Source organism: Desulfovibrio intestinalis, from assembly GCF_014202345.1.
Taxonomy (GTDB): Bacteria; Desulfobacterota; Desulfovibrionia; order Desulfovibrionales; family Desulfovibrionaceae; genus Desulfovibrio; species Desulfovibrio intestinalis.
In genome coordinates, this window is record NZ_JACHGO010000008.1 from 115344 (window position 1) to 173014 (window position 57671).

Below are 57671 nucleotides of genomic sequence, written 5' to 3' on the forward strand. Positions count from 1 at the left end.
CGGAACCGTACCCGTAGCCCTGAGCCCGAACATGGACTTCAAGAGTCTGCTGGGACCAGGCAGCGACGGCCCGCTGCCATTGCCGGGGCGCTGCCGCCTTGCCATACAGCAAGGCGAAGCGCGCATTGAGGGGGCCGATAATTCAAGCCTTACCATTGAAGGCGCGCAGTGTGACCTTGAGGCCAAGCCCGGCGACAGCATCAGCGGCAACATTTCGTGGACCGCCGCCGCTCTTGTACCGCCCGAAGGTCAGCCTTTGCGCCTGGACAGCCTGTATATCGACGGCAAAACCAGCCTTGTCGATCCCCTGACGCACAGCCCGCGTATGACGGGCAGCGGCGTGTTACGCCTGCCGGACTGGCTGCCCGAGCTGAAATTTTCTCTCGACCTTACGCCCGATATTCTTCCCGGCAAGAACGGTCTTACCCTGGTGACAGACCTCGGCGGCACCATCAGCAAAGACTCCGTAGCCATTCCCTTCAAGCTTGCTGGCAAAGCCGCGTGGCAGCAAACCAGCCCTGACACGATCAATCTGGACAAGCTGCAACTGGCCTTTGGGCCAGATACCGTGAGCTTTGACGGCGCAGTGCACCTGAAAAGCAGCACGGGGCCATCTATAGAAGGACGCCTGCAACTGCACAGGGCAAGCCTCACCCGCTGGCTGGGTTTTGCCCGCAATCTGGCACCCGGCCTGCAGGTGGCGCTGGACGAGCTTACTGAAGGACTGCTGGTTTTTGATCTGGACGCCGCCGGGCTGCGTGTGCCGCATATTGAAGTATCTGCGGCGGGCAGCCGTTTTACGGGATCAGGAGGAGTGGCCGACTGGCACAAGCCGGAACTGTTGCTGGACCTTATGTCCGAAAACGTAAATCTTGGCCGCGCCATTCCCGAAGCCGTGGGCGTTCTGCCAGAAGAACCGCAGTTCGGGCACGGCCCCTTCACCCCGCTGCCGGGCGCGCCCCTCATGCCCGGCGAGATCGGCCTGGACTACAACGTCCGGCTGGCCGCCAAAAAGGTGGATTACGGCACCATAGTTATCAACGACGCGCTGGTGGTCATCCGTCAGGGCCTTGTTGACGCGCAGAGCCGTCTGGAAGACACCCTGCTGCTGGTGGAAGGCAAACTTTACGGCGGCAGCGTCAAGGGAGAAACCATCCTTGGCGGCGACAAAAGCACGCCCTACTCCATACGACTGCGTGCCCGCGACGTGAACGGCGAAAATCTGGGCAAGGATCTCAAGGTCATGCCCGTAGGGGGCGGACGCCTGCGGGCCGACGTGGACATCATGAGTCAGGGCCGCGAGCTGGATGTTTTTTTAAGCAAGCTGCGCGGCAGCGTGACCGCCCGGGCGGAAAACGGATTTTTGCGCGCCCCGCCACGCATCAGCGGCGGGAAAAAGACGACCTTTGCCTTTTCTATGATGGACGTGGGCCTCAAGGTGCGCACAGCAGCATGGGACGGCCAGAAACTCGGCCTTGAGGGACAGTGGACTGCGGGGATGGCCGCTTCCGGCCTGGACCTGGCCGCCGATATTAACGGCAGATTATGGTTCAGCGGTGATGGCGCCGACGGTGGGCAGATGGACTTTACCAGCCTGCCCGGCTCATTTTCCCTGCGCATGGACCCGGAACGCTCTTTCAAACCCGACGGGCTGCATGTACAGGCTTCTGGCCGCTTCAGCGGGCAATCAGCCCGTAACGAATTTTCTGTGTCCGAGGGGCACTTCAATGCTTTAGGCATAGAGGCCCACGGGCAGGCCAGCGTTATCGCCGCCAAAGAAGGCCCCTCCTGGCAGGGCAAAGTCTCCGCTTACAGCTCAGACATGGCACGCACGTTGCGCCTTGCCGGAATGGGCAAGATCACTATGCCCAAGGGCTTCAACAGCCTGGAAATGGACACCCGTTTCAGGGGCGACTCAACCTCGCTCTCCTTGCGCGAAATCCGCACCAAGCTTGACCAGAGCACCATCACTGGCACGCTGAATCTGGCTTGGAAAGAACAACTCAGCCTCAATTTCAAGCTCAATGCAGACGAGCTTGATCTTGACCGCTACATGAACGGCGACAAAAACAGCGGCGCAGGAAAAAGCAGTTCCGCCAGCAATAAGGAGTGGGACTTGCGTTTCATGCGCAATTTCAGGGCGCAGGGCGAAATGGGCGTTGGCAGGCTGAAGGCCATGCGCTTCACACTGCAAAACCTGCGTACCAAGTATAAGCTGGAAAACGGGCGGCTCACGTCCGATTCCATAACGGGCCAGTTTTACGGCGCGCCCGTCATAAGCAAAGGCTCCATCACCTTCACGAAGGGCCTCAGCTTCAGCAACACCCTCACCATCAACGACTTTGATCTTAAGGCAGCCAGCGATGCCCGGGGCGGAGCCGCCGCCCTTACAGGCAAAGGGTCTGTGCATTCGGAAATGCATGCCAATCTTACCGGGCCGGATCAGTTGCCCGCCCTGCTCAACGGCAAATGGCGCGTTGAAGTGCTCAACGGTTCTTTTCAGCACAGAACCCCAGACGGCAAGCTCAAGGGCAAACCCACTATGATTACCGCGTCAGGCGCTTCTGGCACGATAACCAATGGCGTAGCACGCGGTAGTGATTTTTATCTCAAAGGGCCGGGACTTAAAGTCAGTGGCGGCGGCTGGATTGATTTCAACAATGAAACTCTGGACTGCAATTTCAACGTCAATATGAAAAATGTGCCAGATTTTCCCCTCCGCCTCTACGGCAGCATGAGCAATACCAAAACCTCCATTGGCGCCGGAACTCTTATTTTGAACACCATTGGCGACATCACCAAGGGTTTTGTGGATGTGCTCGGCGGCATTGTCGAAGGCACCTGGAAGCTTTTTCGCTGAAAAAAAATTTGTTGGTATACAACACTTCTGCGCAGTATCAACGCACGCCGAGTCGACCATTCTTCCTGTCACCCGTTGACAGAAGCGACTTTACGGTCTAGGTTCGTGGTGTGTTCTTTTTTGCACAACCAAAATTGCGGTTCCGCCAAGGAGAGTAACGGTGAATATTCTGATTTTCGGACCCAACGGCAGCGGCAAGGGTACCCAGGGCGATCTTATCAAGCAGAAATACAACCTCGCCCACATCGAATCCGGTGCCATTTTCCGTGAACACATCGGCGGCGGCACTGAACTTGGCAAAAAAGCCAAGGCCTATATTGACCGTGGCGACCTCGTGCCTGACGACATCACCATTCCTATGGTGCTTGAAACCCTGAAAACCAAGGGTCAGCACGGCTGGCTGCTTGACGGCTTCCCGCGCAATATGGTGCAGGCTGAAAAGCTGTGGGACGCGCTGAAGAAAGAAGGTCTTCGCCTGGATTATGTGGTGGAAATTCTGCTGCCCCGTGAAGTGGCCAAAAACCGCATCATGGGCCGCCGCCTGTGCAAGAACAACAACAACCACCCCAACAATATCTTCATTGAAGCCATCAAGCCCGCTGGCGATGTGTGCCGCGTCTGTGGCGGCGAGCTCTCCAGCCGCTCCGACGACCAGGATGAATCCGCTATCAACAAGCGTCACGATATTTACTACAATGACAAGGACGGCACTCTGGCCGCGGCATATTTCTTCAAGGATATCGCTGCCCAAGGCAAGACCAAGTACATTGAACTGAACGGTGAAGGCAGCATCGACTCCATCAAGGAAACCCTGCTGTCCAAGCTGGCCTAAGCGATTTCATCAGCAATGCTGTCGGCAGCCGTCAGGCACTCTGGTGCTTGGCGGCTGCCGCTTTTAATTGCACTGGCAACTGAGCAGGCAATAACCGGATAAGGGGCTTCTGCCGCACGGCAGAATCCCTTTTACAGCATTGCGAATAGTGGCACGCCTGAGCACCGGGAGCAGGCTGACTTTTTGCCATGCCATTTACGGCGGGTTTCTGTGCCCTTTGCCCGGCACCCTGCTGCCAATGGCAACCCGAATCGGCGAAGCGGGGTCTGTTATCAATGCCCGCACTATTCGAGGGATTTGGTGGTATTGGGCGGTTCCTGTCGGTATATGGCGCTATCCCGCACAATGCATCAGTCCCCTGCATTCCATGCAGCGCAAGGCCACACAGTATACTTGCCCCCGAAGGCAAGCTGCGCTACTACTCGGCCATGAGCAATTCACAAAACAATAATGACTTTACCCGAAGCGCATCAATGCTGTTGGACGAAGTGATTGGCCTGCCTGCGACCGCACAGGCTAACAATACTGTGGACGTCGCCTTTGTGCGCCCCGCAGCCAAACAGCTGTATGCTCAGGATGGGGACGATTTTTTTGCCCCGGCCACCAGCAGCTCCGCCGGATTCGACCTGCGCGCCTGCCTGGATGACGATGAAGCCGTCATCGCTCCCGGCCAGCGTCTCAAAATCGGCACGGGCATAGCAGTGCAGCCTCAACCATCAGGCATTGCAGGCTTTGTTTACTCCCGCAGCGGGCTTGGCGCGCGCGATGGCCTCACCGTAGCCCAGGGAGTAGGCGTCATAGATCCCGACTATACGGGAGAAATTCTGGTGGTCCTTCTGAACACCTCCGGGCAGGAACGCCGCATCGCCAAAGGCGAACGCATCGCCCAGCTTATCTTTCAGCCCTTTATGCGACCGAACTGGCGCGAAGTGACGGAACTGACTCCCACAGAGCGCGGTTCCGGCGGCTTCGGTCATACCGGACGCTGATTGCGCTGTACCGGAAACGCCGGTACGCGCCCATCCCAACACCATATGTTCACTGAGAAAAGGAGTCCGTCCATGTCACAAGCCTTTGCTGCCGTCAAAGCCGGGGAAGAAAGCCTGCTCTGCCGTTCTTACAGCCGCTATCCCGTGGCTGTGGTCCGAGGCAAGGGCGCGCGATTGTGGGATGCAGACGGCAAGGAATATGTGGACTTGCTGGCGGGCATTGCCGTCACCAGCCTGGGACACTGCAACGACGAGGTTAACGCCGCTCTTGCGGCTCACGCCGAAAAACTCTGGCATGTGAGCAATCTGTTCTATCAGGAAGAACAGCTTGAACTGGCCCGCCTGCTGCTGTCCACCAGCCATCATCAGAAAGCATTTTTCTGTAATTCCGGGGCTGAGGCCAACGAGGCCTGCATCAAGCTGGCCCGGCGCTATATGCGCAAGGTGAAGCAGCGCGATGCTTACGAAATCATCACCCTTGAAGGCTGCTTCCACGGACGTACCCTCGGCGCTCTTGCCGCCACCGGGCGCGAAAACCTCAGTGACGGTTTCGCGCCGCTGCCCGAAGGATTCAAACAGGTTCCCGCTGGTGATATTGAAGCTATGAAGGCTGCCATTACCCCGGCTACCGCCGCTGTTCTGGTGGAAGTGGTACAGGGCGAAGGCGGCGTGGTGCCTCTGTGCGGCGAATACCTGCGCCAACTTGAAGCCCTGTGCCGGGAACGCGACGTGCTCTTCATGTGCGACGAAGTTCAGGCAGGCCTTGCCCGTACAGGTAAATTCTGGGCTTTCCAGCAGTATGGTCTGAAGCCCGACGCCATCAGCATGGCCAAATCTCTAGCAAACGGCCTGCCCATGGGAGCCATGCTCGCCACAGACGAGGTCGCCAGGGGCTTTGAAGCAGGCAGCCATGCCACCACCTTTGGCGGCGGCGCTCTTGCTTCGGGCGTGGCAGCCAAGGTTGTGGAAATTCTGCTGCGTGACAAACTGGCTGACAGGGCCGCCGAACTGGGCGAACACCTGAAGCGTGAACTGGCCGCCATGCAGACGCGCCAGCCCGGAAAAATTAAAGAAGTGCGCGGCCTAGGCCTTATGGTCGGCATAGAACTTGCCGTTGACGGCAAGCCCGTGTGGGAAGAACTGCTGCGCCGGGGTTACATATGCAACCTGAGTCACGGCATAACTCTGCGCCTTCTGCCGCCCCTGAATATCGACAAGTCTGACCTTGATGGCTTTTTGCAAAACCTTGAAGACATTCTGGCTCAGATTCCCGCCTAAAAAGCTCATCAGGGGCTTTACAGGAAAAAAATTGTGGACTAAATAGTCTGCGTTGAAAATCGACTACGATTACTACGGCAACCCCGCTCCGGCGGGGTTGCCGCTTACTTTGACAGGAGACAGCATGGACGTTTTTGATCAAGCTACTGAACTGGAACGCCTGGACCGGGAATCTGCCCTTTTGAGAGCTCGTGCGGCCATTGACCGCGAAGGGCCTGAAATCATTGATGGCGTGGCCTGCTGCCGCGAATGCGGCGATCCCATTCCCCTGAAACGCCTTGAGGCGCTGCCCGGTGTTGGCCTGTGCCGCGCTTGCCAGGAAGAACGCGAAGACAGCTAGAGCCCGTTACGCCTGATAGACGTGTAGCGGCAAATAAAGCCCGCCTGCGCCTATTTTGCGGCAAGGATCTGACAACTCCTTGCGAACATTTCATGCGTGAAATGCTCTAGCCGCCCCCTCCCCCACATTTGAGCCGGGCACCCGCCCGATCCGCATTTTCCGGCTTCTGCCGATTCTTGACGTGCGCCCTTTATCCGGCAACACGGCACGGCGCATATACACAACATGCTTTCATGCCATTGGGCCTGAACAGATCCCCATTTTTGATTGAAATCTGTGTGTGTATTTTTGCTTCAAAAGGCCAAGCCACGGCACATGTGACGCCCGCCGGAAGGCGTCAACGTAGCTTCCTTGCTTGAGCCGTTGCGACGCAGGCTTTAAGCGTTGTGACGAAGGAAACTACGCCTAAAGACAGCATGTGTAACAACCCTGTTTTTTCTATGCAATCGCTGTCGCCATCCGTAAGCCCTTGGGGCAACGGCTGCCGCGAAACTACGGACAAAGACGGTAATGAGTTACGCGAAAGTTTTGCCCAAGAATTCGCTGTCGGTATCTGCACTACGCTGACACGGCAATGGCTAATGCGGCCGCAGAACTTGCCTGAACCGTTGATGGAATCGTCTTACGGGAGCGTCGCTGCAGATACTTCAACAAGCGGCGTGCCGCCAAAAACAGAGCAGCCCCTGCCAGTTGGCCGGGGCTGCTCTCATATGATTGAAAGAACGGTAATCAGTTCCAGATAAAGTGCAGCAACCAGTAAGACACAAAACCAACGGTGCCCGCAGCGGGCAAGGTCAGCAACCAGGCAGTGACCAGACTTCCGGCCACGTTCCAGCGCACGGCAGAAAGCCGCTTGGTAGACCCCACGCCAAAGATGCAGGCCGTGATGGTATGGGTGGTGCTCACAGGCGCGCCCATCATCGAAGCTCCGGTAATGACCATTGCCGCCGAAGTTTCAGCTGCAAAGCCGTGTACGGGCTCCAATTTGAAGATGCGGTGTCCCATGGTCTTCACGATTTTCCAGCCGCCCACAGCAGTGCCCAGGGCCATAGCCCCGGCGCAGGACAGCTTGACCCACAAAGGCACTTCAACAGCGTCGATTTTTCCAAAAATAAGCAGCGCCAGGGTGATGATACCCATAGTTTTCTGAGCGTCGTTCAGGCCGTGGCTGATGGCCATAAACCCAGCCGACACCAGTTGCAGCCGCCTGAAAATGCCGTTGACCCGGCGGCGGTGTACTCGCGCACATATCCAGAAAATAATCCACATAATCAGGTAGCCCATAAGAAAACCCGCCAATGGCGAAGCCACCAGCGGGATGAGCACCTTGTCAAGAATCCCCTTGCCGTTCAATGCGCCAAATCCGGCGTCAGCAACGGCTGCTCCGATAAGTCCGCCAATAAGGGCGTGGGACGAAGACGAGGGAATGCCGAAATACCAGGTGATGCAGTTCCAGGTGATGGCTCCCACCAGAGCCGCCAGAACAAGCACATGGCTGCCCTCAACCACATGAGGCAGCACAATGCCGCTGCCCAGCGTCTTGGCCACTTCCGTACCCAGAAGCGCGCCGCCCAGATTGAGCAGAGCCGCCGCGCCCACGGCAAACCGTGGAGTGACCACCTTGGTGGACACTACCGTGGCAATGGCGTTGGCGCAGTCATGAGCACCGTTGGTGAAGTCGAAGATAAGCGCCACCAGCACAATAAGCGCCAGCAGCACAGGAATATCAAACATTTTTCAGCACCGCTTCTTCAATGGTTTCAGCCAGGGCATTGACCTGCTCAAGCAAGATGCTCATGCGTTCGTAAGCCTGACTCCATTTAAGCGTCTGCATGATCTGGGGCACGGTGATTTCCTGCTGTTCGTCCAGCAGTTCCGCCAGCCCCACAGCGAGCAGCATATCGCACTCGCCCCGCAAATTGCGGAAGGCGCGGGTTTTGTGGCAGTCGCGCCGATGAGTCAGCCCCTCAAGCATGAGCCGGCTCATATCCAGCATGGCGCTGATGGTGCGGGCCATCTGAAGTGCGGGAAAGCGTATGCGCGTGAATTCAAAAATATGCAGCCGGGTGCTCAGGCTGTGCAGGCAGTCCATGCACTCTTCCTGCTCCTGATTGATGCGCAGGATGTCTTCGCGGTCAATGGGAGTAATGAATGTTTGCGAGAGATCACGGATGATCTGACTGTGCAGAACGTCCGCCTCTTCTTCCAGAAAGGCGATTTCCTTATGGATATGGTCCATATTGGCCACATCGTCCAGCATTTCAACCAGCAGACCAGCCATGCGTCGCAGAAGACTGTTCTGCTCTTCCAGCATGGCAAAAAATGGTGCGGATTTAGGCAACAGCGCTGGAAACATCCTTTCTCCTTGAATCGGTTACACGTACATGACCACTGCCATGCGCTATAACGGTTGATGTTCCGGCGGTTGACGTTTCGGCGGTTGCCCGCCTGACGGGCCATCCTGGCAGGCCGCCGTCTTTTGACTGAATAAATGTATACTCACTAGGGGCAGGTGCCAAGAGGCCACGAGCAAAACAAATAAAAGTTTTAATCCCTGGCTGCGGATTTACAGTATCTTCAAGCTGTTGGGAATATTTTTTTTGGACATGAAAAACTGTTTACGCACTCAATATTTCATGACATTGGATGCGTCCGCGCTGGCATGACTCCGGCAAACCATGTGCGGACAAGGCCCATCAGGTCGTCCGGCAGCGGCCAGGAAAGGTCGTCAACGCAAGCCGTGCCAGGCAGGCGCAGGCCGCCGTGGTGCAAAAAAAATCGGGGCATCGAAGGCTGCTGCAAAGAATTCTCTGCATCTGGATGCAGCGAATCTTCGCTCTCTGCATACAGAGCGTCTCCCCACAATGCGTGGCCCAGCCCGGCGGCGTGTACCCGTATCTGGTGACGCGCGCCCCGCCGTATGCGGCAGGCTGCCAGTGTAAGCCCTTGAGGGGGAAGGTGCAGCGGCAAATCCAGGGCAGAAGCCGCGCCATCTGCCACCGAGCTGTCGGCCCCATAAGGCTGGCCGGTCGCTACGCTGGAGTTTGCACCTGAAAAATTGTGGGCAAGCAGCGCCCGCAGGTCTTCGGTGTCAGTCTCGCCAGGATGCCAGACATGCAGAGGCCAAAAATCTGTCCAGCGCGTTCTGTCGGCTTGTGCTTCCCGCAGGCGTGTTTTGCGCCGGCCATTGGCGTTCAGGACCTGACGCGCTGTAGCAGGGCCGGAAAGCACGCCCGTCAGCAGGGCCACATACCGCTTTTCGCAGTAGCCTTCGGCCTCGGCGGCACGAAAATCTGCGGCAGATTCGGGCGTCAGGGCCGCGCAAAGCAGACCAGAAGTTCCAAAATCCAGCCTTTGCAGCAGCATCAGCTTTTCATGCTGGGCCGCCACTCCACTATTACGATGAGCATCCAATCCAGCGGAAGCGCCAGGGGAGCATGTAGTTTGCCCACAGTGGCGCCCCGCCCATTGCTCCACCAGGGCAGGGGCAAGAGCCTCCACACTGGGTTCAGAACTTCCAGCCAGGGCGGCGCTGTGCATATAGGCAGGTTTGCTGAAAAAGCAGTAGCCATTGCGCACGGTGAGCATGCGCAACCCAAGGGCGGCTGCAAGCGAACAGGGATCAGTTGTGGAAGAATTTTCGTTTGAAGTAGCCGAAGGCCGCATGCCGGGCCCTGTTGGGGCGCTGCTGGCCGCCGCTTGCGCTTCTGCCTCAAGCAGCGTCACAAGATCCCCCTCACGCATGCGGCGTGAGGCAGGCGCGGCGCGGCCATTGACGAGAATAAGGCCTTTTTCGATACAGCGCTTGCGCCCCCGTATTCCCATTTGCGGCAAAAGCGCTTCCAAAGCCTGATCGAGCCTTTGCCCCGCCTGCTGGTCCACGCGAAATTCCTGCGTGACACCTGTGGTATCAGGGCCAGGGACGCTCTGTTCAGACCCCTGCGGGCCAGTATATTCGGATTTCACTCAGATCTCCGCAGTTTTGCCCGGCAGAAGATCAAGGATGGCGCGGGCCGTCAGTTCCGGCTCATGATGCTGGGGATCGTTTACGCACACCATGTGGCGGTCCACAAGGTTGAGGCCCATATCTTCAAGAGCGCGACGCACCTCGGGTCCAAGGCCGCCTTCGTAGCATCCGTGGCGTGAATCCACCAGCACATGGTGCAAAAGCCGGTCTGTGGGCGCGTTTGGTGCGTCTTCACGCAGATGACGCAAAATCATAGCGGCTTGTTCAGCTACGCTGAGGCCGAACAATTCGGCGTCGTTGCCAGAGTTTGGAATAAAAATTTTAGGGCAGTCCGCTTCGGCCACAGTGCGCCCAACGCCCTGCGGCAGCAGGTTGGCCAGCACACTGGTGTAGAAGCTGCCCATAGGATAGCAGATGGCCCCGGCAGAACTCAAATAGACGTTGGCGGCTGGAGCCAGCGGCGGGCGGCAGGGCGTGGTGGAAAGATCACGAAAATTCTGGTCATTGAGCCGCTCCGGCTCATGCACGGTGAGAAAAAGCCGCCGCACAGGGCGGGGCAAATCCCTGAAGCAGTGCTGCCCCACAATCACAGAGCCGTCATCCAGTTCCGCAGCCAGATGCAAGCTTTCCCTTACAATGGGCCGAACCACGCCCCTTGTTTGCAACAAGCGGCTGAAGAAGGCCAGCACGGGGTCAAAGTCACGCTTGTGGTGCAAATAGCCCCCTGCCAGCACAAGATTGCCGAAGCAGGCACGGTAAGGATCAAAATCCGCAGGCATGCGGTCCAGAAAGAAATTCAGGTGCAGGCGCAAGGCGTCGGCAAAAACGCGGGGCATGGTTTTCCAGACCCGGTGCCCTGGCCTGCCCATGCCTGTGAGCTGCAGACGCAAAAAATCCGCCGGATCTTTTTTGCCAGACAGGGAGACATTGAAACCTGCAATGTTCACACCCTCCGCCACAACTTCATCTTCGGCAGGCAGGCGGCCTGCACAAAAATCCAGTACCGTGGCGGGCACCACCGCACTGTCGGCCAGGGCCAGCAGACGGTTGCGAATATCACCCACGGCGGGCATGGCAAAAGCCCGGCGCAAAGCCGCCGAGCTGCCGCCGGAATCAAATGTGGTGACCAGATGAACAGAGTTGTGTGTGTGACGGGTCAGCTCACGGCTCAGGCCGCGCAGTGCTGTACCACCCGTAAAGAATGTCAGGCGCGGGCCAAGGGCCGGAAAGGCCGTTGGGGCCGGGGTGGCCTTCATGCGCTGCTCCCGCAATCTCCGACAGGCCAGGCCGCGGGGCGCGCGGAAGGAATAAGCCCCAGCTCGCACATGCGCATGAAAATAAGACGGCCTATCCAGGCGTCGGTGGCGGCATAGGCTATCTGGCGTGCGCTGAGTTCTGGCAGGCTCCAGTTTGAGCACTGCGATCCCTTGGAAATGCGCCAGCCAAAAAAATTGGCGGCCAATGTGCGCAAGCCCTGGCTGGGCATTCTATGGGCTCTTGCCACGCCCCCCAGATCAACGAGCCCGGCTGGCTCAAAATCGTACAGCTTGGCCAGATCGCGCATGTCGTCCCTGATGCCCACACCAGCCTTGATCTGGGCGGGATTTGCCAGCAATTCCGCCAGTTCAGGGCCAAAGGGCATCCAGGCCAACTGTATCAGGTACACAGCCTGCGCTGTTGCCAGCTGAATAAGCGCGGGTGAATTGCGCCGTCCCTTGCGGAAAGAAGGCCGCGTTTCTGTGTCAAAACCGAGAATACTTTCCTCAAGCAGTTGCGGCCGCACGCTCTGCCAGTCTTCTTCACTGCGCACCACATGCACCTGTCCCTCATAATGGCACAGGGGCAGAGCATTTACTTCCTCACTGCTCAAACGGCGTCGTAAGACATCAATATCCATAAGTAATTTACCAGACTACTTGCCAATGCAGAATTGAGAAAAAACCTTGTCCAGAACCTCGGCAGGGCTGCTCAGCCCTGTTACTTCCGCCAAATGGGCGGCAGCAACGTCCAGACGCACGGCGCAACAGTCATATGGCCGCCCGGCATCCACATCTTCTTGCAGGGCAGTCAGTTCGGCCAGGCTCGCTTCAAGGGCCAAGGTTTGCCGCGCATTGGGCGCAAGTCCCTCTTCTCCGGCAGTTTCGCCCTCTGACAACAACAGCGTACGCAGGTGTTCGGCCATGTCCTCCACCTGTGTATCGGAAAAAGCGCTTGTTACGCAACAGGTTTGGCCCTGAATCCAACGTGGGGGAAATTTTTGTGGCATGCACAGGTCGCATTTATTCCATACTACCAGCACAGGCGTGTTGCCCGCAGAATCCAGCACTTCACGCGCTGCCGGGTCGGGACAAACTTCGGCGTCAGCCCCGGCTTCCCCCAAAGCGCCACCGTCCAGAACCAGAACAATGGCGTCGGCTTCGGCCAGTTTTTGACGGCTGCGCTCCACGCCCAGCTCTTCAATACTTTCAGCAGCCTTGCGCAGGCCAGCCGTGTCTGTCAGGCGCACCGGCAGACCGTTAAGATCGCAGGCTTCTTCAAGAAAATCTCTGGTTGTGCCGGGAATATCCGTAACAAGCGCACGGTTGCGCCCGAGCAGCGCGTTCATGAGGCTGGATTTGCCTGCGTTGACTGCGCCAGCCAGCACCACTACCGCACCCTGCTGCATGACGCGCGCCCGGCGGCTGCCCTGAAGCAGGTGCCGCAGCGCTTTGGCAACCTTATCAATAGTAGCGCTGAACGTAGGGGCGTCCATACCCTCTACTTCATCTTCGGGAAAATCCACGGCCACACAAACCTGCATGCGCAATTCTTCAAGCTCGTTGCGCAGCGCTTCGGTGCGGCGGGCGAGCAGCCCGTCCAGGCGGTTAAGCCCATAGCGCAGGGCCTCGCGCGAGGGCGCGGCGATCAGCTCGGCCACGGCCTCGGCCTGGCTCAGGTCCATACGGCCATTAACAAGCGCGCGTCTTGAAAATTCGCCTTTCAGGGCTTGGCGCGCGCCCTGCCGCAACGCGCTTTCCAGAACGGCCTGTACGATGAAGGCCCCGCCGTGGCAATGAATCTCGGCCACATCTTCACCAGTAAAGCTGCGCGGGCCGGGCATAAACACAACCAGCACATCGTCCAGAGCTTCACCGTTCCAGTCCAGAACGCGGCCTCTGTGCATGAGCCAGGGGCGAAAATTGTCGAACTTGGACGACAGAGGCAAAAACATACGCGAGAGCACCTGTTTGGCTTCCGGGCCTGAAATGCGTACAATACCTACCCCACCAGAACCGGGGGGAGTGGCAATGGCCGCAATGGTGTCATTGGTGCTGGTGCTGCTCATGATCGCGCCGCAAGCCTCTGTTCCTTGCCGTGGGCCATATGGCGGCCCGGCTTTTCAGGGTTCAGGAAAATGCGGCTCCCGCCTCTTCGCCCAAGGCGAAAATACGGAAGCCGCTATAAATGAAAGCACAGCCCGGCAATTTTAAATCGCAGCCCTTGCGGGCGCAACAGCCGGATTTACGCTGAAAGAATGTAACGGAGCTTAACTTTGAAAATATTTACTCTCAAAGTTGAAAGGCTCTAGTTCTTTTCAGCCTTCCTGCGCAGTATGACAACTCTCTTCATGGGGCCATCGCCCGTGCTGCGTGTCTGCACATCCGTGGCTTCCTGCAAACAGACGTGCACGATGCGGCGGTGATAGGACGACAGGGGCCGCGTGGAATAAGAACGGCCACTCAGACGCACCTTTTCAGCCAGCGAAAGCGCCATTTCGCGCAGTTTTTCGTCCTGACGGCTGCGGTACTCGCCAGCGTCAAGCTGCACGCGCACGGCGGCGTTCATACCGCGCGATACAATGCGCGAAATCATGTACTGAAGCGCTGCCAGAGTTTGGCCTTCGCGGCCAATCAGCAGGCCGGAATCTTCCTCACTATCAATACCGACCTGCACCCTGTCGCCGCCAAGCTTTACTTCAAGCTGCACAGCGTCGCCAACGATGGGACGCACGAGCTGGCGTACGGTGTCGCGCACAAGCGCCTCGAGCCGCTCCTGATCGAGCTGCTCCATAGGCATTGCAGGCAGGCCCTCAGCTACTTCTTCAAAATCATCGTCCAGAGAGTCAACAGACTTGGCCTGACGGGCAACTTCGCGGCCGCCTTCTTTCACGGCGCTGCGATTCTCGCGGCTGTCATGCGCTTCTCCGCGGCGGCCACGGCCCTCTCCCCGGCGGTTTTCGTCGCCGTTCTGGCCATTCTGGCCTCGCCCGCCATTTTTGGGGGCTCTGTCTCTGGAGCGTTCAGCCCGCCCTTCGATTTCAGCTTTTTCAACTGATTTTTCAGGGCTTTTATCAGAGGCTTTGTCGGCAGCTTTGTCACCGTTGCGAACGTTGTTTTTCTCAGCGCCACGCTCGGCGTTTTTATCGCCCTGCTTTTCAGAACGCGGGCCAGTCCCCTTGCCAGACCGGGCCTCGCGACCCTGTGCGGCTTCAGGCTGGCTGGCTGTTCCGGCTTCGGCAGCAGGCTTACGCCCGCGGGAACGGCCATTACGCTTTTCTTGCTGGCCAGCGGGGGCCTGCCCATTTTCTTCACGCTGATTACGGCTTTTTTCCGGGGCTTCAGCCGAAGCGGCGTCGCTTGCGGCGGCGGGGGCGGTTTGCCCCCCCTTGCGGCCAAGCGCGCTTTCAACAGCTTCACGCAGTTGCACCCGGCGCGCGCGCACTTTGGCTTTGCGCGCACCAACGATTCCAAATATACCGGACTTGGAATCTTGCACGATTTCAATTTCCAGCTTTTCGCGCGCCGAATCGAAGTAACTGCAAGCCTCTTCGATGGCGCTGTCCAGGTCCTTCCCCTGGAATTCTTTAAACCCTTCCATACTCGTCCTCGTTCCAATAGGCGGTACAGACCGCCGTTGCGGCTATTTCGCGGCGGCGTGGGCCTTGAACTTACGGATCATCATCTGCTGCTGGGCAATGGAAAGCACGTTGTTAACCAGCCAGTACAGCACAAGCCCTGAGGGGAAGTTCAGGAAAAGCACGGTGAAGATAATGGGCAGAAACATCATGATCTTCTGCTGGGTGGGGTCCGTGGCAGGAGGACTCATCTTCTGCTGCAAAAACATGGTGAAGCCCATGATGATAGGAGTAATATACAGCGGGTCTTTGGTAGACAAGTCTGCCAGCCAGAGCATGTCCGTACCCGGCAGGTACTTGATGAAGGGCGCATGGCGCAGCTCAATGGAGGTCAGCAGGGCCTGATACAGGCCAAAGAACACAGGCATCTGAATAAGGATGGGCACGCAACCGCTGGCGGGGTTAACGCCATAGGTCTTGTAGAGGGACATGACCTCCTTGTTCATCTGCTCCTTGTTGTCCTTGTACTTTTCGCGCAGCTCCGTCATATGGGGCTGCAGCTTCTTCATCTTTTCCATTGAGGCGTAGCTCTTGGCCGTAAGGGGCCAGAACACGGCCTTGATGAGCACGGTCAGCAGAATGATGGACAGGCCCCAGTTGTGAACATACTTCTGGAAGAATTCCAGCAGCCACAACAGACCCTTGGCAATGATGTGGAAAAAGCCCAAATCGACGCTTTTGGCAAGCTGGGGTGAAACGGCCTGAAGCTCGGAGCGCACCTTGGGGCCAACCCAGTAAGAAACAGACAGTTCCTTTTCCTGACCGGGGCCAAGCAGGGTTTCCTGCTCTTCCACAGCAGCGCGGTACACGTTCTGCTGCATGACGCCCTTGATGGTCACGTTGTTGACATCGCCGGGCAGCACAGCCGTAAGAAAATAGGTGCTCATGGCGCCAGCCCAGTAAATCTTGCCTACAGCCTGCACGCCTGTGGTTTCAAGGGTGCCGGATGAGCTTTCTTCCTTGAGGCTGCCGTCATTATCCCAGGCAATGCGCATGGCGTCGTAACGGTCGCCAGATGCATTGCTTGCATCAGCGGCAGCTGTGTAGCTCACGCGCACGCTGCGGGCCTGTTCGCCCTGGTTCGTCACACGAACTTTTTCGCTGATAAGGTAGTTCGAAGAGTTGAAGGTCAATTCACGAACCACGCGCAAATTGTCCACTTCACCGATCAGGCGCAGGGTTCCCTGCTGATTCTGCCCAAGGGTAAGGCCCTTTTCATCGGTATCCATAGACCACTGGCCGGTGCTCCACGAAGGCTGGCTGTTGATAACCAGCCCAAGAGGGGCCACCTGGGCCGTCTTGGGATCAACCATATTGACCAGCGGCGAATCAGCCACCAGGCCAACCTGATAGTTCTTGAGTTTGAACGAGCGCAGCGCGCCGCCGCCGCTGTAAATAACGGCTTCATAAAGGGGAGTGTCCACAGTGAGGTCGCGCCCGGCTGAGGGCGCAAAAACAGGCAGGTTAGTCTGCGCAGGTGCAGGCGCGGTCTGCGCTTGCTGCTGCGGAGCCTGCTGGCTTTGATTTTGCTGCGCCACGGGGGCGGGCTTGGAGGTCCAGCCCATATGCTCGGCCAGATAACCCCAGCCGACAATGACAATAAGACAAAGAACAATGGCGATGATAAGATTTTTACCGTCTTGCATGAGGGCGCTCACTCCTGGGACAATGGCGGAACGTCATGACGACGTCGTGCTGGTGGTGGAACCGGGTCATAGCCCGAACCGCCCCAAGGGTGACAGCTGGCCAGGCGCTTGAGCGCAAGCCAGCCGCCCCGCAGCACGCCGTGGGTCATGACGGCCTCTACGGCATAGGCGGAACAGGTGGGATAATAACGGCAAGCAGGGGGCAACACGGGCGAGATGCAGCGCTGGTATACCCGGATGGGAAATACGCAGAAAGTGCGCAACAATTTGCTCATGGCAGACCCGCCAATGCCGAAGAGCCCGACTGGTGTCGGGCCGCTCGCTGCAACAGTGGCAAAAGCTCCGCAGCCACATGGGCGTAGTCCAGTGCGGCTTGTCCGGTATGCTTTTTGGCTATGGTTACGATGTCAGCCTCCACGGGCAGCTCCTCTCTGTGTAGGCGGTAGAATTCCCGCAAGAGTCTCTTGACGCGATTTCGAACCACGGCGTTGCCCACCTTACGGGAGACAGCCATGCCAGTACGCGCGCGAAGACCGGGACAGGCTCCCGGCAACACAAAGACAAGGAAATGCTCGCTGTGGTAGCGCCTGCCCCGCTCGTAGCAGGCTGTAAACTCCACCCGGCGGCGGATGCGCAACTGCCGGGGCAGGAGGTACCGGCACATGGAAGCTCCCGGACGACGAACAGGGGTTGCCCCCCGTTCAATCAGGCGCTGAGGTGCTTGCGGCCCTTGGCGCGACGGCGACGCAGAATAGCACGCCCACCGGGGGTGGCCATACGAGCGCGAAAACCGTGGGTGCGGGCCCTTCTGATTTTGCTAGGCTGATAAGTTCTTTTCATGACTGACTCCTTAAAATTTCCGGTATGGCCAGCGCCCGAACCGGGACTTTGCGGTACGCCGGGCTTTTAGCGGTTGGGGTGCCGTCCACCGCATCGCGGTAAGGGACGGCAAGGCCCTGGCGTTAAAATATATGGAAGAAGCTACATACACGCACGCAGCCCCCTCGTCAAGCGCAGACTGTGCCTGCCCTGCTCTGCATATTCGCTTGGTTGTCGAAAATCTGCGGCACAGAACCGCCAGAGCCCTTGAGCCCCATGCAAAAAAAACTGCGCAGTCACGCCAAATAAAAAATAGCGTAACTGATATCAGGGCAATGGGGCTCGCACGGATGCGGCTCCGCCAGAACCAGAACCGGAGCCAGAACCGGAACTGGCCCCGAAGGCAGAACTGGAGCCAGCGGCAGCGCCAGAACCAACGGCAGGCTCTGAACCGTAGCCCGCTCCATTGGAAGGAGGAAGCAGGTCGTCGGCAGTGAGGGCTGGTACAGGCGGAGGGATAGGAACATCTGCAAGAGAATTGGCATTACCCTGCCGCGCAGAGCCTGCCGCTGTCTGCCCCAACGCGCCTGCTGCTGGCCCCGTTCCCGTCAGTGACATTGGGGAGGAAGTGGACGGCGTAGTTGCAGGTATGGCTGCTGGCGTGGTTGCTGGCATGCCCCCGTTGGGAGCAGATGCGGCGGAAGATCCGCCTGCTCGTCCGTTACCAGCGCTAGTTGCCGCCTGTGGCTGCACAGAAGTTGCGCTGCCGGACTGGCCGTTTACTGTTACTGCCGTACCCCCACGGGTTCCATTTTTGCCCGAAGCCGGATTTGCCGTTGCAGCCGATGCCGCAGGCACTGCCTTGCCGCTGCCCTGCTGCGCCGCTGGCGGCGTAAGGGCGGGGCTGGCCGAGACTGGTTTTTGTGCCGAGGTTTTAGTCTGCTGTACTGTGGCGGCTGCGTCCTTTTTTGCAGGCCGCGACGCGCCACGGGGCCAGGGCCGCACTGGAGCGTTGGGATCAACCGTTATGCTGTGCGGTGCAGCGCTACGGCTGCCCTTGCCCACAGACGTGCCCGCAGGTTGCCCCTGAGGGCTGGACATGAGTTCAGGTACAGCAGCCGGGTCGGCAAATGCCGCGCCCGCCATGCGCAGCTGGCGCGGTTGCGTCAGTGTATTCCAATACAGGCGTGCACCGCCATTGCGCATCCAGGCCTCATTCAGATTTGCCCCGCCGTCTGGCAAGGTTTGCGGCTGTGAGGATTCCGCAGCCTGCGCCGGAAGCACGTCAAACGGTCCAGACACGGCGCTCAAACACAAAACAGCCGCGCTCAGAACCGTGCGGCGCAACGTGCGGGCAATCACTGTTTTTTTGCATACTGTCATGGGCATGATACCACCTCTGCTACGCTTATCGGCCAGCGGCCATCAAACTTTAGGGGTTGAGCCTGTGGTGCTGACTTGGCTTGACAGCAACCCGCCCCTTGGGCACATTTCAGATGTCTTTCCCACTGGTCAAGGAGCCACAATGTCTGCTTCCTCTTCTACTGCCGTCGCCACAGATTGTTCTGGTCCTTCTTCCATCACAGCTCCGGTCAGGCCATCACCGTGCATTGTTCTGATCGGCATGGCGGGAGCAGGAAAGTCCACCATTGGCGAAGCGCTTGCCCGCCGCCTGGACTGGGCTTTTATGGACAGCGACCATCTTATTGAAGCCATCTATGGCGCACGCCTGCAAGACGTCACCGACGCCCTGAGCAAGGACGACTTTCTTGATGTGGAAGCCAGCGTGATCAGTTCCATAAAAGCCAACCGCACTGTCATTGCCACAGGCGGCAGCGTTGTTTACCGCGAAAAGGCCATGTGCCACCTTGCCACACTTGGGCCTCTGGTGCATCTGGCCGTGCCTCTGCAAACGGTCGAGGAACGCATAGCCCGCAACCCGCAGCGGGGTCTGGCTATTGCTCCCGGGCAGACGCTGCGCGATATTTTTCTGGAGCGGCAGGATCTGTACACACGTTATGCCACCCTGTGCTGTGAAGCGTCATGCAAAACTCCGCAGGAGTGCGTGAACTGGATTGTGAGCAACCTTCCGCCAGAGGCCATCGCCTGCGACGATACCGCCCCATAACTTCTTTCAACAGTAGCTCGTGTGGTGGCCTGACCACAGGCTGTCGCAGCGTTCCCTCACTGTGCCACTCGGATCATTTCGTGCTGATCACAACCTTTATCTGACCTTTCCGCTCACCCCGCCACCTTTTCTTCCAACCGTTCGGCACCTAAACATTTCCGTTTTGAAAACAGCTACATGCGCTAACGCTGAACAGGCGTACAGCGTACCATAATACCGTGTAGATTCAGCCCAATAATCACATCCTCCGTCAGGGCGGCGAGCTCGAAGTGGGGTGCATTTCGCGGGTAATCTGCTTTGCCGGAAACTCAAGCGCCGTGTTTATTATAGTAATGACGCCACGCGCCCTATTCATGGGTAAATTGGCCTTTGTACAAAGTACTCCGCAATTTTCGCAGCAATCTTTACCACGGATTTTGGCGTAATCAAAAAACCACGGGGGCATTTTACCGCGCATTGCCAGCAATTTCACGCAAGGCACGCTGGAGCGCACCTGCCTGATGGCGGCCCACACAACGGCCCCGCCTTTCGTGGCGAGTACATACAAAAAAAGCGGGGCCGAAGCCCCGCTGAAAAACCTTATGCCTGACGCATTTCAAGCGGCTTAGTACTGCCAGCTTGATCCGTCATATCTGATCAATTCATTGATCCTGCGGGCTTTCACCTGCTGGCAGGCTGCGGTAAGGGCAGCCTGACGGCTGGCGCCGCGGCATTCGTAAACATTTTCTTTGTAGCGCACAAAGCCTACATACTGACCGGAAGCACCGGGGCGCAATTCTGTGGAGATGGTGCTTTCGTCCACTTCAACGTAGCTTGCAACAAAGTCTTTGCCGACCTGACGCACGTCCTTCTTGGCCTTGGAAGGCACCACGGTTCTACCGGCCTGAGCGACCAGTTTACGTCCCACGGTTTCCAGTTCAGCGGCAATCTGGGCCTCGGTTTTAGCGCCCTTGGCAGAAGTCTTTTTATCCGCAGGTTTGGCGGCTTTTTTGTCGGCCTTAGCGGCTTTGCCAGTGGCCGGAGGAACCGGCGCGGGTGCTGGCTCGGTAGCCTCTTCGGGCTGGGCCGGGGTGATCGCCGCTTCAGTGGAAGAAGTGTCGCCGCCAAACCAGGCGCAACCGCCTGTCGTCAGACCGAAAGTCAGCAAAAGAGCCAAAAATATTTGATTGCGCATAGCACCTCACACATTAAAGCCGGGCGGCATGGGCCACCCGGCTTTTTGCATGTTATTCCAGTAACAACCGCCCTTCGATTATTCGAAGGAGATTTCGGTGCGCCTGTTCATGGCGCGACCTTCAGCGGTTTCGTTGTTGTACTTGAAGGACTTGCCACGACCAATGGCGGTCATGCGGCTGGCGGGGATGCCCTGCTTCACGAGGTAGTTCTTCACGCTGTTGGCGCGTTCCTGTGAAAGCTTCATGTTGTAGGCATCAGAACCGATCCAGTCGGTCCAGCCAGAAAGCACCACGCGCTTGTTGGGGCTAGCCTTGATCAGGCCGGCGGCTTCGTTCAGGATGCCCATGGCCTTGCTGTCAAGAGCATAGGAATTGAAAGCGAAGTGCACGCCACGCAGCACGATCACGTCTTCGTCCTGGCAGAACACGGACAGAACGAAGCGTTCAACGGCGGCGTCGCTGGTGGCCAGTTCTTCACCACGCACCACGATGGTGGCGGGGTTCAGAGCAGCAACCTGCTTGATGGTTTCTTCACCGTTCTTGTTGTCGGCGAAAGAAACGATGTGGATAACCAAATTACGCTGGCTGGCGTACAGCTGACGGGCAACTTCTACCAGATTGGAACCACGGTTGTTGTCGCCGTCGGTCACGAGGATAACGGCGGCATCGCGCTTCATGCTGGACAGGAAGGGTTCGTAAGCCTGCAGGCCGGTGCCCATGCTGGTCATACGACCAAAGACATCAAAACCGGAACGCAGCTTGTTGATGCCAGCGGCCATCGTGTTGCGGTCCCAGGGACCCTGAGCAACGATAACGCCGTTGGGGGAAATGGTGTGCAAGCCACCGTTATAGTCCAGAGCAGGGATAGCGGCGTTCACGCGCTGCAGCACGCTTTTGGCCACAAGGATCTTGTCCTGCTTCAATTGAGCGTTCTTCATCATCATGGAACCAGAGTAGTCCACAACGAAGTCAAAGCTGTCGATTTTCTTGGTGCAGGCCGGAGCGGCCGCAGCGGCCACAGCGTAGCTCAGTACAAGAGCAGCGGCCAGAACAAGAAGACGAAACGATTTCATACTGCCTCCCAAACGTTGATAAGTTCGTCGAATTACCGTCAACCAACAGTAAATCGCGGTGTGCCCGCCACGTTGCCAGCTCACTCCAGGCTTAGCCTTTGGAGACGGCAACTGCCTTATTCATAACCGCCTTTATGAAAAACCGCAAGTTTTAAATAGGAAACAGTTTCTAATAAGTACTTTTTCCGCCTCCACTTCCTTAATACGGGTGTTTTCGCATTCCTCACGCTGAAAGCATAGCATTTCACTCCGCTGGACAGCCAGCCGCGCCTGAGGCATACTTTGAAGAAGAGTCAAAGGAATATCCCTATGCCCACACTCATTTTTTCCAAATGGAGCCCCGGCGGCAACACCACGCTTCTGTTCCCAACGAGCGGTCTTGCCACGTCCCTGCAAAGCCGCCTCGCCAGGCAAGCCTTGAGCGAATCCTGCCTTGGCGGCGAACAGGCAGGCTTTGTAGATGCCAGCGGCCCCAGCCTGCGCATGGCAGGTGGCGAATTTTGCGTCAACGCCAGCCGTGCCATGGGCGCGATGCTGGCCTGCGACGAAGATTGCCTGGAGCAGCCTGAAGACATTTCCTGCCACGGTTCAAGCCGTGTACAGCAGGACACAGACGGCAGCGCAGGCGCGATAGTTTCTACAGAATCTTCTGAAATACAGCGCCGTTATGACGTCAGCGTCTCCGGCTGGCCGAGCCTTGTGCAGCTTCATGTACGAGGCCGCGCGCCCCACTGGCTTGTGGAGGCCCGGTTGCGCCTTCCCGAAATCACCATACAGCGCAAAGCCGAAGGCATACATCTGGTACGTCTTCCCGGCATCTGCCACTTATTGCTGGACGGTCATACCCACAATCAGCCCGAGGATTGCCACGCGGCGGCGGCTCTGCTGCGTGAACGCCACGAGCTTGAGCACGAAGAAGCTGTGGGCGTCATATGGTGGCGCGTGCTGCAAGGCCAGCTCAATATGCTGCCCATTGTGCATGTGCGTGATACACGCACCGACTATCTTGAAAGCGCCTGCGGCTCCGGCGCGCTAGCCCTGGCCCTGAGCCGTTCACAGGCTGGCGGAGGCAACGCCTTCAGCATCATGCAGCCCAGCGGTTCTCCTTTGGATGTACGCCTCTTTTCCGAGGATGGCGTGTCTATGGCTGGAGTGGACGGCCCCGTCACTCTGGTGGCCAAGGGGCAGGTCTGGCTGCCTGACATGACAGACTGATTATGACCACAAAACTGCGCGAAGGATTTACCACGGGCTCTGCGGCTACGGGCGCGGCTCTGGCCGCCCTGCATCTCTTGAAGACGGGGCGTGCGCCGAGCCATGTGGATGTGCCCCTTCCTCCTTTCAGCTTTCCGCCTGCGCCAACCCCTGCCCCAACCTCTGACGGCCACCTTGCGGCGGCCAATGGCACAGCCGCCAGCACCGTTGCGGGCAGCGGTTTTGCCGACGAGCCAATCCCAGCACCCAGGGGTATGCTGCGGCTTGAAGTGGCGGCCTGCGATCACGGGGCAGCTCCAGAACTGGCTTCATGCCCCGAATTTGCGGCGCTTTTTACGCAAAAAACGCCGTCTTCCCAAACAGCGCATTCCGCAGATGCCTCCACCTGCCCCAGCGGACAGGGCAATACGCAAGGCAGTCTGCGCGTGGCCCACGCATCTATACGCAAAGATGGCGGCGACGACCCGGACGCGACCTCCGGTGCGCTTATCACGGTCACAGTGGTTGAAAATTTTCCTGTAGCCGAACAGCCTGCTATCAGTCATACTATTGAAGAAGCAAACGACGCCTCTGGTTTGGCGCGCCCTTTTACCGTCAGTATTGAAGGCGGCCCCGGCGTGGGCCGCGTGACCCTGCCGGGGCTGCCTGTTCCGGTGGGAGAAGCAGCCGTTAATCCGACGCCGCGCCAGCAGATCACCCTCGCCCTGCGCTGCGCGGCTTTGCAGTTGGGTGAGCGCCCGGGCCCTTCTTTGCGTGTCATCATCAGTGTTCCTGAAGGCGAACGCCTGGCCCGGCAGACGTTCAACCCGCGCCTTGGCATTGTGGGCGGCATTTCCATCCTCGGCACGCAAGGTACGGTGCGCCCCTACAGCCATCAGGCGTGGAAGGCCACCATCGAGCAAGGGCTGGCCGTGGCGCTGGCAACCGGCTGCCGCGACATGGGCCTGACCACGGGCAGACGCTCCGAACGCCTGCTTATGGACAAATATCCGCAGATGCCGCAAAGAAGTTTCATTCAGGTGGCAGACTTTGCGGCATTTTCGCTCAAGGCCGCGGGGGCCATGCCTTTTGAAAATCTTATATGGGGCTGTTTTTTCGGCAAACTGGTCAAACTGGCTCAGGGCCACGCCTACACGCATGCCCGCCACGCGGATCTGGACATGGAAGATCTTGCGCGCCTGTGCCGCCAATGCGGCGCGGCCTGCGCAGATGAGGTACGCAACTGCGTCACCGCCGCTCACGCGCTGGAGCTGCTGTTGCAAGACAAAGCCGGAAATGACGTTATTGCCCTTACAGGCGAAAAAGCCGCTGCTGTAGCGGCAAATTTCGCAGGCCGCCATGTGCGCCTGCACCTTTTTCACACAGACGGCAGGGAATTACTGGCATTATGAAACATCAGGTCGCACTGCCCGGCATCGCCGTGCCCGCACAGAGCGGAACCGAAACCGGAAGTGAACATCGGGCGGATTCCGTACCCGACAAGACACCCCGCGCGCTTTCTCCCGTTTCTGACGCCGTTTCTGGCACAGCTTCTGAGGCCGTTTCTGGCACAGACGCTGGCACAGGCGCTGGTGCAAACGCTGGGGATGCCTCTGCCACGCTTTCTGGCGACGGGCCTACTGACGCGCCCGGCAAACCCCATGCTCCGCTTGAAGATTCTGCCACAGGCACAGCCTCTGCGATCACTCCTTCATCAGAACTGCCTGCTACCGCCCCAGAGGCGGCACAAACGACCTCGCCGTCTCTTGTCCCGCAGGAGACCCCTGAACCGCAACTGCCTGAGATTCTGCCCGGAGCAGCTGTGGAAGCTTCAGTGGAAGCTTCGCAGAAAGCTGCTGTGGGCGCGGTTGAGGACGCCTCCTCTGCCGCAGCGGCCGAAAAAATTTCGGGAGTCGTCAGCCTTGGCATTATTCCCGAACCAGCAAAATCGGCCTCGCCTGCCCGCCTTGCCAAAAGACAGCACAAGTCCACGCCGCAACCAGTGGAAGAACATTCCGCAGAAGCATCGGCAGACGACTGGCCGCCCATGTCAGACATTTTGCAGTCTTTCTTCATTTTTGAGCCAACCACAGCCGAACCGTCGCCCATTACGGTGCTTGGGCTGGATTGCGCCCGCCCGCGCGGCCTGCCGCTGCTCACAGCCGACCAGCGTGCCTTGTTGCAGGAGGCGGATGTTATTTGCGGGGGTAAACAGCTCTTACATGAATTGACAGGCGCAGCGCCGGAAGAAAACACCCCGGTCCGTGCTGCTGGCTCCCCGAACCTGTCTGCGCCCTCTTCCCTTGATATTTATGAAGACAATGCGGCCCAGGACGTGCTCAAGGCGCGCCTGCTGCCTCTGAGCACCCCTCTGGAACCAGTGCTCACCAGACTGAGCCAAATGCGCGCAGCCGGAGAACGCGTTGTCATGCTGGCCGACGGCGACCCGCTGCTTTTCGGCATTGGGGCTACCCTGGTGCGCCTGCTCGGGCAGGAGGCAGTGCGCCTCATGCCTGCCGTCAGCTCCCTGCAACAGGCCTGCGCCCGGCTGGCCCTGCCCTGGCACAAGGTTATTTGCCTTTCCCTGCACGGACGGGACGACCTTGGCCCCCTCAATGCCGCAGTCAGCAAAAACGCTCCCCTCTGCATCCTCACCGATGCCCGCATGACGCCTGACCTGCTGGCACGGCACCTTCTGGACAGAGGCGTTGACTGGTTCACTGCCCACATTTTTGAGCGCATGGGCGCACCAGACGAAATCTGCCACAATATGGATCTGGCCCAAGCTGCCGGAACATCCTTCGGCCCCGCCTGCACCTTTATTCTCGTACCCGGCGATACGCCGCGCCGCGCCCGGCTGGGCCTGAACGCGCACGAACTGGCTGTGGATAGAGGATTAATCAGCAAAAAACCCGTACGGGCCACGGCACTGGCATTGTTACAGATTGAACCGCATCATGTGGTGTGGGACGTTGGCTCCGGCTCAGGGGCCGTAGCGCTTGAAGCCACGGTATTGGCCCACGAAGGCCGTGTGGTGGCAGTGGAAAGATCCGTGGGACGAGCCATGAGTATTCAGGAAAACCGCCGCCGCTTCGGCGCGGCCATTCTGGACGTACGCCTGGGAGAAGCACCGGAGTGCCTGCCCTCGCTGCCTGATCCGCACCGTGTTTTCATTGGCGGCGGCCTTTCTGGCGAAGACGGCGAGGACATCCTCGGGCATGTCTGCCTTCGTTTGCCTGTGGGCGGCCGCGTCGTGGCAAGTTGTGTCTTGCTGGACACGTTCTGCCTGTGCCGCAGTTTTTTTGAACGTCTTGGCTGGCCTGTGGAAATCTGCCAGATTCAGGCCTCAGAAGGCAGAGAGCTGGGAGGCGATATACATTTGGCGGCAATGAATCCCGTTTTTTTGGTGACGGCCCAAAAACCCGCCCCCGAAGGCGTGACGCAGAAGCGTGGTCATGAATAGCAGCAAAGCAACTCCCGGTCCCAATCTCGGCTCTGGTGCCAATTCCGGCGCATGTTCTGAGGTACGCCCCGAGGCATGTTCCGAAGTATGTCCTAGCGCCAACCCCAATGCTTGCACCAATGCCTGTTCTGACGCTGCCAACGGAATGTCTGTGTGCGCAAAAAGCATTGCCCCCGGTCTTGTCAGCTTTGTGGGGGCAGGCCCCGGCGATCCCGAACTGCTGACCATCAAAGGCCGCAAGGCCATTGAGCAGGCCAGTTTGGTGATCTATGCCGGCTCGCTGGTGCCGCCCGATGTGGTGGCCTGCGCAGCCCCCGGAGTGCCCGTAGTAGACTCCGCCCCGCTGACGCTCGAGCAATGTCATGATCTGGTGCGGCGCACGGCCCTTACGGGCGGCGCAGTGGCGCGCGTGCATACGGGCGACCCTTCGCTGTACGGCGCGCTGCGCGAACAGGCCCGGTTGCTGGATCAGGACGGCATTCCCTGGCGCGTCATACCGGGCGTTACCGCTGCCTGTGCGGCAGCCGCAGCGGCAGGCGTGACCTTTACCGTGCCGGAAGTAACCCAGAGCCTCATCATTACCCGCATGGAAGGGCGCACTCCCGTACCGGAACGCGAAGCCCTGCGCCTGCTGGCAGCCCACGGCACATCCCTGGCTGTTTACCTGTCAGCCGGAGCCAGCGAAAACCTGCAAGCTGAACTGCTGGCCCACACTCCATCAGATACGCCCATCCTGTGCGCCTACCGCGTGGGTTGGCCTGACCAGCGCCTTGTTTGGACTACCGCCGGAACACTGGCCCAGTGTGTGGAAGAGCACGGGCTTGTACGGCAGACCGTTTTTCTGGTGCTACCGGGTCAGAATGCGGCGGATACGGCCTCACTGCTGTACGCAGCCAGGTTCAGCCACGGCTATAGACAGGCAAGCAAAGAGTGAAGTTTCTTGTAAAAGCGCTTACCACCTTGAGCATTTTAACTTTGAAAAAGTTTAGATGCTCCATCGCTACGCAAGGGCACAGCACGCCGTAACACGGCGCGTGCTCTGACTAGAGCAGATTAACTTTGAAATGCATTACATTTCAAAGTTGTCATTCCGCGAAAAATGTGATTTCTGGCAGAATCCACGCTGCGTTGCGGCGCGCTGCACGCTTGTGCAGCGTTAGAGCATCTAAAATTTTTCAAAGTTAAAATGCTCTAAATTCCATTTTTCGGCACACTGACGCCAGCCACGAACCATGCTCAGCCCAGATACCTATCAGGATAGCCTGTGCGGGATCGGCAGCATACCAGCAGCAAACAGCCTGAAACAGCCTGCCTGCCACAACGCGGCCTTGCCGTTTCTGACAATCCCTTTGCCATAATGCCAATGCAGCCATAACAGAATGCAACGTTGCCCCTGCTGCGCACGGCCTCTAACCAATTTCACCTTACCAGCCACATAGTTTTCTATGTTGAGTGATTGTTCAACCTAACCCACTGAAATACATAGCCGCTGATACAAATAGCGTGACCCGGTGCTCATCTTGTTTGAATTGCAGACAATTTATTAAGGGTCTATCCTGATAATCATGCAGAGCGTGACTCTGTTGCCGATTTTTCTCTTTTAGCGTTTAGCTTACAATGCGCCCGGAGACATGTTGAGAATGTATCATTCTTGAACATAGTGCCATTTGGTTGATATTTTTTTCACAACTAGAGTTTATTTTCTAACTTTGCATGCCGTTAAGTATGAAGCATGCTGGATAAGGAGTTATTGCACTAAAATAACAGAATGATTACTGAGTATGCCAACCTTTAACCAAAGGATGCGTCATGAAAAAGCCAAATTTGCAGGACAAATATTCCCTCTTCATCGACGGTCAGTGGAAGGACGCCTCTGACGGCGCCACTTACGACACCTTCTGCCCCGCCAATGGCGAGCGCCTTGCCACCTGCGCCGAAGCCACCAAGGAAGATGTTGACGCCGCCGTCAAAGCTGCCACCCGCGCATGGGAAAGCTGGAGAAAAACAGATCCCATCGAACGCGCCAACCTGCTTTTAAAGATAGCGGATATCATTGACGCCAACAAAGAACACCTCGCAATGGTGGAAACGCTGGACAACGGCAAGCCCATCCGCGAAACAATGAATGTGGACATTCCCTTTGCCGCCGACCACTTCCGCTACTTTGCGGGTGTAGTGCGCGCCGACGAAGGCACCGCAACCATGCTTGACGGCAACACGCTTTCTCTGGTTCTGCGTGAACCCATCGGCGTTGTGGGCCAGATCGTGCCCTGGAACTTCCCCTTCCTTATGGCGGCGTGGAAGCTGGCTCCGGTGCTGGCTGCCGGTTGCTGCACCGTATTCAAGCCCTCAAACCATACCTCGCTTTCCGTTCTTGAGCTGGCGCGCCTTATAGGCCAGGTGCTGCCCAAGGGCGTGTTTAACGTTATTACTGGCCGCGGCTCCCGCTCGGGCCAGTATATTCTGGACCACCCCGGATTCAACAAGCTTGCCTTCACTGGTTCCACCGACGTGGGCCGCAGTGTGGGTCTGGCCGCAGCCAAGCGCCTCATTCCCTCCACCCTGGAACTGGGCGGCAAGTCGGCCAATATATTCTTCCCCGACTGCCAGTGGGATCTGGCTATGGACGGCCTGCAACTGGGCATCCTGTTCAATCAGGGGCAGGTATGTTGCGCCGGATCGCGTGTTTTTGTGCATGAAGATATTTACGACAAGTTCGTGGCTGAAGCTGTTGAGCGCTTCAATCGCGTCAAGGTTGGCCTGCCCTGGGAAGCAAAAACCCAGATGGGTTCACAGATATATGAATCGCACCTCAAGGCCATACTGCTCTGCATCGAGCAGGCCAAGGGCGAAGGAGCCAAGGTGCTTTGCGGTGGTGAACGTGTGACTGAAGGCGAACTGGGCAAGGGCTGCTTCATGCGTCCCACCCTGCTCGGCAATGTCACCAACGACATGCGTGTGGCCCAGGATGAAATCTTCGGCCCCGTGGCCGTCATCATCAAGTTCAAGACTGAAGAAGAAGTGGTCAAGATGGCCAACGACAGCGTCTTTGGTCTGGGTGGCGCAGTGTGGACGCGCGACATCAACCGCGCCATCCGCGTGAGCAGGGCCGTTGAAACCGGGCGCATGTGGGTAAACTGCTACAACAGCATCCCGGCGGGCGCTCCCTTTGGCGGCTACAAGGAATCGGGCATCGGGCGCGAAACCCACAAGGTGATCCTTGAGCACTACACCCAGCAAAAGAACATCATGATCAACCTGGCTGAAAAGCCCACCGGCTTCTACCCCTAGGTCAAACTAACTGACATTCTACTGTAAACCGCGATTTCGGTAGAATGCATGTCGTGTTGCGGCGAGCGGCCCAAACTGCTCGCCGCAGAACGTTTTACTGTCTCCGGTGGCAAATACCCCACAGAGATCGCAACGTTGCCAACGAGGGTTCACAACCCCGGTTAAGCGCGCCAAAATCACCGCTCTATCACGGCTGCCACTGCCATGCTATTCAGACTATCCGGCCTCTGCCCCTCGCCGGTCAGCCTGACCCGGCCAGCCATTTACGGAGCATCGGCGTATGACGGCCGCACGGCCAGCCATCTACCCTCTGGTGCAAATCCATAAAAGAAGGGGAGAGCCCCCACGGCCCTCCCCTTCACATGAGTGGAGAATTGTTCATGGACTGCGAACCGGCCACGCACCCGTTCATGTCACGGAAAAGTGATGCTTTTCGTTTAACATCGGCATTGCAGTGTTACACTGCCTGCCCAGGTTGCGTTTTTTCAGGTTCCGCGGCGTCTCGCCCACAAGGGCAAAAAACGCCGGTTTACTGTTGTGGCCCGTCAGGTACTTTCTGCACCAAGGCCAAAGCCATAAGGGCAGATGATATTCGGGGCCGCTGCGCGGGCTTTTGCAGCTGCTGCCGCACAAATCCCGCCATGTCCATTGCCATTCCTGCGTCGGTTATACCCGAGCGGCTGGCCTTCTTATTGTCTTCCAGTACGGTAAGGTACCGTTGTATCAGGGCAAGATCATGCTCCTCGTAATAAGGAGCGGGCCTGTCCTGCGGTCCGTTTTCCGACAGGAATGCGTCATTGATGCGTTGCGACATGACCATTCCTCCCTGAATGGATCACTGCTTCCCTGCATCGGGGGGGCTGGTTCGCTTCCTTGTTAGCGACACATGTCTCCCCTTCCCCACTCATCATTAGCCTTATCGGTACACGGAATTAAAACCTTTAGCGAAATGTCCAATTTTCTAGAAAAATACGCAGAACAATATTAAAGATGTTTATATAGAGATGGTTATGCAGCCACCCCGTGCGGGTTGCGCTTGCAAGGGTTCGTAATCACAGATACCATCGTCACATCAAGCCAGAAGAGGAGAGCCTATGCCAACACCCATATTGCACAAGGAAAGCCTGATCCCGGGCAAAACCAGCAAGCTGGTGCTCGATGCGCCGGAAATCGCCCGGAAGGCAAAACCCGGGCATTTTGTCATGCTGCGTATGACTCCCAACGGAGAACGCATTCCCCTTACCATTGCAGATACCGATGCCGAAAACGGCACCATTACCATTGTGTATCTTGTTATGGGCAAAAGCACGGCCCTGCTTGAAGCTCTCAATGTGGGCGACGCCATTCTTGACGTCTGCGGCCCCCTGGGCCACCCCACCCATATTGAAAAGAAAGGCACCGTCATCTGTGTGGGCGGCGGCACGGGCATTGCCGCCATGCACCACATCGCCAAGGGCCACGCGCGGGCGGGCAACAAGGTTGTGGGCGTTATCGGCGCACGCAGCAAGGACCTGTTGCTGTTTGAAAAAGAGCTGAAATCCTTTGTGGACGAACTGCTTATTTCTACAGACGACGGCAGCTACGGCCACAAGGGCCTGGTGACCGACCTTCTGCGCGACAGGCTTAAAAAAGACAAGACCGTCTTTGAAGTGGTGGCCGTCGGCCCCGTACCGATGATGGCCGCCGTAGCCGAAACCACGCGCCCCTTTGGCGTCAGAACCACTGTCAGCCTCAACCCCATCATGGTTGACGGTATTGGCATGTGTGGCGCCTGCCGCGTCAGCGTTGGCGGCAAAACCAAATTCGCCTGTGTGGACGGCCCCGAATTTGACGGGCACGAAGTAGATTTTCCCGAACTGCGCCGCCGTCTGGCTGCCTATCGTGAACAGGAAAAAGTCTCCATTGACGACTATCAGAGGACTGCTCATGGAAACTAAGACCCCCAAAAAGAAGCCCCTTGCCCCCAGGGTGGATATGCCCTGCCAGCCTGCCGAAGTACGGCGCGCGAATTTTGAAGAAGTCGCCCTGGGATACACCAGAGAAATGGCTATTGAAGAAGCCAAGCGCTGCCTTCAGTGCAAAAAGCCCCTCTGCGTCAGCGGTTGCCCCGTAGAAGTTCCCATCCGCGACTTTATCCGTGAAGTTTCTCTTGGCAATATGGACGCCGCCTACCGCATAATCAAGAGCACCAACAGCCTGCCCGCCGTGTGCGGCCGCGTTTGCCCGCAGGAACACCAGTGCGAAGGCAAGTGCATCCTCACTGCCAAGGGGCAGCCTGTGGCCATTGGCCGTCTTGAACGCTTTGTGGCCGACACCTATATTGCCACATCGGCCTGTGAGCAGGTTACGGGCACCAACTCTTGCGCCTTGCCGCGCGGCGACCTCAAGGTGGCCTGTATCGGTTCCGGCCCCTCTTCCCTGACCTGTGCCGGCGTCTGTGCCGCCGCGGGCATCAAGGTAGACGTGTACGAAGCCCTGCACGAACCCGGCGGCGTGCTGATTTATGGCATCCCCGCCTTCCGCTTGCCCAAGAATGTGGTTGCCACAGAAATCAACGGCCTGCGCCTGGCAGGTGTGGATTTTCATCTCAACTATGTTGGCGGACGCACCGTCGAGGTTGAAGAACTGCTGGAAACCCACCACGCCGTCTTTATCGGCGTAGGCGCTGGCCTGCCCACTTTTTTGGGCGTACCCGGCGAAAACCTTGTGGGCGTATTTTCGGCCAACGAATACCTTACCCGCGTAAATCTGGGCCGCGCCTATGATTTCCCCGGTCAGGACACCCCGGCCTTTCCCGGCAAGAATGTGACAGTCTTCGGCGCTGGCAACGTGGCTATGGACGCGGCCCGCACCGCCCTGCGCATGGGCGCTGAAAGCGTACACATCGTTTACCGCCGCACCAGGGCAGAAATGCCTGCCCGCCTTGAAGAGCTGGAACACGCCGAGGAAGAAGGCGTGCAGTTCGCAATGCTTTCCGCACCAGTGCGCTTTAACGGCGACGCCGAAATGCGTCTGAAGTCCGTTACCCTGCAAAAGATGGAACTGGGCGAAGCCGATGCATCTGGCCGCCGCCGCCCCGTAGCCATTGAAGGCGAAGTATTCGACCTGCCCACCGATCTGGCCGTTGTGGCTCTGGGCACGCGCTCCAACCCCATCCTTCTCGACGCCACCCCCAAGCTCAAGCAAAACAAGTGGGGCTACATCGAGGTGAATGAAGAAACTGGCGAAACGTCTATTCCCAACGTTTTTGCCGGAGGCGACATCGTTACTGGCGCTGCCACCGTCATTCTTGCAATGGGTGCAGGACGCAAGGCCGGTCAGGAAATCGTAAAGCGCCTGCTGAAGTAAAATACAGCCGCATCACGTTGTTGTTTCAGGGGTGGGAATGTCTGTCAGACGTTTCCACCCTTTTTTGTACGGCACGCCCGTCTTGACCCCGCTCGGGCGCAGGCAGGGCGCGCCCTGCCTGCTGCATCTTGCCAGCCGGGCCTTTACGGTTCATAGTATCCCCATACAGCAACCTTCCTCCCTGCATTGGGAGGCCGGGGCTCCCCCGGAGCATTCAGGAAACCCCACTCAGGAAAGCCCACTCATGATCCTCGCAGACCTGCATAACCACACCAAGTATTCCCACGGCGGCAACAGCCCCGCTGAAATGTACGCAGCCGCCCAGGCCAAGGGCCTTGAGATCATCGGCTTTACAGAACATTCGCCCCGGCCCTTGGGTTTTGACTATACAAACGAGTACAGAGACAAACTCACGCGCCACTTGCCGGACTACGCCAGCGAAGTTCTGGCCCTCAAGGCCGCCAATGCAAATGGCCCCTGCCGTGTACTTTTTGGCATGGAAATGGACTGGCTTGAAGGGCAACTGGACTTCACCCTCGCGTCCTGCGCCGCCTATGATTTCGACTATCTGCTGGGCAGCGTGCACTTTATCGGGCAATGGGGCTTTGACGACGGCTCCGAGCCCTGGAAAGGCATGTCGCAAGAAGAATGCGAAATCCAGTACACACGCTACTTTGAAATATGGGAGCGCATGCTGGCTTCGGGCCTTTTCAACATTGCTGCCCATCCCGACCTCGTCAAGATTTTCTCCGTTGAGCAGTTTCACGTCTGGCTGACCAAGCCGGAAAGCCAGGCTCTTGTGCGGCGTGGTCTCGCGGCCCTGCGGCAGTCTGGCATGAGCATGGAAATCTCCTCGGCAGGGCTGCGCAAAGCTTGCCGCGAAATCTACCCCGCGCCTCCCATTATGGTAATGGCAGCGGAAATGGATCTGCCCATTAGCTTTGCTTCCGACGCGCACGTTACAGACGATGTGGGCTACGGTTTTGCCCGCCTGGCCTCCTACGCGCGCGCTTTTGGCTTCAAAGAATATACCGTGTTTGACCGTGGGCAACGCAATGTCTACCCAATTTAAGACCAACCCACTAGAACATTTTAGTTTTTTAACAGTTATTCTACTCTAGAAATGGCTCGGGCAGCCTCCCGGCAAAAGCACGGGAAGCTGCCAGCCATAAAGCCATAAGCCAACTTCAACGGTTCCATCAGGCTGGACCCGGCAACACAGCCCCGATGGGCTGCCCGGCAGTACAGGACAGCCAAAGAACAGCGCCTCTTCCACACAGCCGAGCCTGTTCACCTTGCGTTGAAGTTCGGCAGCAGGAATGATCTATGTTTGAACCGCTTGTGACCATCGAAAATCTGAGTCTTTTTCTGCCCGGTGACGCCAGTCAGCGGACGGTCTTGCACCACATCGACTGGCGGATTGAGCGTGGGCGCCACTGCGCCCTGCTTGGGGCCAACGGCTCCGGCAAGTCTACCCTGTTGCGTCTGCTGCGTGGTGAACTTTGGCCCGCAAGCGGCCATATCTGGTGGCATACGGCAGAGGGCCCCGAACAGTCGCCGCTGGCCGGACGCGCCATGACAACGCTTGTTTCTCCTGCACAACAAGAAAATTATCAGCGTCAGGCGTGGGATCTCACAGGCCTTGACCTGCTGCTCACTGGTTTTGAAGACACTCCCCTGATTTATTCAGACGGCGGCAATCAGGCGTTTGCACGCCGCGAAGCAGCCGTGCGCATGGCTAGCCGCCTCGAAGCAGAGGGCCTTTTGGACCGGGACACGCCCACCCTTTCTCAGGGGCAGCTGCGTCTGCTTCTTTTGGGCAGAGCGCTGTTGCGGGCTCCTGCCCTGCTTTTGCTCGACGAATGCACCGACGGGCTGGACGCCCGTTACCGGGAAATTTTCTTTGACGTGCTGGAAGAATACGCCCCGCGCTGCACCATTGTCATGACCGCACACCGTCCGGGGCAGATACCCGAATGGTGCGTGGAGAGGCGCTACGTCAGCGAAGGACGCCTGTACACAATACCGCCGGAACAGGCCGATGGAGGAGGACAGTTCATGCCCGATCTGCAAAAAACGGCCAACGACATATGTGAAACAGAAAGCCTGCCTCCCCTGCTGGATCTTGAAAATGTGACGGTCTTCATCGACAGGCAAAAGGTACTGCGCGACATTACCTGGAGCGTGCATCAAGGTGAACACTGGCGCATCAGCGGGGCCAACGGTTCGGGCAAATCCACCCTGCTGCGCCTCCTGGCGGGAGACGAATTCACGGCTGCAGGTGGCACACTGGAACGCTGGCTGCCACATCAGGGCGGCGCAGTGGATACCCTGGCAGAGGTACGCAAGGGCGTCCGGCTGGTATCGGACCTTTCACAGGCGCTCTACGGCTACTCCCTTACGGCGCACGAGATGGTCTGCACCGGCTTTGACAACAGCATTGGCGTATACCGCAAGTTCAGCCCGGCAGAAAAGGCAGAAGCCCTCCGCCGCATGCAGGAAATGTTTCCTGAAGAAAGTGCTGAAGATGTGGAAGCCCTTGGCCGCCAGTCCATCCGTCACCTGTCCACGGGGCAGTTGCGCCGCCTTTTTCTGGCGCGCGCGCTGGTGGGCGAGCCGGACATTCTGCTGCTGGACGAACCGTGCTCCGGGCTGGACGCTCCCAGCCGCGCCCACTACCTTAACCTGCTGGACCAGCTGGCCATAAAAGGGCTGCATATTGTCTTTGTGTCCCACCACGGTGAGGACGCTCCCCTTTGCATCAACCGCGAGGCCCAAATGGAAGACGGGCGGCTGCGCGTGATGGTTTAGACTGTGCAGGAAACAGAGCTCCCATCCCTTCAGAAGACACAAAAAATCCCGCCATTGGCGGGATTTTCAATTACTGTTTGCAGGCTTCAGAACGAAGGCTATTTTTTGTCGTCTTCCGCTTCGTTATCTTTTTTCTTGCCGCCAAACCAGGAGCGCAGCACTTCAATGGCCACGGGCAGTACGGATACGACCACAATGCCGTAAACGATGAGGCTGAAATTCTGGCGTACCCACTCCAGATTTCCCAAAAAAAATCCTGCGGAAACCAGGCAGCCGACCCACAAAACGCACCCCGTCACATTGTAGAAAAAGAAGGTGCGGGGGCACATAAGTGCAATGCCTGCCACAAAGGGCGCGAAGGTGCGCACAATGGGCACGAAGCGGGCCAGCACAATGGCTTTGCCACCATGACGTTCATAAAAATGATGGGCCTTGAGCAGATGCTCTTTTTTGATAAAGCGGGTGTCGCGGGAAAAAATCGCCGGCCCAACATGGCGGCCAATGCAATAGTTGACGGCGTCGCCAAGAATACCTGCCGCCAGCAGTACCACCATCACTTCCACATAGCCCATGAGGCCTGTTCCGGCCACCACACCTGCGGCGAAAAGCAGGGAATCGCCCGGCAGAAAGGGTGTCACCACAAGCCCGGTTTCACAAAAAACAATGATAAAGAGTATGGCGTAGACCCAGAGCCCATACTGCTCCACCAGTTCAAAGAGATGCACATCAATGTGCAGTACGAAATCGCTGAAATAACTGATTATATCCATATAATTCGCTCTCCGGGCCGATTTTCAGGAGCAGTTCGACACTCCGATCGCTCTTGTACCCCAAGGCCGCTTGTGGCACAACACGAGCATGCGACAGAATATTTCCGCCATCCTCACACTGTGCCTCTGTTTTCTTTTAATTCCGGCCCTGAACGCCAGAGCCGACTTTTACAACGTGGGTTTTCGTACCCTTGGACACTGGGACGGCGAAAACGGACTACGGCTCGATGTGAACCTCTGGTATCCCTCGGTTCGTCCCCCGCGTGACATCCAGTATGGCCCGTGGGAAATTTCAGCCGCACGGGGCGGCAAAGCCGTGGAAGGGCGCTTTCCGCTCATTCTGCTCTCGCACGATACGGCAGGATCACGCTTCTCCTATCATGACACAGCCGCATGGCTGGCAGCCAGTGGTTTTGTGGTAGCGGCGCCTACCCACCCTGGCGACAATATGGACAATATGGATCTGCTGCTCACCTGGCAACAGTTGTCAAACAGGGTCCGGGAACTTTCCAGCCTTATTCCCCTGCTGCTCAACGACCCTGAAGCGGAGCCCACCATTGACCCTGACCGCATCGGCGTTCTGGGCTTCGGTGCAGGTGGCACAGCCGCTCTTTTGCTGGGCGGCGCACTGCCCGATTGCGAAGGCTGGCAAAACTATTGCGCGCAAGCTGGCTCGCACGACATGTACTGCAACGTATGGGCGAAAAACCGCATGGAAGGTCTTTGCCGCAGCCTGCCTTTGTCCAAAAGTCTGGCAGACACGCGCGTCAAGGCCGTGGCTGCGGTGGCCCCCGGATTTGGCATGCTTTTCAACCGAGACTCCTTCCGCTGGTTTTACCCGCCCCTGCTTCTTATGGCCGCCTCCAACGACGGTCTTAACAACACGGCCTTGCATGCCCGACGCGTTTACGAATTTACGGGCAAGAAAGCCCGCTGGCTTGTGCTGGACAAGGCAGACGCCGGGGCGCTCATGGCCCCCTGCCCGCCCGCACTGGAAGCGGAATTGCCAGAGCTTTGCCGGTCTGTGCGCGAAGAAGACAGAAAAAGCATACACAAAAACATGTTCGCCGCATTGAGCGAATTTTTTCTGCACTATCTTGGCAGCGGTAAAAACCTTCCACAAATTCCGGCCCCGCCTGATCTCAGCCCGCCACTGCCGCCCAAACCGGAGCCTGTTCCGGTTCCAGCGCAGCCAGCAAAGCGCAGCCGTGCAAAATAACAATACTTTTTCGTTGATTTTCAGCAATCTAGCGGCTCAAGCGCCTTGACAATTATGCCGCCCCTTACTAAATGTTTTAAAGTGCATCCAAACTGTTGGTGCGTGATTCAAGGTTTTCAAAGCGCGGGTTCTGGCATTAGTCGTGCGAATGCGCTAGCATTCAATTTTTACGGAATTGAGACCACTTCTGGAGCCACAAAAGGCCAATTTTGAACCAATCTCACTCCCGGTAAAATATGTCACGGTGCACACGGCCTGCACGCATAAGCGCATCCTTGCAGAAAAATGGAAGTATGAACGGCATGAAGCTACTGCCTTTTTGCATTCTGTGCCTTGTGCTTGTCGTCGGCGTCTGGACCAAGGCCCAGGCAGCACAGCCCTTGAGCACCCGTGAAAACAATACCCAATCAGAGGAGCCCTGGATCGTTATGCCCGCTGGGGGCCGACCGGCCTTTATGGGCATTCATGGCGGCACCATGCCAGTCAGCCTGCTGGTTTACGGCGATGGCACCTCTCTGGTGACCTTTGTGGGCCGCACTGGCAACGATTTCCTTGATGTTCTGCGACGCACAGACCTGCCTGTGCCAAGCCTGCTCAATGCTACCGCCCATAATGGAACCACTGAAACCATATTACCTGCGGGCAAATCCGGTATTCTCGCGGCTGGCAATACCAACAGCACCATGCCCGTTTTTAACGTCACCGGAGAAAGATTGTCACACATGGATGTTGCGCCGGGGCAATTGCAGCCCTTTGGCCTGTCCGACAAGCCTCTATCCATTGAAGGCGAGGTCAGCAGACCGGCCCACCTTTCTCCCGCCAAGCAGTACAGGTTGTTTTTTCAGCCGCAGTACCTGCAACCCCGCCGACCTATACGCTAACGGCCCAGCCCACACCGGATTCCTTTGCTGCCTCGTTGCAGCAGCCCTATAGAGTTTCTCCTTTTCGTGTCTATTCTTGTGTCTGGTTTGCTATTATAGAATAATTTGTAATTTTATATATATTCTGTTACTCGAAAGCCCTCAGAATCACTAGCTAGAGGAGTCAACTATGCCACTTTCCAGTCATCACAAGGCAATGGAAAGATTGTATACGGCCAGCACATCGCAAGCCTCCCCCCTCCCAACCCACAGGCTTTTTTCGCAGGGCCTGAAGTATCTGCTGGAACACAGCTCGTCATTCGACCTCTGCGTGGGTGAAGACAATCCCTTCTATCAGGAGTTCATTTTACGGCTCCAGAATGACATCAGCATGGATGAAGACTGCCTTGGCCTCTTTGAGTGCCTGACCATCTTTTTCCGTCTGCGCCAGATTGTCGAAAAGGGACGCGCCCTCAGTGAAGCTGAAAGCCGGGTCTTGCATTACTTTGAAACCTGCGGTGAATGGGAACCTCAAGATTCCACAGTCGTCAGCCACTGGTACTGGTGGCGCATTCCTTCGCAGTTTTTGCATTAGCGTACCCCTGCGCGGCAATGCAGACAGCCCGCTGCTGGCGGGTATTTGTGCATCCGGCTGTTGACAAGCCCGTATGTAGCTTGTTCTTGCGGTCGCCATATCGGCAAAGTCCCCTCCTTGCGTGGACATAGCCGTTCTGTTCTCCCGCGCGCTTGAGCCGATTCGCGGCACGCAAAAGCCCGATCTGCGGGTGCGACTTGTGACGCCTTTTTGCCAGAATTTCAGTGCCCACTGGCCTTGCAGGCTCGCCACTTCACGGCCTTTCCCGGTGCCGCCTTCAGGGCTTCTTCCTTCCAGTGGCCTCTCGATGTTCAAACCAGGAACATACTTTTTCTGGGCGCTTGCCCCACATGCCGCTTACGCAGCACCATACATGGCACAAGGCACGCTCCTTACGGCGTTTAACCGCGCAAGTACGAAGAAGCGCCGCTTTTTCAAGCGGCGCTTCTTCATATCAGGTATTGAACCAGTATTACTTTTTCAGGTTGTCGGCCAGCAGCTCAGAGATGTGGTCGACCTTGATCTTCAAGCCCTGCTTTTCAGCACCGCCGCGCAGCTGCATGACGCAACCAGGGCAGTCCACCACCAGGCGATCAGCCCCGGTAGCCTTCATATTGTTGACCTTCTTTTCCAGAAGCTGTGCCGAGATTTCGGGGAACTTCACAGAGTAGCTGCCACCGAAACCGCAACAAACTTCTTCTTCGTCGCAGGGCACATATTCAGCCGCGTCGGCAATAAGGGCACGCGGGGCTTCTTTCACGTTCAGGCCACGGCAAAGGTGGCAGGAAGCGTGATAGGTGACCTTCTGGCCAGACTTGTGGAAGTCTTCGGGCTTGAGGCCCAGCACATCGTGCACGAAGGAGCTGAAGTCAATGACCTTGGAAGCGAAAGCCTGACCTTCCACCAGCGCATAGTCTTTGTCAAGAATTTGCGGATAGTGGTGCTTCAGATGTCCGGCGCAGCTCGCGCAGAGCGTGATGATGTAGTCATAGTTGCCACCACGGAAAGCCGCGAGGTTCTGCTTGGCCACATCAATGGAGGTTTTGCGCTGTCCCATCATTTCCAGGGGCAAGCCGCAGCAGGACTGATCCATCGGGAATTCAACCGCCACATTCTTGGCGGCCAGAATCTTCACGCAGGCTTCCAGCTGTTCAGGATAGATGAAATCCTGAGCGCAGCCGCTGAAGATGGCCACGCGCATGACAGGATTCTGCACCTTGGGAGCGATTTCAGACCAGCGGTCGCGGAAGGATTTGTTAGCAATGGCGGGCAAGGCCTTGAAGTTGTGCTTGCCCATAAAAACCGCTGGCAAATGCCGCTGGAACTGAGCGCCGCGGGTAAAGGGCTTCTGGGCGAAGCTGGCGAACTTGAGCAGCTTGTGGAAGAGCTTGCGGTTCTTCATCACAGCCGACAGCAGGTTGGCTTCAATGGGAGCGCCCTGCTCTTCGTTGAGGCGTGAACGAATCTCGCGGATGAGGCGCGGCAGCTCGATGCCGCCAGCGCACACATTGGCGCAGGATTCACAGCCCATGCAGTTCTGGCTCAGAATACGGGCACGTTCCTTGCCGTGGAAGAAGTAGGTAAGGATAAGGCCAATGGCGCCAATATAGATGTAGCCCATCTTGTGGCCGCCCACGAGGCGGTACACGGGGCAGACGTTGGCACAAGCGCCGCAGCGCACGCAGCGGAAGATCTGCTTGAACAGCGGATCCTTGGCGATTTCGGTGCGGCCGTTATCCAGAAAGACCACATGCATGATCTTTTTGTCGTCGGCATTGGCGGCACAGGGACCCGCGCCACACATCCAGGTGACGTAGGAGGTGATGCGCTGGGCAGTGGCGTTACGGGGCAACACCAGCAGAGCCGTAAGGGCGTCGTCCAGCTTGGCTACAAGCTTGTCCAGACCGGCAATGGCCACATGCACGCGCGGCAGGGTGGTGACCATGCGGGCGTTGCCTTCGTTGGTCACGGTAGAAACAGCGCCGTTTTCAGCCACAGCGAAGTTGCATCCGCTGATGCCCATATCGGCAGCGATGAACTTGCGGCGCAGCTGCACGCGGGCCACCTTGACCAGATGCTGCACGTCCGAATCCTGTTTCACGCCAGTGGCCTTGGTGAAGTCGTCGGCCACCTGATAGCGCGAAAGGTGGATGGCGGGCATGACCATGTGCGAGGGGCCTTCATGCCGCAGCTGGATGATCCATTCGCCGAGGTCGGTTTCGTCCACGATGAGGCCCTGAGCCTCAAGAGCGGGATTCAACTCGATTTCTTCAGCCGTCATCGACTTGGATTTGACCACGCGCTTGACGTTGTTTTCCTTGGCGATGCGGGAAATGATCTCGTTGGCTTCAGCAGCAGTAGCGGCACGGTGCACATGCACGCCGCGCTTTTCAGCTTCGGACTTGAACTGGTTGTACAGTTCTTCCATGTGCTGACAGGCGTAGTCCTTGGCATCGGCCACTTTGGCTATGAGACCGCGCTCGTCCACTTCTTTGAACACGGCCTCGCGGTTGGCGCGGTAGGCAACTGCAAAGGTATCCAGAGTGCGACGCAGAAATTCGTCGTTAAGGGCTTCGTCCAGTTCCTTGTGGTAGCCGGAATTGCTTTTAAGGGCGTCATGCATGGATTAGTCCTCCAAAAGAATAATGTGGAGTTCCAGCGGGCCATGTACGCCCACGGCGGCCACACGTTCGATATCAGCCGTACGGCTGGGGCCCGTCACCATTGTGGTGTAGGTAGCAGGCGCCGAACTCATGCGCTCGCGCAGAATCTGGGCAATGGACGGCAGGTCGGGGTAAATGTCGGATTTGCGCAGGAGGATCATCGACACCTCGGAAATCATGCCCGTCAGGCGCACGTCTTCCTTGTCGGTGTCGAGCAGACAGGTAGCGCTGGCGGCCACACCCACTATGCCCGTGGAAAGGCCCACGTCGATGCCCGCAAGATAGTTGCGCAGCCCCTCGCGAATGCAGAGAAAGCCCTTTTCCTCACAGGCGGCAGCCAGGGCGGCAAAATCCGCATCATTAAGTTCCGGGGCCGCAACCACACGCTGCACGCGGGTGGGAACATTGTTGGGGCTCAAGGGTCCCTGGGCGACGCCGGGGGCATCAGCCAGAAGTTCAGAGGGAGCTTTGCTGGCGCAAACATCCACAACATACTGCAGGGCTGCGGCCATAGTGGGCACTTCCTGCACCACCGCGCTAACCGCCGCAGCCTTGGCGGCGAAAGCTTCGACCAGTTCCTGATTCACAGGGGGCATACGATACTCCTTTTGGTCATCTTGGTTACGCGGGCGTGCCGCGTCACTCCGGCGGGGAAGGATATTCCCCGCCGGAACGGCCGTTCTATTTCAGGCTTTCAGCGTATATTTCAACCGTATGCATAACGCGCACGCGATCCTTATTGTGCGAAAGCACGTCCTCAAGCTGCATCATGCAGGCAGGACAACCGGCGGCCACCACTTCAGCCTGGGAGGCTACAACATTGTCACGCTTGCGCTGACCGATCTTGCGAGAATAGTCATAGTGGAAAAGGTTAAACGAGCCGCCGCAGCCGCAGCAGCGGTCCGGCTCTGCCATTTCCACCACTTTGTAGGCAGGGTTGGCGGCCATGACAGCACGCGGCTGGCTGACCACGCCCAAAGACTTCTTGAGGTGGCAGGAATCGTGGTAGGTCACAGAGGTTGCGTTGCCAGCCGGGGTTCCGGCAGGCTGCACCTTGAGCACATCCACGAGGAAGGCGTTAATATCCATAGCCTTGGCGGCCAGCTGATCGGCCTTGCGTTTTTCCACAGCGCCGATACGGCCGGCATAGCGGGGCCAGAGTTCTTTGACCGTGGAGGTGCAGGAACCGCAGGGGCTCAGGATGTAGTCAAAGTCCCCGCCGTCAAGGGCCTTGAGGTTGACCTTCATCTGCTTGACCATGCCGTCGGCATCACCGGAAGACAGGGCGGGAATGCCGCAGCAGGTCAGCCCCTTGGGCATGAACACGGCCACATTGTGATGGCGAAGTACCTTGAGGCAGGCTTCGGCCATATCGACATACATTTTGTCGCCCATACAGCCGGGGTAGAAGGCCACCTTGATGCCGCCGGGCTGGCGGCGCTCATCCAGCGCGCCGTGACGGACGTGCAGGGGCTTCTTGGCCAGGGGCCGCATGTGGCGGTCGCCAAGCATGAAGTTGAGCATGGGAGCGCACACCGTGCCTTGCGGAGCGCCCGTGCTGCGGAACATAAGTCCCTGCATGGGAGCGCCTACGCGCATGGCCAGGTTGAATACGCTGGGCTGCGGCAGCAACGCGCGGAAGATCATTTTCTTGACCGGATGCAGGCCAAGATAGGCATTGACGATTTCCCGCGCTTCCATGAAGACATCCATGATCTGAACGCCGGGAGGACAGGAGGCCTGGCAGGAGCCGCACAAAAGGCAGCGCCCCAGCTTGTCGGCCACGGCCTCGGGATCCTGAATCATTTCGTGGGCAAGGTTGTCAATAAGGGCCAGCTTGCCGCGGGCCACGTCGGCTTCCATGCCGGAAGCCCCGAACATGGGGCACACGGCCTGGCACATGCCGCACTTCATACAGGCTGTAATCCTGTCATCCAGCGCCATAAGGCGCTGCGACAATTCGTGCAGATTGCTCATGTAGGCTCCTAGATTCCCACCAGCTTGGTGGCGTTGAACAGGCCCTTGGGATCAAGAGCGCGACGCAGCCGCTGCGAGAACAAAATGGTGCCGCGTGAAGTTTCTTTTTCCATCCATTTGGACTTGGCCGTACCGATGCCGTGTTCGCCAGAAAGGGTGCCGTGCAGCTTGAGGGCTACATCGAACATTTCGTCAATGGCTTCTTCAACGCGGTGGAATTCGTCCTTGTCGCGCTTGTCGCAAAGGAAGGTGGGGTGCAGGTTGCCGTCGCCAGCGTGACCAAAAGTACCAACTTCAAGCTTGTGCTTGGCTGCGATTTCGTTGACGGCCTTCATCATGGCGGGGATCTGCGAGCGCGGCACAGTGGCGTCTTCGAGCACAGTGGTGGGGCGGCAGCGGGCCAGCACGGGCAGAGCCATGCGGCGGGCTTCCCACAATTTGAACTTTTCTTCGGCGTCCTTGGGCACATGCACGGCGCGGGCGCGATTGGCCTTGAGCACACGCTCCACGGCTTCGGCGTCATCCGCCACCTGGGCGGGGTGTCCGTCCACTTCAATCAGCAGAATAGCGCCAGCTTCACGCGGCAGGCCAGCCTTGGTGTAGTCGTCCACGCGCACGATGGTGTTGTTGTCCAGCAGTTCAAGAGTACAGGGCACAACGTGGGCGGCAATAATGCCAGCCACAGCTTCGGCGGCGTCCTGCACTTCGTCGAACACGGCCATAAGAGCCTTGGATGCCTTGGGCGGGGGCACAAGCTTGAGAATGGCCTGGGAAATGATGCCCAGCGTGCCTTCGGACTGCACCAGCATGCCGGCCAAGTTGTAGCCCGTGACGCACTTGACCGTGCGCGAACCGGACTTGACGATCTCGCCCGTGGCGTCAAAAAATTCAACGCCCATGAGGTAATCCTTGGTAACGCCGTACTTGAGGCCGCGCAGGCCGCCAGCGTTTTCGGCAATGTTGCCGCCGATGGTGGACACAGCCTGGGAACCCGGATCCGGGGGGTAGAAAAGATTTTTCTTGGCGACTTCGGCGGCGAACTGGGCGGTGATGACGCCAGGCTCAACCACGGCATAAAGGTCGTCGGAGTTGATTTCGATGATGCGGTTAAGACCGTTGGTCAGGATGACAACTGTGTCGGTATTGTCGGGGATGGTGCCGCCTGACAGATTGGTGCCCGCGCCGCGAACGGTCATGGGGATGCCGTTGTCGTACAGCTTTTTTACACAGACGCCCAACTGCTCGGTCGAAGTCGGACGCAGTACAAGAGAAGGCACAACCGGAGCGAGCACCGCCGAATCATACGAATAGCTCTGCCGGTCAGCTTCTGAGCTGAACACGTTTTCCTTGCCAATGAGGTCTTCAAAATCCCTGATCAACGCCTGACTTGCCATGAGGCCTCCTTGAACGTCTGTATGGTGGGGGTGCAGCGTGCGCCCCACTCGCCAGCCCGGGACACACCGGACACTGTGCGATTGGTTGCCCAATCGGTTAGCTTTTCTACGAGAATAAAACCATATATCTGTGATTACCAGCCTTGCATAGGGGATGAGCCCAAAAACTTTGGTATCACTAGCAGAACTGTGCGTAAAAAAGCTCCATCCACAGACACCTCAAGGGCAAAAAAATGGAACAACTTGCGGAAATAAAGAAGTTTTCAAAAAACACGAACTTGTAGCTCTGCTGGCACAAAAAAGAAATATTTTTCTGCGTCAGCAGCCTCGTTGCTTCTATTATACTTTTCTAAATATAAATAAGACCGGGACAAGCTTCGTCAATAATGTCGGACTGGCGTTGTGTTTTGCCTTTGTGCGTTAAGCTTGCGGCGATTTTTCAAAGATTTTCAACGCCAATCTACCTGAAAGCCCTGTGGCCAAAAAAAAGAGGCCGCCCCTTTGGGCGGCCTCTGAACATATTTTGAATTTGCGGCACCGGGCCGCAGAAGCATTACTTGGCCGAAGCCGGCGCATCTTGCTCTTCAGGCAAGGCTTCCCCAACAGGCTTGAGGCTGTGCATATAGACCTGCTGCGGGCCATCGGCGCACTGGGGCACCTGCAGGCCCAGGCGGGCCTGGGAGTTGATAACAATGGGACCTGCCAGATTGAGCACCGCCGCTTCAGGCTGACCAGCGGGAATGGATACTGTCACCAGAACCGCAGTTTCACCCAGATCTGCAATTTGCAGAAGCTGCTTTTCGGCTTCGCCCACGGCGGGCACATAGACAGTTTTGTCCATGAAGCTATAAGGATCAGCCACCAGCAGTCCTACCGTCGGGTTGCTCGTGCTCTGCAAGATAAGCAGAGGCGCTTCAGGACGGATTTGCAGCAGAATGAAATCTCTCTCATCCTCAAATCCGGCCAGACCACGAGGAAAGTGCACAACCTTATCGGCATCGATACTGCGCCGCCCAAGGCGGGTATCAATTTCTATTTCTTTGTTTCGTGCCATAATTCAGCAGCCACCATCAGGTCGTTGTTACTGGTTTCAAGGGCGCGTCGGTTTTCTTCCACAACTCGCTTGTATACTTCTTCGCGGTAAACAGTGGTGTCGCCCGGCACTTCCAGGCCAAGCTTGACCTGTTTGCCCTGCATACCCAGAACGGTTATGCGAATGTTTTCGCCGAGATAAAGGCTTTCTCCCGGGCGGCGCGTTAATATCAGCATAGGTGCTACCTGTTATATGTACTTGGCAAGGCTCATTTGCATAATCATCGACGACGACTGAAGCACAGTCTGGTACGTCAACTGCTGCCGCGTGAGCTTGGCCAACAGCTCAGTAAGATCAATGTCCTCAGTATAGCTTAATCGTTCTTCCTGGTCCACCCTCTGAAAGCTCAACACGTCCTGAGCCAAGCTGACGCGGTTTTCCAAACCGCCGATGCGGGCCTCCTGGCTGAGGATGTTCTGCTGTGCGGCTTCTATGGCAGCAAGACTCTTCTGGCAACCTTCCTGATTGTTATTTTCGCAGTAGGAAACAAATTCCCCCACTACTTCAAACAGGTTGGCACTGCCCTCAATGGCTGGTTTACCCTGATAGTAGCCACCAAAAATATCCTTACCCACATTGTTTACGGCAATGTAAGTGCCTTTCATAATTTCCAGATTCAGGTTGGCGCGCGCAGGATGTATCAGCACCTGGGTTCCCGCATCAATGGTGGTGGTGCCAGCTGCAGTGGCGTCCATATCCATATAGCCGCCGGGCACGGGCAAACGCACGGTGCCGCTGCCCGTGGTCTGGGCTGTAGCCGTTACCCAGGTGCCGCCGCTATCAAGACTGTACGAATAGTTAAAGGACGTGCCCGTGCTACTCAAGTCCACAGTACTGTCCATACGAACCAGCACATTATTGCCAAACACGCCGCTGGCCGACGTGTTGAGGTTGGCCGGGCCGCCCATAACAGTCATTTCCGGCGGAGGATCGTTATCGTCGCCCTGATACACAGCCGTGGGGCGAATATAGACGAGGGTGCCGTTGTTGGCCCCTGCACCAAGAGTTGTATCCGCAGCGCTGACGGCTATATTCTGGTTCATCGTGATGGTCACGCCATCGGCCACCAGAGTACGGCTGCCTGCCGCCACGCTTTCGGTTGTCCAGGTGTCACCGCCGTCCTTGGACCAGCGATAGTTCAGGGCATCGGTGCCAAGAGTGCCGTTACTGACAAACTGCACCATCATCGAAGAACTGCTGGCGCCCTCAATGGTATAATTTCCCTGGCCTATCTGACTGTTCCAGTCCGTATCCCAGCTGGTCAGAGCCAAACCCTGCTCGTACGCGTTCTGGTCATAGCGTTGCCCAGCAAAAATACTTTTGTCGTTAAACTGGGTATTGGAAAGGTTAAGAATCTGGCCAAAAATTTCCCTGGCTTCTTCGGCGATAAGCTTGCGCTGGTCGCCAGTTGTTCCTGTGGAGGCCTGTTCCATCAAGCTCTTGAGCTTGGTCATGGCCGTGCTCAGTTGTGTGCCCAGGATATCGTCAGCCAGCGAGAGCCACCCCTCGGCGGTATCACAGTTGGACTGATACTGCTTGGTGTCGCTAATATCGTCTCTGGTCATGAGAACACGGTAGGTTCCCGCTGGATCGTCGGACGGCCGGTTGATCTTTTTCTGCGATGATCCCTGCTCGTTGCTTTCCATATATGCAGAAAGACTTTTCTGCATCTGACCTACTATGGTATTGTACATGGAGCTTTGAGTAACTCGAATGGACATGGCAGCTCCTATTGCTTGAGGCCCAGCAAGGTTTGCAGCATCTGGTCAGCGGTTGTAATAAGCTTGGCGGCCGCCGTATATGAATGCTGGAACTTGATGAGATTGGACATTTCTTCGTCCAGGTTCACCCCTGTCACGGAAGTTACGCGGTCTTCAAGGTCGGTGGTAAGGGACGTATGGTATTCCGAATTTGTCTTGGAAAGCCGCCTATCCGCACCTACCGAGGTCACCAGAGTTGCGTAATATTCGCCGAGACTCTGGTTGGACACGGTTTTCCAGGTCGTGGAAATGGTCACGTCCTTGGTGGCGAGCGCGCCTATGGCTGTAGCCGTGGAGCTGTCGCCCTTGTTGGCCTGATTCTGGCCGTTGACGGCGCCAGCAGCGATCAGGTTGGCATTGCTGTGCAACTGACTGTTGACAGCCATGTTGGAAGCGCTGTCGCCCGTGAAAAAGGAGTTGATGCCCAGAGCAGCCATAAGCCCCGTGCTGTCCACGCCCATAGCAAACTTGGTGTTGCTGGCCGGATTCGATTCGAGGAGCAGCTTGCCGTCCTGGATGGTGGCCTTGAGCATATTGGCCCCGGGAGCGCTGCTGTCGGGGAAGCTGCTGTTGATAACGTCGCACACGTCCTGCAGGGTGTGGTAGGCCGGGTCAAAATTTACGGTTCCGGGAGGGGTGATGGAACTGAAATCCAGCGAATTGACGCCGGAAGCAGTCTCACGAAAATCGCCGGTGGTCTTGTCGTAAAAATATATGTTCAGGTTGCCGCTCTGCAGCTTGTCGGCATACGGCAAAATCGACTGCGGCGAGCCAAGCGGCTGCTGGGTACTCTGCACCTGCTGCGTGCCTTGGGCATAGGTCAGCAGTTCCGTGCCAGTGCCCTGGCTGTGCAGGCGGTTCACTTCCCAAATCAGGGAGGAAGACACGGCGTCCAGTTCATCGAGGTAACGGCCGCAGTTGTCGTCGCGCACGGTATAGTACGCGGTCAGCTTGCCGCCGGTGACGCGGTTCTTGTTTTCCGAGCCGTCAAAATATGTCTGCGGGGTCACGTTCTGGGGGCCGCGGGTGGGCTCTATCCAGTAAAGCCCGGTTTTGGGCATAATGTCGAACTTGTCTCCGGCAGAAAAATCTTGCCCATCGGTGAAGGATATTTTCAGGTTCTTCACCTGTACGGGGTCAACCTTGCCGTCGCCGTCGACATCGGTGATCTCATAGTGCAGTTCGTTGCCGTTTTCGTCACGCAGCCATGTCTTGCCGCCGTCCAGCGAAACGCGGAAGCTCGGGGGCGGGGTATCGCCGACACTGCCGCCGTTGATCATCTCGACGGTGTATTCGTGGCTGTCCGTTCCCTGAAATTCCACGCTGCCCTTGTAGGTCGAGCCAACCTGAAGGTTGTTTTCCGAGCGCGGCCCCATAACCTGCAGTTCGTTGACGTTCTGTCCCTGCACCAGCGGCTGCCCGGTGGTGAGCTGCACAGTGAAGTTGCCCTTGCCGTTGTCGATGGTTTCCACATCCACAAGCGTCGCCAGTTCGCGCACCATCTGGTCGCGCTGGTCAAGCAGGGCGTTGGGGTTGCTCACGCCGTCAACGGTATTGGTCGTGATCTGCCTGTTAAGGTCGGCAATGCTCCTGGCCAGCACGTTAATGCGGTTCACAGACTGATTGATGGAAACGTCCATCTCGCTCTGGATGGCCTTGAGGCTCGCCGACGTGCTGCTGAACATGTCGCTCAGGTTGTCGGCATAGGAAAGCAGGCTTTCACGATAGGCATTATTGTCAGGAAGCTGGGTAAGATCCTGCCAGCCCTTGAAAAAAGCGTTCATGGATGAGCTTATGCCAGACCGGTTGGATTCGTTGAACAGGTTTTCCACCGAAGAAAGCACGGTATCCTGCTCGGCCCAGCGGGAAGAGTTGGTAGACTGCCGCACATAGGAACGCTCAAGAAATGCGTCAAAAAAACGCAGAATCTGCTGGGCATTGACGCCCATGCTCTCGCCGCCGGGCTTGGAGGTTATGGTACCCGCATCGCGCTGGTCCACATAGCGACGCGTATAACCCTCGGTGTCGGCATTGGCGATATTGCTGCCAGTAACAGATATCCAGGCCTGGGAGGCATTGAGTGCCGTCTGGCCTATATTGAGCAGTCCGTTAAGCATGACCTAGAGCCTCCCTGAAATAAGAGCCGCCTCGGGATGCGCATGCGCACGCATGCCCCCCCGGCGGCCATATGTTTCGGCCTTGGGCGGCATGACCTGACTGGTCAACGCTTGAAGGGTGCGGCTGCTCTGATCCAGCAGAGCCAAAGAAAGCTGACTGTTGCGCGTGGCCTGACGAGACACTCCCTGCTCCGCCTTGTCGATGGTGGTCAGCAGATCAAACAAAACATCACCCTCGGCTTGCGGCAGGCTTCCGGCGTATTCCTTGACGCGCATGCCTGCAAGGGCCTTGATGACTGTGGCTTTTTCTACCGCCAACTGGCGTATGAGTTCCTGAATAGCAAACTCCAGAGCCACCACGGCATCCGTGTCATGGCCCAGCAGAACCTGGTATTCTTCTTCCATAAGTTCACACAGCAGGACCAGAGCCTTGCTTTGACGCATCAGGGATGAATGGACTGTCGTGTACATAATAGACCTCGCTGGGCGGCCTGTGGCTTATGGCCCGCAGGCAGAATCTGCCGCCCCGCTCTTATCAAAGCAATTTCCGTGCCCACAAGCGGCGGCAAAAACGGAGATCTGGCCGCAAAGCCAGCGTCAGCGCCGCAGATCCATAGCCGTAAGGGGCGGGATACCGTAACTCTCAGGAACCTGAACCTGCTGCACAGGCTGTGCGGCCTGCGGCGTTGCGGAAGTCAGGGGCGCGATGGGCGATGCTGGCTGCCCTGTCATGGGCTGTGCCAGCGGCTGCACGGCCTGTGCTGCTGCGGGCTGTCCTGCGGCGGCAGGCGTCATTGGCTGCCCCGGTGCTGCCTGAACGGGCTGGCCTGCCTGCTGGGCATGATAGGCCGCCAATCCGGCTCCCGCACGGCTGTTGGGGCCAGCGGCGTCCACATTGCGGCTGCGCAGAATGTCTCTGCCGGAAGTCTTGCGCTGGCTGGCTGGCATGTTGGTGGTGTAGCGCACCTTTTGAAGCTGCGGCTGCTGCACTGCCTCGTGCCCTGCGGCAACGGGCTGCGCGGCGGCAGTCTGAGCTGGCAGCGCAGATCCCTCGGCGGGCTGCGGCGCCTGTGGCGACCGGGCGGCATTTTCCACTGCAAGATTGTGCAGAATGTCGCTGCCGGAAGTTTTACGCTGGCTGGGCGGCATATTGGTGGTGTAGCGAACCTTCTGAATATGCGGTTCCTGCGCGGCATCCTGACCTGCGGCAACGTTCGGTCCAGGCGTTATTACACCCCCGGCGGGCTGCGCAGTCTGTTGCGGTCTGGGCACAGGAATGCCGGGTTGCATGGCTCTCTGTGTGCCGGGCAGTACTTGCGCCTGCCCCATAACCTGATCTGCCGCCTGCGCTGTTGCCTGGCCCGTCATCTGGCCCCCCGCCTGCTGGGGCTGCCCCATTTGCATGGCCGCCTGCATGGCTGCGGGCGTGCCCATGCTCTGGGCCATACGCATCTGCATATCCAGTGCCTGTCCGGCATTGGCGGTCTGCACCGCATGATCCACACGGCCAGTTGCCGCAGCACCCGCCGGGGAGGCGGCCTGTCCGGCCAAAGCGCTGGGGCTGTGCGCGGGACCGTTAAGGTGCGTACGCGGCAATACCGCGCGCGCGCCTACCTTGCTGCCCGCCTCAAACTGGGCCGCGCGAGCAAGGTTCAGCCCCGTATTCATGTTGGGTGCTCGTTGTTCCCCTTCCTGACGGACGCCAGCTTCCTTGCGGGAACGCAATGCGGCCAAAGCCTGTTCCACTTCAGGAGGAGTGGCTATGGCAGGAGCTTGCGAAGCTGGTTGCCCCGCCGCAGCCAGTGCGGCTTCGGCAGAACCGGTCCCGCCGGGCATCACCTGAAGCTGCATGGATTCACCCACATCCTGCACAGGAGCTATGCCGTCATACACGGAAGGTATGGGCATATTGCCACGCATGGCTGTATGCCCAGCCTTGCCCTGTGGAGCGCCTTGCCCTTCAGCAGATCCTGCCGCCTGATCTTCCTGCGGTATGATGGAGGCAACCTGCGGCACAAAGCCCGACGCGGAGCCTGTTTTGGCTGAAGCCGTGCTACGGCTGGCCGAAACAAGATCGCGAGAAAGCTGGGCATACATCATGTCAGCCAGGCCAATACCGCCCGCTGCGGTCATAGACTTGGCCAACTCCTGATCGTACATGCTCTGCCAGTACTGCTCTTCACGTCCCTGAAGCATATTGGTCTTGGGCAGGGTGCTGCGCATTTCCTGCCACATTTTCTGAATAAATATGGATTCAAAGCCTTCGCAGGCTTCACGGAGCTTCTTTTCCTTCTCCGCTTCCGTCATTTTTTTGCCATTGAGGTTGCTCACGCCCGCCAGACGCGACTGAAACTCGCGGTGGGACACTTCGGACCCGCTGGCCTCATGCGGCACAAGACCTGTGGTAAGAGGCGAGGTCATGTTAGATTACCTCCAGCTCCGCCAACAGCGCACCGGAAACCTGCATGGTGCGCAGGATGGAAATAAGGTCGCGCGGGGTAGCCCCGATGGAGTTGAGACCGTCCACTAGCTCCTGAAGAGTGGCCCCTTCAACGATAATCAGATGGCGGTTTTCTTCACGCACATTGGTTTCCGTGGTGGGGGTCACCACTGTCTGCCCCTGCGAGAACGGGCCGGGCTGCGACACCTGCTGGCCTTCCTGCACGGTTATCTGCAAGTTGCCGTGGGCCACCGCCGCGCGCATGATGCGCACATCGCGGCCAAGCACCACGGTGCCCGTCTTTTCGTCCACAACCACCTTGGCGGCAGTGTCCGGGCTGACGTCCAGATTTTCAATGGAGGCCATGAGGGGCACCATGTTGTGACGGTACTGGGGCGGGATATCCATTGTGATGGACATGTCATCAACAGCGCGGGCAAAGGGGCCGCCCATAGCGCCGTTGACGCGTTCGGCTATCTGCTGGGCAGTGCTGAAATCCGCCGTACGCAGGTGCAGGGTGAGCTTGTCCTGCTGATTGAATTCAAAGGGAATGCCGCGCTCCACAATGCCGCCGCCGGGGATAATGCCCACGGTGCTGATATTCTTGCTGACGCTGGCTGCCTTGCCCTGGCTGGAAAAACCGCCCACGGTCAACGAACCCTGAGCCAGACTATATATCTTGCCGTCAACGCCCTTGAGGGCCGTTTGCAGCAACACGCCGCCCAGAAGGGATGTGGCGTCGCCCACAGAAGACACGGTAACGTCAAGGCTTGTACCCGGCTTGGCAGAAATCGGCATGCGTGCCGTCACCATAACGGAAGCCACGTTCTTGGTCTTCAGCGCTGAGGAGTCCACGCCAATGCCCATGCGGTCCATCATGTTTTTCATGGAACTCATAGTAAAAACTGAATCTTTTTTATCTCCAGTGCCCGCCAGGCCCACCACAAGGCCATAGCCTATGAGCTGGTTGTCGCGAACACCGGAAAAGTTGGCAATATCCTTAATGCGCGCAGCCTGTGAGGGAAGCACCATGCTGATGAGCAGGGCGGCTGTAAAAATCCACAGGGTAGGATTGCGCAAAATTGTCAATTTCATGGCGCTGACTCCTTGCCGGAATTCCGGCACAGCCTGTTTTGCAGAAACCGTGCCGAACGCCCTTGAACCTGCGTCGTACAAGTATGACTGGCTATAAACGCCAAAACCCCGACCTCGCTCACGGGAGCGGGTCGGGGTTTATACCTATGAAATCTGGCCTGTTGAAATCTGGTCTGATGAAATCTGGCCTGATGAAATCTGGTCTGACGGGATAAGGCGGGGCCTGCCGGAGTATGGCGGCGCGAAATCGAAGGGAGCTATACGGAGGCTACAAAGCTATATCTGGAACAGCCCCGGTTCTTCACGCACGAGGTTGGCGGCAATGAGCTGGCTGTCCGGCTTATAGGTTCCGTTGGCTACCTGAATGCGCAGCGCCTCAACCTTATCCGAGCGTACGTCCGGCGCGCTTTGGGCGGCGCGGCGCGCTTCCGTCAGCAGCAGGGCATCCTGCGAAACGCTGACCGTATCGCCTTGGGGGGCTTCAGTGCCGGTTCCTTCAGCGCGTGCCTTCAGGCGCGTGTCTGATCTGGCCTCGGCGCTTTTCTCCAGCCCGGCGGAATAAGGATCGAAAAAGCTGTTCGTCGTATTCTTGATTTCCATTTTCTACTCCGCTGACGGTGCTTCCACACCGCCTTGTGCCGCCGGTTTCACAAAACTTCCGTCTCTTGGCGGCTCTTCCAGCATACTTTTGTCTACCGTGTCGCGGGTGATGCGCCACAGGGCATGCCGCGTTTTTCGCTGCAAATCTTCGGGCAGCGGCTGCATGCCGTCCGGGCCCTCACCCACAATGTGCAATCTCTGGCCTGGCGGGTAGGTGAAGCGCACTTCCTGCCCCACTTCCCTGCCCAGCTCCTGGCGGATGTTCTCCACCACGGGGTTATCACTGCCAGTGAAAAGCAGTGTTTCGTAAAGCTCGCGCGCCACTCTTTCAACGCAGGCGTGCCGATGGGCTGCCGGATCAGGATCATCCGGCGCATCGCCATGCGCCAGCCGCATGCGAACCCTGAACCGCGCAAGACGCCGGGCAGCCAGCAATTGCTGTTCATACCCTTGTAACATCATGCGCAGTTTTGCAGAATTGGCGTCGGCCATGAATGTCTCCGTCCTTACTGCTTGTTCGGCTGCCCTACAAAAAACTTTAGACTTTTTTCTGCCTCGGAATACGCACTTTTTTCGCTTATTTTCTGTTGCGTGCCAGCACGCACCCCACAGCCAAGAGATTCAGCACGCCAAAAACCACCAAATCAACATGCATACTGTCCATAAAAGCGTCTATGGTCTCTGGCCCTGCAGGCTGATCTCCCAAAAAGAAGCCCAGGGTCAGGGTGATGACGGCCATGTTCACAAGCTGCCCGCCAGTGCGCACAGCTCCGGTCAGGCCAGAGGCCTGCCCCACATGTTCCGGCCCCGCGCTTTCAAGAATAATGGTGGTATTGGGCAGGGCAAAAAGGCTTATGCCCACGCCAAGCAGCCCCTGGGCTGCCAGCAGCACGCCGATGGGCGAATCGATTTCAAGAAAGGCCGACGTCAAAAGGCCCAGGCCGCACAAGCCCACGCCCACGGCGCTCACATGGCCGGGGTCGAACTTGATGCACAAGCGCGCCGCCACCGGGGTCATCAAAGCCTGCACCAGCGACTGCAAAGCCAGAAACATGCCCGCCTGCTGCACGGTCATGCCCCGTCCAAACTGCAGGTACAGACTGAAAAAGAACAGGATGCCGAAAAAAGAACTGTAGTTGATAAAGGCCGCCAGCGAAGACAGGGCGAAAACCCGGTTGCGCGCCAGCAGGCGCATATCAAGGATGGGAAAGTCGCTGCGCAGTTCCTTGAAGCAGAACAGCACCATAAGGACGATAAACGCCGCCAGCAGGCAACCCGCCATGACGGGATAGTCTGCCAGTTCTGACGAACCGAAGGTCAGCGCCGTCATGGCCAGCCCGTAGATTATGCAGCCGCCCCAGTCAAAGGGACGGCCCTTGGCGGTCCGCCAATCCAGCTTTACGCAATACTTCATGAGCAGAAGCACGCCGAGGGAAGTAAGCGCATTGCCCCAGAAAAGCCAGCGCCAGTCAAGCCAGCCCGCCACAAAGCCCGCCACAGGAGGACCACAGGCAATACCCGCGTAAACGGCAGAGCCGCTGTAGCCGAGGTAGATGGCCCGTTTACCAGCAGGCGCAGCCGATGCCAGCAGGGCAAGACCACAGGCGTTGAACATGGCCCCGCCAACGCCCTGTACAAGGCGTAAGCCCAAAAACACTTCCACTGAAGTAACAAATCCCAGCAATGCTCCGCTTATGCCAAAGATGGCCGTGCCCCAAATGAAGATGCGGCGGTATCCCCAAATATCACCAAGACTGCCGCTGGCAAGCTGAAAAACGGCAAGGCCCATAGCATAGAAGGCCCCCATAAGCCCGAGTTCCTGCACGCTGGCATTCAGGTCCGCGCCCATAGGCGGCAAAACCGCGTTCACGCCTGCCATCATGAAGGGCATGCAGAACAGGGAGGTACAGACCGCTACCAGCAGCCAGCCGTGGCCTTTTTCGATGGATGACGACATGACGAAACAGTATCTCCGGGTATGGGGCTGATCAACACAGGGGCATCATAAAGCAAACAAGGTCGAACGGTCAGGCAGCGCTTCGGACCTTACGGAATATATGGTAACGCACAAGTATGCATATCAGGGCCAGCGTATTGAGCAGGCCGAAAATTTTTAAATCCAGATGCATTGCGCTCATAAAACTGTCAACGGTTTCGCGCCGCACAGACTGCCCGTGCAGAAAAAACGACATGGTCAGGGTGATCAGAACAAGATTGAAAAGCTGCCCGCCGGTGCGCACCGCACCGTTGAGGCCAGAAGCCTGCCCCACATGATCCGGCCCGGCGCTGCCGAACATTATTGTGGTATTGGGCATGGCAAAAAAACTGATGCCAATGCCAAGTAGGCTCTGCACTGCCACAAAAAGCCATATGGAAGAATCAAGACGCAAAAGGGTTGCAGCAAGCACTCCCTGCCCACACAGGAACACCCCAATGCCGCTGACCCAGCCCGGTTTTACTTTCAGGCACAGCCGCGCCGCCAACGGCGTAGCCAGTACCTGCACTGCGGATTGCAGGGCCAAAAAAAAGCCTGCCTCCCGCACGCTCATACCCAGGCCATAGTGAAGATACAGGCTAAAAAAAACCACCAGGCCAGACAGGGAGGCGTAATTGACCAGTGAGGCCAGGGCTGACAGGGCAAATATCTTACTGCGGCCAAGCAGACGCAAATCCAGCAAGGGAGCTTTGGCGCTCCACTCGTACAGACAAAATGCCGCCAGCAGAACACCAAACGCGGCCAGCAGCCCCCAGGCCGGAAGAGGCCTGTCTGCCAGCAATGATGCGCCACACGTAAGCGCCGTCATGCCAAGACCGTAAAGGGAGCAGCCCTTCCAGTCAAAAGCGCGGTCTGGCGTGGGCCGCCGTTCAAACTGCACAAAAAAATTCATGAGGCAAAGCACGGCCAGCGCCAGAAGGGCATTGCCCCAGAATAGCCAGCGCCAGCCAAGGCTGTCTGCCAGAATTCCGGCGACAGCCGGAC

49 protein-coding genes (2 of these 49 cut by a window edge) are annotated in these 57671 nt (G+C 57.8%); 18 read left to right on the forward strand and 31 right to left on the reverse strand.

Annotated elements, in window-relative coordinates; translation table 11 throughout:
• From HNQ38_RS12555 to HNQ38_RS12575, 5 genes are all read left to right on the forward strand, one after another.
• On the forward strand, positions 1-2860 hold the 3' portion of the coding sequence (locus HNQ38_RS12555) for an AsmA family protein (protein ID WP_246388144.1). The gene continues 254 nt to the left of window position 1, outside the view; only the last 2860 of its 3114 coding nucleotides appear in the window; the start codon falls outside the window, past its left edge; the stop codon is at positions 2858-2860.
• Between the two features lie 160 nt (positions 2861-3020).
• Positions 3021-3692 (forward strand): adenylate kinase, encoded by a 672-nt coding sequence (locus tag HNQ38_RS12560; protein WP_183721598.1) that lies wholly within the window; start codon positions 3021-3023, stop codon positions 3690-3692.
• A gap of 473 nt (positions 3693-4165) precedes the next feature.
• Positions 4166-4681, forward strand: coding sequence for a dUTP diphosphatase (dut, locus tag HNQ38_RS12565; RefSeq protein ID WP_183721783.1), 516 nt, complete (start codon positions 4166-4168; stop codon positions 4679-4681).
• Between the two features lie 72 nt (positions 4682-4753).
• Positions 4754-5959 (forward strand): aspartate aminotransferase family protein, encoded by a 1206-nt coding sequence (locus HNQ38_RS12570; RefSeq protein ID WP_183721601.1) that lies wholly within the window; start codon positions 4754-4756, stop codon positions 5957-5959.
• A gap of 124 nt (positions 5960-6083) precedes the next feature.
• Positions 6084-6299, forward strand: coding sequence for a TraR/DksA family transcriptional regulator (locus tag HNQ38_RS12575; protein ID WP_183721604.1), 216 nt, complete (start codon positions 6084-6086; stop codon positions 6297-6299).
• A gap of 729 nt (positions 6300-7028) precedes the next feature.
• On the opposite strand, the gene HNQ38_RS12580 is transcribed toward HNQ38_RS12575, so the two are convergent.
• The 12 genes from HNQ38_RS12580 to HNQ38_RS12635 all read right to left on the reverse strand — a co-directional run bounded on the left by HNQ38_RS12580 (position 7029) and on the right by HNQ38_RS12635 (position 19014).
• Complete coding sequence (locus HNQ38_RS12580) at positions 7029-8033, reverse strand: inorganic phosphate transporter (protein WP_183721607.1); 1005 nt, start codon at positions 8031-8033, stop codon at positions 7029-7031.
• Positions 8026-8655 carry a DUF47 domain-containing protein gene (locus tag HNQ38_RS12585; protein ID WP_183721610.1) on the reverse strand — a complete coding sequence of 210 codons (630 nt, stop codon included), beginning with the start codon at positions 8653-8655 and terminating at the stop codon, positions 8026-8028. Before HNQ38_RS12585 ends, HNQ38_RS12580 begins: the two co-directional genes overlap by 8 nt.
• 278 nt (positions 8656-8933) lie before the next feature.
• Positions 8934-10265 (reverse strand): pseudouridine synthase, encoded by a 1332-nt coding sequence (locus HNQ38_RS14285; protein WP_183721613.1) that lies wholly within the window; start codon positions 10263-10265, stop codon positions 8934-8936.
• Positions 10266-11522 (reverse strand): GAK system CofD-like protein, encoded by a 1257-nt coding sequence (locus HNQ38_RS12595; protein WP_183721616.1) that lies wholly within the window; start codon positions 11520-11522, stop codon positions 10266-10268.
• On the reverse strand, positions 11519-12163 hold the full coding sequence (locus HNQ38_RS12600) for a 3'-5' exonuclease (RefSeq protein WP_183721619.1): 645 nt from the start codon (positions 12161-12163) through the stop codon (positions 11519-11521). The genes HNQ38_RS12595 and HNQ38_RS12600 overlap by 4 nt, the downstream gene beginning before the upstream one ends.
• 15 nt (positions 12164-12178) lie before the next feature.
• Complete coding sequence (gene mnmE / locus HNQ38_RS12605) at positions 12179-13591, reverse strand: tRNA uridine-5-carboxymethylaminomethyl(34) synthesis GTPase MnmE (protein WP_183721623.1); 1413 nt, start codon at positions 13589-13591, stop codon at positions 12179-12181.
• A 239-nt stretch (positions 13592-13830) separates the two neighbouring features.
• On the reverse strand, positions 13831-15123 hold the full coding sequence (locus HNQ38_RS12610) for a protein jag (protein WP_183721627.1): 1293 nt from the start codon (positions 15121-15123) through the stop codon (positions 13831-13833).
• Positions 15124-15165: 42 nt separating this feature from the next.
• Positions 15166-16806: a membrane protein insertase YidC gene (yidC, locus tag HNQ38_RS12615; RefSeq protein WP_183721630.1), complete on the reverse strand. Its 1641-nt coding sequence runs from the start codon at positions 16804-16806 to the stop codon at positions 15166-15168.
• 8 nt (positions 16807-16814) lie between these two features.
• Positions 16815-17081, reverse strand: coding sequence for a membrane protein insertion efficiency factor YidD (gene yidD / locus HNQ38_RS12620; RefSeq protein WP_183721634.1), 267 nt, complete (start codon positions 17079-17081; stop codon positions 16815-16817).
• Complete coding sequence (gene rnpA / locus HNQ38_RS12625; protein ID WP_183721636.1) at positions 17078-17470, reverse strand: ribonuclease P protein component; 393 nt, start codon at positions 17468-17470, stop codon at positions 17078-17080. The genes yidD and rnpA overlap by 4 nt, the downstream gene beginning before the upstream one ends.
• Positions 17471-17511: 41 nt before the next feature.
• Positions 17512-17646 carry a 50S ribosomal protein L34 gene (gene rpmH / locus HNQ38_RS12630; RefSeq protein ID WP_183721639.1) on the reverse strand — a complete coding sequence of 45 codons (135 nt, stop codon included), beginning with the start codon at positions 17644-17646 and terminating at the stop codon, positions 17512-17514.
• Positions 17647-17952: 306 nt separating this feature from the next.
• On the reverse strand, positions 17953-19014 hold the full coding sequence (locus HNQ38_RS12635; protein WP_183721642.1) for a hypothetical protein: 1062 nt from the start codon (positions 19012-19014) through the stop codon (positions 17953-17955).
• A gap of 136 nt (positions 19015-19150) precedes the next feature.
• Here HNQ38_RS12635 and thrB point away from each other — a divergent pair, with 136 nt between their 5' ends.
• Positions 19151-19753: a homoserine kinase gene (gene thrB / locus HNQ38_RS12640; RefSeq protein WP_281377852.1), complete on the forward strand. Its 603-nt coding sequence runs from the start codon at positions 19151-19153 to the stop codon at positions 19751-19753.
• Between the two features lie 604 nt (positions 19754-20357).
• Here the strand turns inward: thrB and HNQ38_RS12645 are convergent.
• Together HNQ38_RS12645 and HNQ38_RS12650 are read right to left on the reverse strand one after the other, a co-directional pair.
• The gene (locus tag HNQ38_RS12645) at positions 20358-20927 is read right to left on the reverse strand and encodes a translation initiation factor 2 (protein WP_183721645.1); all 570 of its coding nucleotides are present in this window, start codon (positions 20925-20927) and stop codon (positions 20358-20360) included.
• 78 nt (positions 20928-21005) lie between these two features.
• Positions 21006-22001: an OmpA family protein gene (locus HNQ38_RS12650; RefSeq protein ID WP_183721648.1), complete on the reverse strand. Its 996-nt coding sequence runs from the start codon at positions 21999-22001 to the stop codon at positions 21006-21008.
• 309 nt (positions 22002-22310) lie between these two features.
• Here HNQ38_RS12650 and HNQ38_RS12655 point away from each other — a divergent pair, with 309 nt between their 5' ends.
• The 5 genes from HNQ38_RS12655 (at position 22311) to HNQ38_RS12675 (ending at position 29949) form a co-directional block, all read left to right on the forward strand.
• Positions 22311-23216 carry a histidine racemase CntK family protein gene (locus HNQ38_RS12655; RefSeq protein ID WP_183721651.1) on the forward strand — a complete coding sequence of 302 codons (906 nt, stop codon included), beginning with the start codon at positions 22311-22313 and terminating at the stop codon, positions 23214-23216.
• Between the two features lie 2 nt (positions 23217-23218).
• Positions 23219-24607, forward strand: coding sequence for a cobalt-precorrin-5B (C(1))-methyltransferase CbiD (gene cbiD, locus HNQ38_RS12660; RefSeq protein ID WP_183721655.1), 1389 nt, complete (start codon positions 23219-23221; stop codon positions 24605-24607).
• Complete coding sequence (cbiE, locus tag HNQ38_RS12665; RefSeq protein ID WP_246388145.1) at positions 24604-26658, forward strand: precorrin-6y C5,15-methyltransferase (decarboxylating) subunit CbiE; 2055 nt, start codon at positions 24604-24606, stop codon at positions 26656-26658. The genes cbiD and cbiE overlap by 4 nt, the downstream gene beginning before the upstream one ends.
• A gap of 145 nt (positions 26659-26803) precedes the next feature.
• Positions 26804-27592 carry a precorrin-4 C(11)-methyltransferase gene (cobM, locus tag HNQ38_RS12670; RefSeq protein ID WP_183721792.1) on the forward strand — a complete coding sequence of 263 codons (789 nt, stop codon included), beginning with the start codon at positions 26804-26806 and terminating at the stop codon, positions 27590-27592.
• 875 nt (positions 27593-28467) lie between these two features.
• Complete coding sequence (locus HNQ38_RS12675) at positions 28468-29949, forward strand: aldehyde dehydrogenase family protein (protein ID WP_183721658.1); 1482 nt, start codon at positions 28468-28470, stop codon at positions 29947-29949.
• Between the two features lie 529 nt (positions 29950-30478).
• Here HNQ38_RS12675 and HNQ38_RS12680 read toward each other — a convergent pair.
• On the reverse strand, positions 30479-30763 hold the full coding sequence (locus HNQ38_RS12680) for a hypothetical protein (protein WP_183721661.1): 285 nt from the start codon (positions 30761-30763) through the stop codon (positions 30479-30481).
• A gap of 280 nt (positions 30764-31043) precedes the next feature.
• Here HNQ38_RS12680 and HNQ38_RS12685 point away from each other — a divergent pair, with 280 nt between their 5' ends.
• The 4 genes from HNQ38_RS12685 to HNQ38_RS12700 all read left to right on the forward strand — a co-directional run bounded on the left by HNQ38_RS12685 (position 31044) and on the right by HNQ38_RS12700 (position 36108).
• The gene (locus tag HNQ38_RS12685) at positions 31044-31886 is read left to right on the forward strand and encodes a sulfide/dihydroorotate dehydrogenase-like FAD/NAD-binding protein (RefSeq protein ID WP_183721664.1); all 843 of its coding nucleotides are present in this window, start codon (positions 31044-31046) and stop codon (positions 31884-31886) included.
• Positions 31876-33297, forward strand: a complete 1422-nt coding sequence (gltA, locus tag HNQ38_RS12690; RefSeq protein WP_183721667.1) for an NADPH-dependent glutamate synthase — start codon at positions 31876-31878, stop codon at positions 33295-33297. Before HNQ38_RS12685 ends, gltA begins: the two co-directional genes overlap by 11 nt.
• A gap of 37 nt (positions 33298-33334) precedes the next feature.
• Entirely contained in the window at positions 33335-34369 is a 1035-nt protein-coding gene (locus HNQ38_RS12695) for a histidinol-phosphatase (protein ID WP_343060186.1), read from the forward strand.
• A gap of 254 nt (positions 34370-34623) precedes the next feature.
• Positions 34624-36108, forward strand: a complete 1485-nt coding sequence (locus HNQ38_RS12700; protein WP_183721681.1) for an ATP-binding cassette domain-containing protein — start codon at positions 34624-34626, stop codon at positions 36106-36108.
• Positions 36109-36206: 98 nt separating this feature from the next.
• On the opposite strand, the gene HNQ38_RS12705 is transcribed toward HNQ38_RS12700, so the two are convergent.
• Positions 36207-36878: a DedA family protein gene (locus tag HNQ38_RS12705; RefSeq protein ID WP_183721686.1), complete on the reverse strand. Its 672-nt coding sequence runs from the start codon at positions 36876-36878 to the stop codon at positions 36207-36209.
• 88 nt (positions 36879-36966) lie between these two features.
• On the opposite strand from HNQ38_RS12705, the gene HNQ38_RS12710 reads away from it, so the two are divergent.
• The 3 genes from HNQ38_RS12710 to HNQ38_RS12720 all read left to right on the forward strand — a co-directional run bounded on the left by HNQ38_RS12710 (position 36967) and on the right by HNQ38_RS12720 (position 39552).
• Positions 36967-38097 carry an alpha/beta hydrolase family protein gene (locus tag HNQ38_RS12710; RefSeq protein WP_183721689.1) on the forward strand — a complete coding sequence of 377 codons (1131 nt, stop codon included), beginning with the start codon at positions 36967-36969 and terminating at the stop codon, positions 38095-38097.
• Positions 38098-38399: 302 nt separating this feature from the next.
• Positions 38400-38978, forward strand: coding sequence for a hypothetical protein (locus tag HNQ38_RS12715; RefSeq protein WP_246388146.1), 579 nt, complete (start codon positions 38400-38402; stop codon positions 38976-38978).
• Positions 38979-39147: 169 nt separating this feature from the next.
• Positions 39148-39552, forward strand: a complete 405-nt coding sequence (locus HNQ38_RS12720; protein ID WP_183721695.1) for a hypothetical protein — start codon at positions 39148-39150, stop codon at positions 39550-39552.
• 472 nt (positions 39553-40024) lie between these two features.
• Here HNQ38_RS12720 and ldhH read toward each other — a convergent pair whose 3' ends face one another.
• From ldhH to HNQ38_RS12795, 15 genes are all read right to left on the reverse strand, one after another.
• Positions 40025-42175 carry an L-lactate dehydrogenase (quinone) large subunit LdhH gene (gene ldhH / locus HNQ38_RS12725; RefSeq protein ID WP_183721698.1) on the reverse strand — a complete coding sequence of 717 codons (2151 nt, stop codon included), beginning with the start codon at positions 42173-42175 and terminating at the stop codon, positions 40025-40027.
• Positions 42176-42178: 3 nt separating this feature from the next.
• Complete coding sequence (locus HNQ38_RS12730) at positions 42179-42811, reverse strand: LutC/YkgG family protein (protein WP_183721701.1); 633 nt, start codon at positions 42809-42811, stop codon at positions 42179-42181.
• A gap of 85 nt (positions 42812-42896) precedes the next feature.
• Complete coding sequence (locus HNQ38_RS12735) at positions 42897-44192, reverse strand: (Fe-S)-binding protein (protein ID WP_183721704.1); 1296 nt, start codon at positions 44190-44192, stop codon at positions 42897-42899.
• A gap of 8 nt (positions 44193-44200) precedes the next feature.
• On the reverse strand, positions 44201-45586 hold the full coding sequence (locus HNQ38_RS12740) for an FAD-binding oxidoreductase (protein WP_183721707.1): 1386 nt from the start codon (positions 45584-45586) through the stop codon (positions 44201-44203).
• A 553-nt stretch (positions 45587-46139) separates the two neighbouring features.
• Positions 46140-46640, reverse strand: a complete 501-nt coding sequence (fliW, locus tag HNQ38_RS12745) for a flagellar assembly protein FliW (RefSeq protein WP_183721710.1) — start codon at positions 46638-46640, stop codon at positions 46140-46142.
• Complete coding sequence (gene csrA, locus HNQ38_RS12750) at positions 46619-46855, reverse strand: carbon storage regulator CsrA (protein WP_012625619.1); 237 nt, start codon at positions 46853-46855, stop codon at positions 46619-46621. Before csrA ends, fliW begins: the two co-directional genes overlap by 22 nt.
• A 12-nt stretch (positions 46856-46867) precedes the next feature.
• Positions 46868-48400 (reverse strand): flagellin N-terminal helical domain-containing protein, encoded by a 1533-nt coding sequence (locus tag HNQ38_RS12755; protein WP_183721713.1) that lies wholly within the window; start codon positions 48398-48400, stop codon positions 46868-46870.
• An 8-nt stretch (positions 48401-48408) separates the two neighbouring features.
• Positions 48409-50556: a flagellar hook-associated protein FlgK gene (gene flgK, locus HNQ38_RS12760; protein ID WP_183721716.1), complete on the reverse strand. Its 2148-nt coding sequence runs from the start codon at positions 50554-50556 to the stop codon at positions 48409-48411.
• A 3-nt stretch (positions 50557-50559) separates the two neighbouring features.
• Positions 50560-51027, reverse strand: coding sequence for a flagellar export chaperone FlgN (gene flgN / locus HNQ38_RS12765; RefSeq protein ID WP_183721719.1), 468 nt, complete (start codon positions 51025-51027; stop codon positions 50560-50562).
• Positions 51028-51153: 126 nt separating this feature from the next.
• Positions 51154-52977, reverse strand: a complete 1824-nt coding sequence (locus HNQ38_RS12770; protein WP_246388147.1) for a rod-binding protein — start codon at positions 52975-52977, stop codon at positions 51154-51156.
• Between the two features lies 1 nt (position 52978).
• Positions 52979-54091 (reverse strand): flagellar basal body P-ring protein FlgI, encoded by a 1113-nt coding sequence (locus tag HNQ38_RS12775; RefSeq protein ID WP_183721723.1) that lies wholly within the window; start codon positions 54089-54091, stop codon positions 52979-52981.
• Positions 54092-54367: 276 nt separating this feature from the next.
• Entirely contained in the window at positions 54368-54691 is a 324-nt protein-coding gene (gene flgM, locus HNQ38_RS12780) for a flagellar biosynthesis anti-sigma factor FlgM (protein WP_183721737.1), read from the reverse strand.
• Positions 54692-54694: 3 nt separating this feature from the next.
• Entirely contained in the window at positions 54695-55183 is a 489-nt protein-coding gene (locus tag HNQ38_RS12785) for a DVU0524 family FlgM-associated protein (protein ID WP_183721740.1), read from the reverse strand.
• 85 nt (positions 55184-55268) lie between these two features.
• On the reverse strand, positions 55269-56648 hold the full coding sequence (locus tag HNQ38_RS12790) for an MFS transporter (RefSeq protein WP_183721744.1): 1380 nt from the start codon (positions 56646-56648) through the stop codon (positions 55269-55271).
• Positions 56649-56718: 70 nt separating this feature from the next.
• Positions 56719-57671, reverse strand: partial view of an MFS transporter gene (locus tag HNQ38_RS12795; RefSeq protein WP_183721747.1) — the 3' portion only. It continues 451 nt past the right edge of the window; 953 of the gene's 1404 nt are visible here — the last part of the coding sequence; the start codon falls outside the window, past its right edge; it ends in the stop codon at positions 56719-56721.

Bases quoted from the DNA above. Each gene is read 5' to 3' on its own strand.
- thrB (WP_281377852.1), top strand. From the start codon at position 19,151: ATGTCTGCTTCCTCTTCTACTGCCGTCGCCACAGATTGTTCTGGTCCT.
- flgK (WP_183721716.1), bottom strand. From the start codon at position 50,556: ATGCTTAACGGACTGCTCAATATAGGCCAGACGGCACTCAATGCCTCC.
- HNQ38_RS12635 (WP_183721642.1), bottom strand. From the start codon at position 19,014: ATGCCCATGACAGTATGCAAAAAAACAGTGATTGCCCGCACGTTGCGC.
- HNQ38_RS12740 (WP_183721707.1), bottom strand. From the start codon at position 45,586: ATGGCAAGTCAGGCGTTGATCAGGGATTTTGAAGACCTCATTGGCAAG.
- HNQ38_RS12685 (WP_183721664.1), top strand. From the start codon at position 31,044: ATGCCAACACCCATATTGCACAAGGAAAGCCTGATCCCGGGCAAAACC.
- cbiE (WP_246388145.1), top strand. From the start codon at position 24,604: ATGAAACATCAGGTCGCACTGCCCGGCATCGCCGTGCCCGCACAGAGC.
- HNQ38_RS12580 (WP_183721607.1), bottom strand. From the start codon at position 8,033: ATGTTTGATATTCCTGTGCTGCTGGCGCTTATTGTGCTGGTGGCGCTT.
- HNQ38_RS12655 (WP_183721651.1), top strand. From the start codon at position 22,311: ATGCCCACACTCATTTTTTCCAAATGGAGCCCCGGCGGCAACACCACG.
- HNQ38_RS12675 (WP_183721658.1), top strand. From the start codon at position 28,468: ATGAAAAAGCCAAATTTGCAGGACAAATATTCCCTCTTCATCGACGGT.
- mnmE (WP_183721623.1), bottom strand. From the start codon at position 13,591: ATGAGCAGCACCAGCACCAATGACACCATTGCGGCCATTGCCACTCCC.
- HNQ38_RS12715 (WP_246388146.1), top strand. From the start codon at position 38,400: ATGAAGCTACTGCCTTTTTGCATTCTGTGCCTTGTGCTTGTCGTCGGC.
- HNQ38_RS12730 (WP_183721701.1), bottom strand. From the start codon at position 42,811: ATGCCCCCTGTGAATCAGGAACTGGTCGAAGCTTTCGCCGCCAAGGCT.
- ldhH (WP_183721698.1), bottom strand. From the start codon at position 42,175: ATGCATGACGCCCTTAAAAGCAATTCCGGCTACCACAAGGAACTGGAC.
- HNQ38_RS12770 (WP_246388147.1), bottom strand. From the start codon at position 52,977: ATGACCTCGCCTCTTACCACAGGTCTTGTGCCGCATGAGGCCAGCGGG.
- HNQ38_RS12595 (WP_183721616.1), bottom strand. From the start codon at position 11,522: ATGAAGGCCACCCCGGCCCCAACGGCCTTTCCGGCCCTTGGCCCGCGC.
- gltA (WP_183721667.1), top strand. From the start codon at position 31,876: ATGGAAACTAAGACCCCCAAAAAGAAGCCCCTTGCCCCCAGGGTGGAT.
- HNQ38_RS12680 (WP_183721661.1), bottom strand. From the start codon at position 30,763: ATGTCGCAACGCATCAATGACGCATTCCTGTCGGAAAACGGACCGCAG.
- HNQ38_RS12585 (WP_183721610.1), bottom strand. From the start codon at position 8,655: ATGTTTCCAGCGCTGTTGCCTAAATCCGCACCATTTTTTGCCATGCTG.
- HNQ38_RS12720 (WP_183721695.1), top strand. From the start codon at position 39,148: ATGCCACTTTCCAGTCATCACAAGGCAATGGAAAGATTGTATACGGCC.
- cbiD (WP_183721655.1), top strand. From the start codon at position 23,219: ATGACCACAAAACTGCGCGAAGGATTTACCACGGGCTCTGCGGCTACG.
- HNQ38_RS12735 (WP_183721704.1), bottom strand. From the start codon at position 44,192: ATGAGCAATCTGCACGAATTGTCGCAGCGCCTTATGGCGCTGGATGAC.
- HNQ38_RS12695 (WP_343060186.1), top strand. From the start codon at position 33,335: ATGTCTGTCAGACGTTTCCACCCTTTTTTGTACGGCACGCCCGTCTTG.
- HNQ38_RS12775 (WP_183721723.1), bottom strand. From the start codon at position 54,091: ATGAAATTGACAATTTTGCGCAATCCTACCCTGTGGATTTTTACAGCC.
- dut (WP_183721783.1), top strand. From the start codon at position 4,166: ATGCTGTTGGACGAAGTGATTGGCCTGCCTGCGACCGCACAGGCTAAC.
- HNQ38_RS12645 (WP_183721645.1), bottom strand. From the start codon at position 20,927: ATGCGCAATCAAATATTTTTGGCTCTTTTGCTGACTTTCGGTCTGACG.
- flgN (WP_183721719.1), bottom strand. From the start codon at position 51,027: ATGTACACGACAGTCCATTCATCCCTGATGCGTCAAAGCAAGGCTCTG.
- flgM (WP_183721737.1), bottom strand. From the start codon at position 54,691: ATGGAAATCAAGAATACGACGAACAGCTTTTTCGATCCTTATTCCGCC.
- HNQ38_RS12785 (WP_183721740.1), bottom strand. From the start codon at position 55,183: ATGGCCGACGCCAATTCTGCAAAACTGCGCATGATGTTACAAGGGTAT.
- HNQ38_RS12570 (WP_183721601.1), top strand. From the start codon at position 4,754: ATGTCACAAGCCTTTGCTGCCGTCAAAGCCGGGGAAGAAAGCCTGCTC.
- HNQ38_RS12610 (WP_183721627.1), bottom strand. From the start codon at position 15,123: ATGGAAGGGTTTAAAGAATTCCAGGGGAAGGACCTGGACAGCGCCATC.
- HNQ38_RS12650 (WP_183721648.1), bottom strand. From the start codon at position 22,001: ATGAAATCGTTTCGTCTTCTTGTTCTGGCCGCTGCTCTTGTACTGAGC.
- HNQ38_RS12575 (WP_183721604.1), top strand. From the start codon at position 6,084: ATGGACGTTTTTGATCAAGCTACTGAACTGGAACGCCTGGACCGGGAA.
- HNQ38_RS12755 (WP_183721713.1), bottom strand. From the start codon at position 48,400: ATGTCCATTCGAGTTACTCAAAGCTCCATGTACAATACCATAGTAGGT.
- yidC (WP_183721630.1), bottom strand. From the start codon at position 16,806: ATGCAAGACGGTAAAAATCTTATCATCGCCATTGTTCTTTGTCTTATT.
- rnpA (WP_183721636.1), bottom strand. From the start codon at position 17,470: ATGTGCCGGTACCTCCTGCCCCGGCAGTTGCGCATCCGCCGCCGGGTG.
- HNQ38_RS12790 (WP_183721744.1), bottom strand. From the start codon at position 56,648: ATGTCGTCATCCATCGAAAAAGGCCACGGCTGGCTGCTGGTAGCGGTC.
- yidD (WP_183721634.1), bottom strand. From the start codon at position 17,081: ATGAGCAAATTGTTGCGCACTTTCTGCGTATTTCCCATCCGGGTATAC.
- HNQ38_RS12705 (WP_183721686.1), bottom strand. From the start codon at position 36,878: ATGGATATAATCAGTTATTTCAGCGATTTCGTACTGCACATTGATGTG.
- csrA (WP_012625619.1), bottom strand. From the start codon at position 46,855: ATGCTGATATTAACGCGCCGCCCGGGAGAAAGCCTTTATCTCGGCGAA.
- HNQ38_RS12700 (WP_183721681.1), top strand. From the start codon at position 34,624: ATGTTTGAACCGCTTGTGACCATCGAAAATCTGAGTCTTTTTCTGCCC.
- HNQ38_RS12710 (WP_183721689.1), top strand. From the start codon at position 36,967: ATGCGACAGAATATTTCCGCCATCCTCACACTGTGCCTCTGTTTTCTT.
- rpmH (WP_183721639.1), bottom strand. From the start codon at position 17,646: ATGAAAAGAACTTATCAGCCTAGCAAAATCAGAAGGGCCCGCACCCAC.
- cobM (WP_183721792.1), top strand. From the start codon at position 26,804: ATGTCTGTGTGCGCAAAAAGCATTGCCCCCGGTCTTGTCAGCTTTGTG.
- fliW (WP_183721710.1), bottom strand. From the start codon at position 46,640: ATGGCACGAAACAAAGAAATAGAAATTGATACCCGCCTTGGGCGGCGC.
- HNQ38_RS12600 (WP_183721619.1), bottom strand. From the start codon at position 12,163: ATGGATATTGATGTCTTACGACGCCGTTTGAGCAGTGAGGAAGTAAAT.